This window comes from Streptomyces sp. CNS606 (assembly GCF_000426325.1).
Window position 1 is genome coordinate 1 of record NZ_AUFD01000032.1, and the last position, 41,789, is coordinate 41,789.

Annotated in this window: 33 protein-coding genes, 1 rRNA gene and 1 pseudogene; 12 read left to right on the forward strand and 23 right to left on the reverse strand. The window is 73.8% G+C overall.

Annotated features, from left to right (window positions below; translation table 11 throughout):
* The 4 genes and pseudogenes from K304_RS0119035 to K304_RS29955 form a co-directional block, all read right to left on the reverse strand.
* Positions 1-96, reverse strand: a 16S ribosomal RNA gene (locus K304_RS0119035); the annotation flags it as partial.
* 440 nt (positions 97-536) lie between these two features.
* A complete protein-coding gene (locus tag K304_RS33010) occupies positions 537-971 on the reverse strand; it encodes a DNA-3-methyladenine glycosylase (RefSeq protein ID WP_486591731.1) in 435 nt (144 codons plus the stop codon).
* Between the two features lie 28 nt (positions 972-999).
* Positions 1,000-1,611: a DNA-3-methyladenine glycosylase gene (locus K304_RS32340; protein ID WP_078529375.1), complete on the reverse strand. Its 612-nt coding sequence runs from the start codon at positions 1,609-1,611 to the stop codon at positions 1,000-1,002.
* 16 nt (positions 1,612-1,627) lie between these two features.
* A pseudogene (locus tag K304_RS29955) lies at positions 1,628-1,906 on the reverse strand (DNA-3-methyladenine glycosylase); the annotation flags it as partial.
* A gap of 123 nt (positions 1,907-2,029) precedes the next feature.
* Between K304_RS29955 and K304_RS0119050 the strand changes: the two are divergent.
* On the forward strand, positions 2,030-2,812 hold the full coding sequence (locus tag K304_RS0119050) for a sporulation protein (protein WP_027765048.1): 783 nt from the start codon (positions 2,030-2,032) through the stop codon (positions 2,810-2,812).
* A gap of 79 nt (positions 2,813-2,891) precedes the next feature.
* On the opposite strand, the gene K304_RS0119055 is transcribed toward K304_RS0119050, so the two are convergent.
* Complete coding sequence (locus tag K304_RS0119055) at positions 2,892-3,323, reverse strand: barstar family protein (protein WP_027765049.1); 432 nt, start codon at positions 3,321-3,323, stop codon at positions 2,892-2,894.
* Between the two features lie 179 nt (positions 3,324-3,502).
* Here K304_RS0119055 and K304_RS0119060 point away from each other — a divergent pair, with 179 nt between their 5' ends.
* On the forward strand, positions 3,503-4,042 hold the full coding sequence (locus tag K304_RS0119060; RefSeq protein WP_027765050.1) for a YbhB/YbcL family Raf kinase inhibitor-like protein: 540 nt from the start codon (positions 3,503-3,505) through the stop codon (positions 4,040-4,042).
* 217 nt (positions 4,043-4,259) lie between these two features.
* The gene (locus K304_RS0119065) at positions 4,260-4,976 is read left to right on the forward strand and encodes a 4'-phosphopantetheinyl transferase superfamily protein (protein WP_051308631.1); all 717 of its coding nucleotides are present in this window, start codon (positions 4,260-4,262) and stop codon (positions 4,974-4,976) included.
* Positions 4,977-5,060: 84 nt separating this feature from the next.
* Here the strand turns inward: K304_RS0119065 and K304_RS0119070 are convergent, their stop codons facing one another.
* Entirely contained in the window at positions 5,061-6,008 is a 948-nt protein-coding gene (locus tag K304_RS0119070) for a methionyl-tRNA formyltransferase (protein ID WP_027765052.1), read from the reverse strand.
* Between the two features lie 248 nt (positions 6,009-6,256).
* On the opposite strand from K304_RS0119070, the gene K304_RS0119075 reads away from it, so the two are divergent.
* From K304_RS0119075 to K304_RS0119085, 3 genes are all read left to right on the forward strand, one after another.
* A complete protein-coding gene (locus K304_RS0119075; protein ID WP_027765053.1) occupies positions 6,257-7,609 on the forward strand; it encodes a SidA/IucD/PvdA family monooxygenase in 1,353 nt (450 codons plus the stop codon).
* 62 nt (positions 7,610-7,671) lie between these two features.
* The gene (locus K304_RS0119080; protein WP_027765054.1) at positions 7,672-7,881 is read left to right on the forward strand and encodes an MbtH family protein; all 210 of its coding nucleotides are present in this window, start codon (positions 7,672-7,674) and stop codon (positions 7,879-7,881) included.
* A complete protein-coding gene (locus tag K304_RS0119085) occupies positions 7,881-9,455 on the forward strand; it encodes an amidohydrolase (protein WP_027765055.1) in 1,575 nt (524 codons plus the stop codon). The genes K304_RS0119080 and K304_RS0119085 overlap by 1 nt, the downstream gene beginning before the upstream one ends.
* Before the next feature lie 98 nt (positions 9,456-9,553).
* Here K304_RS0119085 and K304_RS0119090 read toward each other — a convergent pair whose 3' ends face one another.
* From K304_RS0119090 to K304_RS0119150, 13 genes are all read right to left on the reverse strand, one after another.
* Complete coding sequence (locus tag K304_RS0119090; protein ID WP_037791125.1) at positions 9,554-10,573, reverse strand: 3-deoxy-7-phosphoheptulonate synthase; 1,020 nt, start codon at positions 10,571-10,573, stop codon at positions 9,554-9,556.
* Positions 10,573-11,973: an MDR family MFS transporter gene (locus tag K304_RS0119095; protein ID WP_027765057.1), complete on the reverse strand. Its 1,401-nt coding sequence runs from the start codon at positions 11,971-11,973 to the stop codon at positions 10,573-10,575. The genes K304_RS0119090 and K304_RS0119095 overlap by 1 nt, the downstream gene beginning before the upstream one ends.
* Positions 11,970-21,938, reverse strand: coding sequence for a non-ribosomal peptide synthetase (locus K304_RS0119100; protein WP_027765058.1), 9,969 nt, complete (start codon positions 21,936-21,938; stop codon positions 11,970-11,972). The genes K304_RS0119095 and K304_RS0119100 overlap by 4 nt, the downstream gene beginning before the upstream one ends.
* Position 21,939: 1 nt before the next feature.
* Positions 21,940-22,725, reverse strand: coding sequence for an ABC transporter ATP-binding protein (locus K304_RS0119105; RefSeq protein ID WP_027765059.1), 786 nt, complete (start codon positions 22,723-22,725; stop codon positions 21,940-21,942).
* The gene (locus K304_RS0119110) at positions 22,722-23,717 is read right to left on the reverse strand and encodes an iron chelate uptake ABC transporter family permease subunit (protein ID WP_037791127.1); all 996 of its coding nucleotides are present in this window, start codon (positions 23,715-23,717) and stop codon (positions 22,722-22,724) included. The genes K304_RS0119105 and K304_RS0119110 overlap by 4 nt, the downstream gene beginning before the upstream one ends.
* Positions 23,714-24,736 carry an iron chelate uptake ABC transporter family permease subunit gene (locus tag K304_RS0119115; protein WP_027765061.1) on the reverse strand — a complete coding sequence of 341 codons (1,023 nt, stop codon included), beginning with the start codon at positions 24,734-24,736 and terminating at the stop codon, positions 23,714-23,716. The genes K304_RS0119110 and K304_RS0119115 overlap by 4 nt, the downstream gene beginning before the upstream one ends.
* Positions 24,733-25,728, reverse strand: a complete 996-nt coding sequence (locus K304_RS0119120; RefSeq protein ID WP_027765062.1) for an ABC transporter substrate-binding protein — start codon at positions 25,726-25,728, stop codon at positions 24,733-24,735. Before K304_RS0119120 ends, K304_RS0119115 begins: the two co-directional genes overlap by 4 nt.
* A 131-nt stretch (positions 25,729-25,859) precedes the next feature.
* A complete protein-coding gene (locus K304_RS0119125) occupies positions 25,860-26,708 on the reverse strand; it encodes a siderophore-interacting protein (protein ID WP_027765063.1) in 849 nt (282 codons plus the stop codon).
* Positions 26,705-26,944: a phosphopantetheine-binding protein gene (locus K304_RS0119130; RefSeq protein ID WP_027765064.1), complete on the reverse strand. Its 240-nt coding sequence runs from the start codon at positions 26,942-26,944 to the stop codon at positions 26,705-26,707. Before K304_RS0119130 ends, K304_RS0119125 begins: the two co-directional genes overlap by 4 nt.
* Entirely contained in the window at positions 26,941-27,609 is a 669-nt protein-coding gene (locus K304_RS0119135) for an isochorismatase family protein (protein ID WP_027765065.1), read from the reverse strand. The genes K304_RS0119130 and K304_RS0119135 overlap by 4 nt, the downstream gene beginning before the upstream one ends.
* Before the next feature lie 5 nt (positions 27,610-27,614).
* Positions 27,615-29,222: an AMP-binding protein gene (locus K304_RS0119140; RefSeq protein ID WP_027765066.1), complete on the reverse strand. Its 1,608-nt coding sequence runs from the start codon at positions 29,220-29,222 to the stop codon at positions 27,615-27,617.
* Positions 29,219-30,409, reverse strand: a complete 1,191-nt coding sequence (locus K304_RS0119145) for an isochorismate synthase (protein WP_486591732.1) — start codon at positions 30,407-30,409, stop codon at positions 29,219-29,221. Before K304_RS0119145 ends, K304_RS0119140 begins: the two co-directional genes overlap by 4 nt.
* 23 nt (positions 30,410-30,432) lie before the next feature.
* A complete protein-coding gene (locus K304_RS0119150) occupies positions 30,433-31,215 on the reverse strand; it encodes a 2,3-dihydro-2,3-dihydroxybenzoate dehydrogenase (protein ID WP_027765068.1) in 783 nt (260 codons plus the stop codon).
* Positions 31,216-31,523: 308 nt separating this feature from the next.
* Between K304_RS0119150 and K304_RS0119155 the strand changes: the two genes are divergently transcribed.
* From K304_RS0119155 to K304_RS0119170, 4 genes are read left to right on the forward strand one after another with little or no spacing between them, the layout of a single operon-like run.
* Positions 31,524-32,786, forward strand: coding sequence for an ATP-grasp domain-containing protein (locus K304_RS0119155; protein WP_027765069.1), 1,263 nt, complete (start codon positions 31,524-31,526; stop codon positions 32,784-32,786).
* Positions 32,783-34,732: an IucA/IucC family protein gene (locus K304_RS29960; RefSeq protein WP_078529376.1), complete on the forward strand. Its 1,950-nt coding sequence runs from the start codon at positions 32,783-32,785 to the stop codon at positions 34,730-34,732. Before K304_RS0119155 ends, K304_RS29960 begins: the two co-directional genes overlap by 4 nt.
* 7 nt (positions 34,733-34,739) lie before the next feature.
* Positions 34,740-36,476, forward strand: coding sequence for an IucA/IucC family protein (locus K304_RS0119165; RefSeq protein WP_027765070.1), 1,737 nt, complete (start codon positions 34,740-34,742; stop codon positions 36,474-36,476).
* Positions 36,473-37,684: a type III PLP-dependent enzyme gene (locus tag K304_RS0119170; RefSeq protein WP_027765071.1), complete on the forward strand. Its 1,212-nt coding sequence runs from the start codon at positions 36,473-36,475 to the stop codon at positions 37,682-37,684. Before K304_RS0119165 ends, K304_RS0119170 begins: the two co-directional genes overlap by 4 nt.
* 52 nt (positions 37,685-37,736) lie before the next feature.
* On the opposite strand, the gene K304_RS0119175 is transcribed toward K304_RS0119170, so the two are convergent.
* The 3 genes from K304_RS0119175 to K304_RS0119185 form a co-directional block, all read right to left on the reverse strand.
* Positions 37,737-38,489, reverse strand: a complete 753-nt coding sequence (locus tag K304_RS0119175) for a DUF2470 domain-containing protein (protein WP_027765072.1) — start codon at positions 38,487-38,489, stop codon at positions 37,737-37,739.
* A 90-nt stretch (positions 38,490-38,579) separates the two neighbouring features.
* Positions 38,580-38,804, reverse strand: a complete 225-nt coding sequence (locus tag K304_RS29965) for a hypothetical protein (protein ID WP_027765073.1) — start codon at positions 38,802-38,804, stop codon at positions 38,580-38,582.
* 59 nt (positions 38,805-38,863) lie between these two features.
* A complete protein-coding gene (locus K304_RS0119185) occupies positions 38,864-39,478 on the reverse strand; it encodes a hypothetical protein (RefSeq protein ID WP_027765074.1) in 615 nt (204 codons plus the stop codon).
* 486 nt (positions 39,479-39,964) lie between these two features.
* Between K304_RS0119185 and K304_RS0119190 the strand changes: the two genes are divergently transcribed.
* Positions 39,965-40,744: a hypothetical protein gene (locus K304_RS0119190; protein ID WP_027765075.1), complete on the forward strand. Its 780-nt coding sequence runs from the start codon at positions 39,965-39,967 to the stop codon at positions 40,742-40,744.
* 14 nt (positions 40,745-40,758) lie between these two features.
* Positions 40,759-41,415 (forward strand): sortase domain-containing protein, encoded by a 657-nt coding sequence (locus K304_RS0119195; RefSeq protein ID WP_027765076.1) that lies wholly within the window; start codon positions 40,759-40,761, stop codon positions 41,413-41,415.
* Positions 41,416-41,491: 76 nt separating this feature from the next.
* Here the strand turns inward: K304_RS0119195 and K304_RS0119200 are convergent.
* Positions 41,492-41,789: DUF4394 domain-containing protein (locus tag K304_RS0119200; protein ID WP_027765077.1), on the reverse strand; the 298-nt coding region annotated here is incomplete at its 5' end.

Here is a 41,789-nt window from a genome sequence, read left to right on the forward strand (position 1 = left end):
CACTAATCCACCACCGAAGCGGCTTCATCGTTCGACTTGCATGTGTTAAGCACGCCGCCAGCGTTCGTCCTGAGCCAGGATCAAACTCTCCGTGAATGCTTCCCGGATATCCGGGCGACACATCACGAGAGCGGAACCGTCGGAGGAATAACCCGACGATCCACAGCGTCCTCGCTGTTGTGTTTCAAAGGAACCACGCCCCCACAAAACAGGGGGACGGGGTATCAACATATCTGGCGTTGACTTTTGGCACGCTGTTGAGTTCTCAAGGAACGGACGCTTCCATCGGAACCCTTTCACAGGCTCCTCCGGGCGCTTCCCTTCGGTGTGTCCACTACGCTAGCGGATTTCCCGTCCGGCTCAAAATCGAGCCTTTTCCGTCGGTTTACCGGCATGCCGATGAACCCCGGTTGGGAGTCGTAGGTAGTGGTGTAGCCGCCGGGAGGGTGCCCTTCGTGCGATCTTGCGATCGTCGCAGCGGGCCACTCGTTTCAGCGGCTCGATCCACGTTAGGCGTCCGGCGTCCCGGCGTCAAGTCACCGCTTCCGCCGACGGGGTTGGTTGGCACGGTAGGGCTCACCGTCCGGTCGTCGGCGATCCAGAAGCGCCAGGAATGGGCCGCTCCGTCTCGGCCCACACCGGTACGCGGGCCGGTGGTGACCGAGGCCGGGTCGGCGGGGCTGCGGGCGTGCACGGCGGAACGGAGCGCCGGCGTCCCGGCTGCACACGTCGGTTCCGTCCAGGTCCTCGTCGACGTCGAGGGCGGTTGCGTTGCCAGGCGGGCCGGGCTCCTTGGCCAGTTCGGCGTCGGTGCGGGCCGTCGGGCGTCTTTCGCGGGCCTGCTCGTGCCCCGTGAGGATCTCTCCCCCGCGCAGCAGCACCCCCGGCCGCACTCCCCTCGGGGCCGCAGGGCGACGTCGAGTACCTGTGGGAGGAACTGGACCACGAGGACCCTGACCGCACCGACTCACCGGCAGGCTGTCAGAGGCACACAGCGGGTCAGGCTCCGGCGGTCGGTTCGGCTCGCGGGCTCAGCCGGTACGCCGAGACCGTTGGATCACCAGCGAGGTAGAACCGGTGTTGCCAGTCGTGGGCCTTGCTCACGCCTACCCGAGGACCGACCCGGATGAGCGCGGCAGGTACCGGCTCTCCCTTGGAGAGCAGGATCGAGGTACCTGCCAGGAGGTCTGCGCCGTTGTGCTCTGCCGTGACGCCCAGTGCCTGGCCGACATTCCCCGGACCTCGGGCAAGACGTGGGCTCTCGACCCTCTCCCCTCGCCGCTTGCGCGCCAGGTGCTCGCCTTCGATGACCCTGCCTGCCCGGATGAGGACACCCGAGGCGACGCCATCCGTACCGGTGACGACGTTGGCGCACCAGTGAAGACCGTGGGACCGGTAGACGTAGAGGTGTCCTGCGGGCCCGAACATGGTGGCGTTGCGGGCAGTCCGGCCCCGGTAGGCATGGGAAGCAGGGTCAGCCGTGCCGGAGTACGCCTCGGTTTCCGTAATGGCGATGCTCACGGTCCCCTTGGAGGTCTTGCAGGTGAGGACGCATCCGAGCAGCTTGGGGGCGACCTCTTCAGCGGGATGGGAGAGGAGTTCAACGTTCATGCCGACTGCTTTGACATCCGTAGATGAAGCACACGTACGCGTGCCCGCCGGGGCCGAACATGGAGGCGTTGCGACGGGTCCGGCCCCGGTAGGCGTGCGAGCCCGGGTCGGGCGCCCCCGCGTACGCCTCCGCCTCGGTCAGGCGCACGGTGACGGGCCCCCGGGAGGTGCGGCGTACGAGGGTGCGGCCGAGGAGGGCGGGCGCGACCTCCAGTACGGGCCGGTCGAAGAAGGACCGCGGCAGGGGCGTCTCCGGGGCGGGCGTACGTGGCGTACCGTCGCGGCCGTCAGTCATGCGTCGGAGGCTACTGGACGGTTGCCGGGCATCCGGAACCGTCGCCGTCCCCGCCGCGTTCGTATCTGACGAGCGTCACGCACACACACGGGGGACGGGGAAACGTTCCCGGAGAGGACGAACATGGGCTTCAAGAAGCTGATGGCCAGCATGGGCGCGGGGGGCGCCTCGGTCGAGACGGTGCTCACCGAGCCGAACGTCGTGCCGGGTGGCGTCGTGCAGGGTGAGGTCCGCATCCAGGGCGGGTCCGTGGAGCAGCAGATCGAGGGCCTGTCCGTCGGTTTCCAGGCACAGGTCGAGGTCGAGGGCCAGGACACCGAGTACAAGCAGAACATCGAGTTCAACAAGCAGCGCCTGGGCGGCGCCTTCGAGGTGCAGCCCGGTGCGGTCCACGCGGTGCCCTTCAGCCTCGAGGTGCCGTGGGAGGCGCCGATCACCATGTTCATGGGCCGGCACCTGACCGGCATGCACATCGGCGTGGTCACGGAGCTGGAGATCGCGCGCGCCGTGGACTCCGGCGACCTCGACCCCGTGAACGTCCACCCGCTGCCCGCCCAGCAGGCCGTCCTGGACGCCTTCGGCGGGCTGGGCTTCCGCTTCAAGAGCGCCGACATGGAGCGCGGTCACATCCGCGGCACCCGGCAGCGGCTGCCCTTCTACCAGGAGATCGAGTTCTTCGCGCCGGAGCAGTACCGCGGTCTGAACGCGGTGGAGCTGAGCTTCGTGGCGGACCACCGTGAGATGGACGTCGTTCTGGAGATGGACAAGAAGCCGGGCCTGTTCAACGAGGGCGGCGACTCCTACCGCGCCTTCCAGGTGGACCTGGCGAACTTCCAGCAGACCGACTGGACGGCCTACCTCAACCAGTGGCTGTCCGAGGTCGGGGGCAAGCGCAACTGGTTCTGAGCGGAGCCTCGGCGGCAGGTGACGCCGCCGCGGCACGTGGAGGAGGGGGTCGTCCTGCGGGGCGGCCCCCTCCGTGCGTTCACCCCAGGAGTGCGGCCAGCGGGGACTCCCGGACGGCCCAGTAGCCCGCGGCCGCGCCCATGACCTCGGCGGCGCTGTCGGCCTCCTGCGGGGCGGCGTACTGGAACTCGGGCCAGCCGCTCGCGAGGATCAGGTAGCCGCGGGGTTCGCCCAGCCACGACAGGTCCGTGAGCCGGTCGGCCAGGGCGTCCCAGTCGCCGTCCAGCGGTCCGTCGAGTTCCAGGCCGTCGGCGCAGCGGGCGAGGAAGCCGGCGCGGTCGGTCACTCCGTCGAGGTCCACCACGGCGGCGTACCAGTCCTCCGCCTGTGCCTGGAGGATTACGTCCGGGCCCACCGATGCGGTGCGGTACACGCCCGGTGGCACGGTTCCGTCGAAGAGGCCGCTCAGGCCGCCCTCGGGCAGTTCAGGCAGTTGTGCGGAGCTGGTCACTGATGCACCACCGTTGTGAGGTTGTCCTACTGGTAGAGGGGGTCGCGGCGGATCGCGCCCACCGGGCGGTGGGGAGCCGCCGAGCACTTTCGTAGCACCCGCACATGCTGTCAGCCTGCGGCTCGTCCGCTCGTTAGGCTGGCCGATGCAGCGATTCGCTCGATGAGGAGGATCTCGACGTGACCGAGCAGAAGCGGCGTCCGCTCCCGCACGACCATCACCCGCCGGTGGCCTCGTTCACCGTGACGAGTGACGACGTGTCGGAAGGGCGGCGGCTGAAGGCCGATCAGGTGTACTCCGGGGGCAACGTCTCTCCCCACCTGCGCTGGGAGGGTTTCCCGGAGGGGACCGGCAGCTTCGCCGTCACCTGCTTCGACCCGGACGCACCGACCGGCAGCGGTTTCTGGCACTGGACGGTGTTCGACATTCCGGCGGACGTCACCGAACTGCCCGCGGGGGCCGGGACCGGCGACATGAAGGGTCTCCCCGAGGGCGCGGTGCACGTGCGGAACGACTACGGCACGCGGGACTTCGGCGGCGCCAACCCGCCGCCCGGCGACGGCCCGCACCGGTACGTGTTCACCGTGTATGCCGTGGAGGACGAGAAGCTGGGGGCGGACGCGGACGCGAGTCCGGCCGTGATCGGCTTCAACCTGCGCTTCAAGGCGATCGGCCGGGCGCACGTCGTCGGCGAGCACGAGGTGCCGGCCCAGAGCTGAGACGGCCCCGCCGGAAAATGCGTTGCGCCCCGCGGCCCCGGAGCGCACTGTGGTCGCCGGGCAGTCGGCACCGCAGGCGCGGGGGCGGCGGGGCGCTCGTGTCTGCGCCCGTCGTCCGCCGGAGTCCGGCCGGGGGCCGGGCGACCGCGCCGGCTGCCCGCTCGCTCCCCTCTCACCCGCGCGCGTCGCCGGAGGGACCCGGTCGTACGATCGCACGATGTCCTCCCTGTCGCCCGCCGTCGCCTGGCTGTCCCCCGAGCGAGCCGCACCGTCTCCGCTGTGGGGGGCTTCGCTCGCCTCCGTGTCGCTGTGGCTGGTGCGCGTCTCCGAGCACGTCCCCGCGCTCACGGAGGTGCCGGAAGTGCTGGACGCGCAGGAGCGCGCGCGGCTCGCCGCTCTCGTCCGGCAGGAGGACCGCGACCGCTACGTCGTGGCGCACCTCGCGCTGCGGCGGCTGCTGGGCGGCGCGCTGAACGTCGCGCCCGCGGAGGTGGAGGTGCTGCGCGAGCCGTGCGCCGGCTGCGGAGGCCCGCACGGCCGGCCCGTCGTGCGGGAACCGGGGGTGCACTTCTCGCTCTCGCACGCCGGGGACCTGGTGCTGTTGGGCTTCGCGGGGGTTCCCGTCGGGGTCGATGTGGAAGAGGTGCCCGACGCGGGGGCGGTGGCGGAGATGACGTCGTTCCTGCACCCCCGTGAGCGTGCGGAACTCGCCGCGCTGCCCGCCGGGGAGAGGCCGGAGGCGTTCGCCCGCTGCTGGACCCGCAAGGAGGCGTACCTGAAGGCGACCGGCACGGGGCTCGTCGAGGACCCGTCGGTGACGTGCGTCGGCGCGGGCGGTGAGCCCGCCGAACTCGGGGACTGGCGTGTCACCGATCTGGAGGCGCCGGCCGGCGGTTACGCGGCGGCCTGCGCCGTGCGGCGGGAGAAGGGGTAGGGCGCGCGGTCGTCCGCACCGTCCGTCCGCCCCCTCGGGGTGGGGCCGACGGACGGACGACGCGGTGCGTGGGTGCCGCCGTGCTCAGGCGCGGCTGGTCAGGTAGCCGCCCATGGAGGTGAAGTACTCGGTCGCGGGCAGTTCGCGGCCGTCCGCGGTCCGCACGCGGGTGACGGCGAGGCCGTGGTTGCGGCCGGTGCGGGCGTCCGCGCCCGCGACGATCACCACGCCCTCCCCCTCGCGGTAGAAGATGCGGCCGGGCGTGCCGCCGTAGCGGCCCTCGGAGACGACGGCGGAGACGACTTCGAGGCGCTGTCCCCGGTGGAAGGTGAACGCCGCCGGGTACGGGGCGGACTGGGCGCGGACGAGGCGCTCGAGATCGGCGGCGGGCCAGTTCCAGTCGATGCGGACGTCCTCCTCGGCACGCTTGTGGAAGAAGGTGGCCCGGGAGCGGTCCTGCTTGGTGAACTCGGCCTGCCCGGAGGCGATGAGGTCGAGGGCGCCGGTCGTGACGGGGGCGATGAGCTCGACGGTCTTGTGGAACAGGTCCGTGGCCGTGTCGGCCGGTTCGACGGTCACGGCGCGCTGCAGGACGATGTCACCGGCGTCGAGCTGCTCGTCCATCATGTGGGCGGTGACGCCGACTTCCGGCTCGCCGTTGATGAGTGCCCAGATCAGCGGCGAGAAGCCGGCGTACTTGGGCAGCAGCGAGTCGTGGACGTTGAGCGTGCCGTGGCGGGGCAGGGTGTAGATGCGCGGGGGTATCCACGTGCGCCAGTTGTTCGCCACGATGATGTCCGGAGCGGCGTCCTCGAGGCGCGCGAACAGCTCGTCGTCGTCGGGCCGGTTGCGGATGATCGTCGGGATGCCGTGTTCCTCGGCCAGGTCGGCGACCGAGTCGCTCCAGATCTTCTCGTAGGCGTGGTCGCTCTTGGGGTGCGTCACGACCGTCACGACGTCGTGCTCGGAGTCCAGGAGCGCTTGCAGCGTGCGGTGGCCCCAGGTCTGATAGCCGAACATGACGACCCGCATAGAGGTTCCTCCTCGAAGAGCGATGCAAACGGTCGACAAGTAAAGCAAGGCTTACCTTAGGGTGCAACGCGCCCCCGAACCAGGGCCGTTTACCACGCGACACCCCAATAGTCCGCTTCGCCCCGTCGACACGGGGGTCAGATCAGGTTAGCTTTACCTAAGTTCGCTCGGCCGCCCGTCAACCGGCGTGCCCTGAGCGCCCCGTTCCCCACGCCTGACCGGCGGCCGTCCCGCACGATGGGAGTGACATGTCTCAGGTTCTTCCTGGTGACGCACCTGTGATCCACGACCTCATTGGCGTCGGCTTCGGGCCGTCCAACGTGGCCATGGCCCTTGCGCTCAGCGAGCACAACGCGCGCGTCGGCAGGACGGAGGCGGTCACCTCCCACTTCTTCGAGCGCCAGCCGCGCTTCGGCTGGCACCGCGGCATGCTGATCGACGACGCCACCATGCAGGTGTCCTACCTCAAGGACCTGGTGACGCTCCGGAACCCGGCGAGCGAGTACAGCTTCCTGTGCTTCCTGCAGAGCAAGGGACGGCTGATCGACTTCCTCAACCAGAAGACGATGTTCCCGCTGCGCGTCGAGTTCCACGAGTACCTGGAGTGGGCCGCTGCGAAGGTCGACGACATGGTCTCCTACGACCACGAGGTCGTGTCCGTCGAGCCCGTCGTGCGCGACGGCACGGTGCAGTACCTGGACGTGACGGCCCGTTCGGGGTCGGAGGTGGTGGTCCACCGGGCACGCAACCTGGTACTCGGCACCGGCCTGCGGCCACAGATGCCCGACGGCGTCGCCCGCAGCGAGCGGATCTGGCACAACTCGGAACTGCTGGGCCGGGTGAACGAGCTCGACGGCCGCCGGCCGTCCCGCTTCGTCGTGGTCGGCGCGGGGCAGAGCGCCGCCGAGAACGTGGCCTACCTCCACCGCCGCTTCCCCGAGGCCGAGGTCTGCGCCGTCTTCTCCCGCTACGGCTACAGCCCCGCCGACGACAGCAGCTTCGCCAACCGCATCTTCGACCCCGGCGCGGTGGACGACTACTTCGCCGCTCCCGACCCCGTCAAGCGCAAGCTGATGGACTACCACGGGAACACGAACTACTCGGTGGTCGACGTCGACCTCATCAGCGACCTGTACCGGCAGGCGTACCGGGAGAAGGTCCTCGGCGCCGAGCGCCTGCGCTTCCTCAACGTGTCCAGGCTCCTCGGGGTCGAGGAGGAGCCGGACGGCGTGCGCGCGACCGTCACCTCCCTGGTCACCGGTGAGGAGACCGCGCTGGAGGCGGACGTCGTCGTCTGCGCCACCGGCTACCGGCCCGCGGACCCGCTCGGCGTCCTCGGCGAGGTCGGCGACCTCTGCCACCGGGACGAGCACGGCCGCGTCCGCGTCGACCGCGACTACCGCATCGCCACCGAGGACGCGTTGCGCTGCGGCATCTACCTTCAGGGCGGCACCGAGCACACACACGGCATCACGTCGTCCCTGCTGTCCAACACGGCTGTCCGCGTCGGTGAGATCCTCGACTCGCTCCTCGCCGCAGAGGTGAAGTCCGCCGACGACGAGGCGCGCAACGTCGGCGACCAGGTCGGCTCCGCCCGGTAGGCTGTGCCCGGGCTCTGTCCGGCGCCGAGGAACGACACCGCACTCGAGGAGTCACGACACACATGAGCACGAACCCGTTCGAGGACCCGCAGGGCCACTTCCTGGTCCTCGTCAACGACGAGGACCAGCACTCGATGTGGCCCTCCTTCGCCGAGGTGCCCGCCGGATGGCGCACCGTCTTCGGCGAGGAGTCCCGCGACGCGTGCCAGGCGTACGTCGAGGAGCACTGGACCGACATGCGCCCGGCCGGCCTGGTCGCCCTGCAGCCCTGATGCTCTGCACGAGGCTGACCAACGCACGGTTCCTCACCATGGATCCGGCCCGTCCCGTCGCGCACGACCTCGGCGTCTGGCAGGGCCGGATCGTGGGCCTCGACGAGGCGGTCACCGCGCTGCCCGCACGCGAGGTGGTCGACCTGCAGGGCGCCACCGTGCTCCCCGGGTTCATCGACGGCCACGTCCACCTGGCGTGGGCCGGGCGGAGGGCGAGCACGCCGAACGTCGCCCCGTGCGAGCGGGTCGAGGACGTGCTCGCCGTCGTGGCGGACGCGGCGGAGGCCGTCTCCCGCACACGCGCACCCGGTGCCTGGGTGGAGGTCGCCGGATACGACCAGCGTTCCCTGGGGCGGCACCTGACCGCCGGGGAACTGGACCGGGTCAGCCGGGGACACAAGGTGTTCCTGATGCACGACTCCGGGCACGCCTGCGTGGTCAACAGCGCCGTTTTGGACCTGCTGCCGGCCGAGGTGCCCCACCAGGACGGCTTCCTGGCGGAGAGCGCCATGGCCGCCGCGCGCCGCCTGCGCCTCCCCTACTCGCAGGAGGAGATCGCGGACGCGATCGAGCACGCGGGCCGCACCTGCCGCGCCGAGGGCATCACCGCGTGCGCCGAGGCGGGCATCGGCGGTGGCCTGCTCGGTCACAGCCCCGTGGAGTTCGGCGCCTACCAACTGCTGCGGGAGCAGGGGCGTCTGCCGCTGCGGGTCCAGCTGATGGCGGCGGCCGACACGCTGCGGCCGCTGGCCGCGCACCCCGACGACGGCATCCCGCGTGGCATGGACCTCGGTGTGCGCACCGGGTTGGGCGACGACTGGCTGTCCCTGGGCGCGCTCAAGGTCTACACCGACGGCGGCATGATGGCCCGCACGGCCGCGCTCACCGCCCCCTACGAGGGTTCCGACCACGACGGGCAGTTCCAGGACGACCCCGACCGCCTCTTCGACCTCATCGTGGACGGGCATCTCGCCGGCTGGCAGCTCGCCGTCCACGCGATCGGCGACCGCGCCGCCGACCTGGCGCTGAACGCCCTGGAGGCGGCGCAGAGCCGCCGTCCGCGCCCCGACGCGCGGCACCGCATCGAGCACGCCGGGCTGATCCGCCCCGACCAGCTCCCGCGCTTCGCGCGCCTCGACGTCCATGCCGTGATCCAGCCGAACTTCCTGCGCTACTTCGGCGACGACTACGCGGCCGTGATGGGAGAGCGGCGCGCCCCGTGGCTGTACCGGGGCCGGGGATTCCTCGACCACGGGGTCCGGGTCGTCGGCAGCTCGGACCGGCCGGTCACCGACGGATCACCGCTGCGGGCCGTCCAGTTCATGGTCGAACGCGCCACGCTCTCGGGGCGGTCGGTCGGTCCGGACGAGGGCCTCACCGTCCACGAGGCCCTGTACGCCTACACCGTCGCCGGCGCGTACGCCTGCCGGTGGGAGGACCGCGCGGGCAGCCTCTCCCCCGGCAAGCGCGCCGACCTGGTCGTGCTCGGGGACGATCCCCACCGGGTCGACACCTCGCGCATCGGCGACATCGACGTGGTCGCCACCTACGTGGACGGCGTCGAAGCCCGGTAGGCACCCCACGAGGGAACGGGGGCCACACCGCCCGAAGGCGGAGAAGAGCGCCGCCGGTCGCCACGGTCGTGGCGACCGGCGGCTTGCCGTCGTTCCGGTCAGGGCCGTGCCCGACGGCGACGGGCGGCCAGCGCGAGACTCTCGAGCAGCGGCTCGGTACGGGACCAGCCCAGGCAGGCGTCGGTGACGCTGAGGTCGCGGCGGGCGATGTCCGCCGCGATGTCCTGCCGGCCGTCGGCCAGGTACGACTCGATCATCACACCGACCAGGGCGGGGTCGCCACCGGAGATCTGTGCGGCCACGTCGGCGACGACGGCGGGCTGGCGGTTGTGGTCCTTGCCGCTGTTGCCGTGCGAGGCGTCGACGACGAGGCGTTCGGGCAGTCCGGCCGACGCGAGGGCGGCACGGGCCTGCGCGACGCTCGCCCGGTCGTAGTTGGGGGTGGGCCCGCCGCGCAGCACCAGGTGGGTGTCGGGGTTGCCGGTGCTGTGCAGCATGGTGAGGCGGCCGTCGGGGGACACCGCGGGGAGGGTGTGCTGGTGGGCGGCGGCCTGGATGGCGGCCACGGCGGTGTCCAGGCGCCCGGAGACACAGTTCTTCATGCCGATCGGCATGGGGAGCCAGGACGCCAGGTGGCGGTGGGGCTGGCTGGCGACGGTGCGGGCGCCGATCGCGCCCCACGACACGGTGTCGGCGACGTAGGCGCTGAGGGCCGGATCGACGAACTCGTAGGCCAGGGGCAGGCCGGTGGCGGCCGCTTCGGTCAGGAAGGACCGGCCGACGCGCAGGCCGGTGGCCAGGTCGCTCTTCCCGTCGAGCCGCGGACTGGTGAGCAGACCCGTCCAGCCCGCAACGGTGCGGGGCTTCTCCAGATAGGCGCGGAAGACCACGACCAGGTCGTCGGCGAGGCGCCGGGCGGCGGGAGCGAGCAGGTCCGCGTACTCCAGCGCCGCTTCGGGGTCGTGGACGGAGCACGGGCCGACGATCGCGAGCAGACGCGGGTCGCGGCCGGCCAGCACGTCGGCGACGGTCTCCCGGTGCTGCGCGACGGCCTTCTCGGTCGCCGCCGGCAGCGAGTGCGCGGTGGACAGGTCGGCCGGTGTGGGCAGTGGATGCATCACGGCTTCCTAGCGTGGGTTCGGGGCAGCCTGGTGGCCCCGGCGGCGGCGAGCAGGCACAGGCCGAGCACCCACCAGAAGGTGTCGGCGAACGCCTGGTCGATGTCCGTGCTCCGGGCGGCCAGCCGGTCCTGCAGCACCACGGCGAGCGCCGCGGTGCCGACCGAACCGCCCACGGTGTTGAGCAGGTTGAGGGCTCCGGAGGCCCGGGGAAGGTGCTCGGGTTCGATGCGGCTGTAGACGATGTTCATCACCGGTGCGCCGATCATGGCCATGCCGAGGCCGCGGACCAGCAGCGCTGCGGCGATCACGGGGTCCGGCAGCCCCTGGCCGAGCTGGGTGAACGGGACGGTGCCCGCGAGGACCAGCGCGATGCCGGTCACCACCAGCGTGCGCGGGGCCACCGCTTCGATGGTGCGGTTGACCAGCACCGATCCGGCGGCCGCGCCCACCCCTTGGGGTGCGAGCAGCAGCCCGGCCTCCCAGGGCGACAGGCCCCGGCCGGTCTGGAAGTACAGCGGCAGGAGGAATGCCGTGCCGAACACCGACGCCCCCAGCACGAGCAGCGCCAGGGCGGCGGCGCCGAACGGCGGCCGGGTGAACAGGCGGGGGTCGATGAGCGGGGTGCGGCGGGTGCGGAGCCCGTGCACCACGAAGCCGGCGAGCATGGCCAGTCCGGCGGCGATCCCGACGGTCGCGGGGACGGTGCGGCCGTGTGCGACCTCGGTGAGCCCGAGGACGAGCACGGCCAGACCGGGCGAGAGCAGCACGGCCCCCCGCAGGTCGAACGCGGTCCGCCGGTCCGAGGCAGGCACCGCCGGCACGTACCGGCGGGCCAGCAGGATCGCGGCCGCGCCGATCGGCAGGTTGACCAGGAACAGCCACGGCCAGGGCGCCACGTGCAGGATGGAGCCGCCCGCCAGCGGGCCGAGCACCGGGGAGAGCAGCGGGACGACCGCGACGATGCTGATGACCCGTCCGGTACGGCCGGGCCCGGCGACGCGGGCCAGCAGCGCCTGGCCGGTCGGCGGCAGCAGTCCCCCGCCGAGGCCCTGGATCACCCGGAACACGACGAGGCTGGTCGCCGACCAGGCGAGCGCGCACAGCACCGAGCCGAGCAGGAACACGCCGACCGCCACGAGCCAGGTACGGCGCCCGCCGAAGCGGTCGGCCAGCCACCCGGACGCCGGAACGGCGGCGACGACGGCCAGCAGGTAGGCGGTGGTGACCCACTGGATGCCGGCGACGGAGGTGCCGAACTCCTCGGTCAGGGTGTCGATGCCGACGCTGACGATGGTGGCGTCCATGGTGGCCATGAACGTGCCGAGCACCAGGATGAACGCGATGCGCAGCAGCCGTCCGTCGACCCGTTCCGCCGGGGGCGCGGTCTTCTCGCTCATCGGCGCTCCAGGAGGTCGGTGACGTCGGTGTCCAGGTGGGCGCGCAGCGTGCGGAGCAGTTCGAGGAGCTCTGCGGCGAGTCCGTCGGCCTCGACTCCGGCCCGGCGGGCGAGCACGCCGGTCCATCCGGCGCCGTCCGGCATGACGGTCAGGGTCACCGGATGGTGGGTGGCCTCGCGGAACCGCGTCCCGACGACGGTGAGCCCGGGGGCGGGTTCCCGCAGCCGGTCCGGGTCGACGGGGTAGTTCTCGAAGACCACCAGGCTGTCGAAGAGCCGCTGCCGGCCGGTGGCCCGCTCCACGTCGGGCAGGGCCACGTGGTGGTGTTCGACCAGGGCCCGCTGCCGGGCCTGGAGGCCGGCAAGGGTCTCGGCGAGCGTGCCGCGCAGCGTGGCCCGTACGGGCACGGTGTTGGCCAGCAGGCCGATGATCTCCTCGACCCCGTCCAGCTCCGGAGGGCGGCAGGCGACCATGGCGCCGAAGCAGACGTCGGTGTGCCCGGAGCGCCGGGCGAGCAGCAGCGACCAGGCGCCCTGGAGGAGGGTGTTGCGGGTCAGCCCGCGCTCGGCACCGAGGGCGGTGAGGTCGGCGACCAGCTCGGCGTCGAAGGCGATGACGTCGGGTTCCTGCCACGCGGGGCCGGCGTCACCGGCGTCGCTCAGGTAGTTCCCCTCGGGCAGGCCGTCCAGTTCGGCGGCCCAGGCGCCGAGGTCGGGTTCGTGGTCGGTGCGCCAGCGCAGGTAGTCGGAGAAGGGTACGGGGGCCGGGAGGTCCGGTGCCGTACCGCGCACGCGGGCGGTGTACAGGGCGAACAGTTCGGTGAGGATGCGGGGCGCCGACCAGCCGTCGGAGAGGACGTGATGGCTGGTCAGGACCAGGTCGGCGCGGTCGTTTCCGTGGCGGATCACGGTCAGCCGGACGAGGGGTCCCGCGGTGAGGTCGAATCCTTCGGCCAGGTCCGCGGCCAGCACCTCGTCGGCGGGCCCGTCGGTCACGCGGCAGTCCGGCCGCGGCGCCTCGGGGATCACCGCCAGGTCGGCGGGGAAGACGGCGCCCAGGTTCGGGTGGCGGGCCAGCAGGTCGGCGCCGGCGGCGTGCAGGGCGTCGACGTCGAGCGGTCCGGCGAGGGAGAACGTCGACTGCACCGTGTACGGGTCGGGGCGTTCGCTGCGGGAGTGCCGCAGCATCACCTCCTGCAGCGGCGTGAGCGGTTGCACCTCGGCGGCCGGACGGTCGCCGTCGAGGGCCCTGATCTCCGGTGCGGCGGCGACGCGTCGGAGCGCGGTCCGCAGGTGCTCGGCCAGGCCGGCGATCTCGTCGGCGGTGAACAGCGCGGACGGCCAGGTGATCCGGACCCCGAGCGCGTCGTCGCGCACCAGGGCGTTGACCATGAGGCCGTGCGGCAGGGGCATGGTGTCGGAGCCCCCCGAGCCGAGCGGGTCGGCGTCCGGCGGCGCCTGCCACGGCGTCTCCTGTTCCGGGGCGCCGGGGTACTGCCCGAGGTAGTTCCAGGCGATCTCCGGTCGCGCGGGGTCGAGCAGACCGGCCGTGGTGAGGATGCCGTGGCCGAGACAGTCGCCCTGGGCGCGCAGGCGCCGGGCGACGGCCTTCACGTCGTCGCCCGCGTCGAGCCGCACCGGGTGGACGGCGGTGAACCAGCCGACGGTCTGCGACAGGTCGACCTGCGGCGGGCGGCCGTGGCTCTCCAGCGCGACGAGCAGGTCCGGCGTCCCGCGCCAGGCGCGGACGGCCTGGACGAGCGCGGTGAGCAGCGGAGCGTCCGGGGTGGTGCGGTAGGCGGCGGGCAGGGTCGTGACGAGGGCGCGCGTGGCGTCGGCGTCGAGGGCGATCTCGTGGTGGAGGGCGGTGCCCACGGTGTCCCGGGCGGGGTCGAGCGGCCCGGTGAGCGACGGCGTGGGGGTCATCTGCCGCCAGTGCGGCAGTTCGGCACGCCGGTCGGCGTCGCGCAGCGAGCGCGCCCAGCCGAGGAACGACTGCCCGTGGCGGGCCAACGTCCCGCCCGCGTGGGCGTGTTCGAGGTCGTCCAGCAGGACGCGCCAGGACACGCCGTCGACGACGAGGTGGTGGGCGACGAGGACGAGCCGGCCGGGCCGGGCCGGGCCGGCGTCGACCCACACCGCGCGCAGCAGCGGGCCGGTGCGCGGGTCCATCGCCGCCCGGGCCCGGTCGGTCAGGGAGTCGGTCAGGGCGCGGAGGTCGTCCGTCGCCCGGGCGCAGGTCAGCACGTCGGCGGCGGTGACGGCGCCGGCCGGCGGGACGCGCAGGGCGTCGTCGGTCAGGTGCGCGCGGAGCACGTCGTGCCGGGCCAGTACGGCGTCCAGCACGGTCCGCCAGGTCGCCTCGTCGCCGCCCGGCGGCACGCAGACCTCCACCCACTGGCAGAAGCCGTCGGCGGCGGGCCCGGCCCGGTCGAGCAGGTCCCGCATGAGCGGAGTCAGCGGCGCGTCGCCGACGGCCGGGACGTCGTCGCCGTCGAGGGCGCGTGCGCGGGCCGCGATGCCGGCGACCGTCTCGCCCTCGAAGACGTCGCGGGCGGTCAGGCCGAGCCCGCGGCGGCGGGCGCGGGAGACGACCTGGAGCGAGACGATGCTGTCGCCGCCGATGGTGAAGAAGTCGTCGTCGGGGCCGATGTCGTCGGTGCCGAGGATGTCCCGGAAGACGGCCAGCAGCGTTTCCTCGGCCCCGGTGGCGGGTGCGCGCCGCGGGGCGGCGGCGGTCTCGGGGTCGGGCAGCGCGGCGGGGTCGAGCTTGCCGCTGGGACTCAGCGGCAGGTGGTCGACGGGCACCAGCACGGTCGGCACCATGTGGTCGGGCAGCTCCGCGGCGAGGTACTCCCGCACGCGTGCCACGTCCAGGTCGGCGCCGTCGGTCGGGATGACGTAGCCGACGAGCCTGCCCTCCCTCAGGATCACGGCGCAGGCGCGGACGTCGGGGTGGCGGGTGAGGGTGGTCTCGATCTCGCCGAGTTCGACCCGGAAGCCGCGGACCTTGATCTGGTGGTCGGCGCGGCCGAGGAAGACCAGTTGTCCGTCGGGGCGCCACCGCACCAGGTCGCCGGTGCGGTACATCCGTGTCCCCGGCGGGCCGAACGGGTCGGCCACGAATGCGGCGGCGGTCAGGCCGGGGCGTCCGATGTAGCCGCGGGCCAGGCTCGGTCCGGCGAGGTACAGCTCGCCCGTCACACCGACGCCGACGGGCTGGAGTCCGCCGTCGAGGACGTAGGCGCGGACGTTGGGGTCGGGGCGGCCGATCGGCAGCGGGCCGGGGTCGTCCGGGTCGTAGTGCCAGGTCACGGAGTTGATGGTGACCTCGGTGGGCCCGTAGGCGTTGAAGAGCGCGCGGCGGCCCTCGCCCCAGCGCCGCGCCAGTTCGGGGTCGAGGCGCTCGGCGCCGACGACGAAGAACACGTCGGGGTCGACCGTGCGGTCGTCCGGCATGGCGGCGAGGAACGACGGCAGCAGGTTCACTCCGGTGACGCGGTGTTCGACGATGTAGTCGAGGAGTTCGTCGCCGGGGACGCGCACCTCCTCGGGCGCGATCACGGAGGTGCCGCCGGAGAGCAGCGGCACCATGGTCTGCCAGAACGCGACGTCGAAACTGGTGGTCGCGAAGTGCAGGTACCGGTCGTGCTCGGTGACGCCGACGACCTCCTCCTGGAGCGCGATGAGGTCGGGCACGCCGCGGTGGGTGACGCCGACGCCCTTGGGGCGCCCGGTGGTGCCGGAGGTGTAGATGACGTACGCGAGCGCGTCCTCGTTGAGGTGGGCGCGCGCCTCCGCCGGGTCGGTGTCCGGTGCGGACGCGAGGGTGTCCGGGTCGTCCAGGCGCAGCACCGGCAGCGCACGTCCGGTGGGCGGTTCGGCGCCGGTCGACAGGACGGCAGCCGGGGCGATGTCGTCGATCATGTAGGCCAGCCGCTCCTGCGGGTAGGCCGGGTCCATGGGCACGTACACGGCGCCCGCCTTGGCGACGCCGAACAGGGCCACCGTCATCTCGACGTCGCGTCCGACGAGGACGGCGACGGGGTCCTGGGGCCGCACGCCGTGCGCGATGAGGGTGTGGGCGAGCCGGTTGGCCTGCCGGTCCAGTTCGGCGTAGCCGAGGCTGCGGTCGCGGCAGACCAGGGCCTCCGCGTCGGGCTTGCGGCGCACCCAGCCGGCGAACTCCTCCAGCCAGTGGCCGCGTTCCTTCGCGGCGACGATCTCGGTGCCGGTGCGCAGGACGCGCTCCCGCTCCTCGGCGTCGAGGAGGGGCAGGCCGACGGCGGGACGCGCCGGGTCGTCGACGATCTCCCGCAGGAGGTGGTGCAGCCAGCGGGCGTAGTCGCGCACGGTCTGCTCGGTGAAGGCGTGCGGCTGGTAGCCGAGGCCGATCGTGATCTCGTCCTCCGGGATCACGATGACGGTCAGCGCGTAGTGCGTGGCGTCGGTGATGTCCACTCCGGCGAGGTCCAGCCCGGGGGCGAGGGGGGTGCGCTTCCGGCTGGAGAGCGGGAAGTTCTCCATCACCAGCATGGTGTCGAAGAGTTCGCCGGCCCCGGCGTTGCGCTGGATCTCGGGCAGGCCGACGTAGTGGTGCTCGGCCAGGGTGACGCTCTCGTCGTGCACGCGGGCCATCACCTCGCGCACGGTCTCGTCCTGCGCGTGCCGGATGCGGACCGGGATGGTGGTGCCGAGCTGGCCGATCATCGATCCGACGCCGTCCACTTCGGCGGGCCGTCCGGAGACGGGGCAGCCGAAGACGACGTCGCGGCGGCCGGTGAGCTTGCCGAGCAGCAGGCCGTAGGCGGTCTGGAGGACGGTGGTCAGGGTGACGCCCTGCTCGCGGGCGAAGGCGCGGAGCCGGTCACTGAACTCGCGTCCGAGGCCGGTGGTCACGCGCCCGGGCCGCTCGACGGCGGTCTCGGTGGTCGCGGGTGCGAGGCGGGTCGCGTCGTCCACGCCCGCCAGCGCGTCGCGCCACGCGGTCAGGGAGGCTTCCCGGTCGCGGCCGGCGAGCCAGCGGAAGTACTCCGACAGCGGGGGGCCGGCGGGCACGGCGGGGCCGCCGCCGAGTTCGGCGTAGAGGGCGAGGAGCGTGCGGCCGACCAGCGGCATCGACCAGCCGTCGAGCAGGGCGTGGTGGTTGGTGATCACCAGTTTGTGCTCGGCGGGTCCGGTGCGGGAGAGCAGGAAGCGGATCAGCGGGGGCTTCGCCGGGTCGAACGGGCGGGCCAGTTCGGCGCGGGCGGCCTCCGGGAAGCGGTCGTCCTGGGTCCACTCCAGGGTGACGTCGGCCGGGATCACCTGCACCACGTCGTCGCCGACCGGGGCGAGGTGGACGCGCAGCGCGGGGTGACGGCGCAGCAGTTCCCGTGCGGCCTCGGCCATCAGGGCCGGGTCCAGCGTTCCGGCGAGGGTGGTCACGGCCTGCACGACGTACACGTCGGTGTCCTGGTCGTCGCGGACCAGGGTGTGGAACGACAGCCCGACCTGGAGGGGCGTGGCGGGCAGGACGTCGGCGACGGGGCCGGTGCGTTCGAGGGTGTCGATCGCGGCCTGGTCGAGGGCGACCAGGGGCAGGTCGGACGGGGTGAGGCCGCCGGCGGTGTGCCGGGCGTGGTCGGCCAGGGCCTCCAGCGCGGCGGCCCATGCCGCCTGGAGGTCGCCGACCGCGTCGGGGCCGAGCACCTCGCCGGCGGCGGTCCACTCGACGGCGAGCCGGGGCGCGCCCTCCTCGTGGACGAAGCAGTTGAGGGCCAGGACCTGTTCCAGCGCCTTGGCGTCCGGCTCGGTCACGGAGAAGGCGTCCTCCTCCGGGAGCCGCCAGCCGGGTGCGGGCGCGTCGGAGAACCGGCCGAGGTAGTTGAGCAGGACGTCCGGGGGCGGTGCGGCGGCCAGTTCGGGCCCGGCCGACGGGTCGAGGTGGCGCAGGACGCCGTAGCCGACGCCCGCGTCGGGGACGCCGCGCTTGGCCTCCTTGGCGGCGCGCAGCACCTGGCCGGTGCCGCCGGAGGCGGGGACGCGCAGCGGATACTCGCTGGTGAACCAGCCGACGGTGCGGGACAGGTCGAGGTGTTCGCGGCCGTGGCCCTCCATGGTGACGGTGGTGGCCTCGCCGGTCGGGCCGAGGTCGCGGAGGGCGAGGACGAGTGCGGCGAGCAGCACCTCGTCGACGCCGGCGCGGTAGGCGGCGGGGAGGGTGGTCAGCAGGGCTTCGGTGACCTCCGGGGAGGCGACGGTGACCGAACGGCGCGCGGTGGCGACGGTGTCGCGGGTCTGGTCCAGGGGGCGGGCACCGAGGCGCGGGGCGCTCTCCAGCGCGGCCCGCCAGTAGGGCAGTTCGTCCCGGCGGGCGCCGGACTCCCCCTGCTCGGCGAGGGCCGTGGCGTGCCGCCGCCACGACGTGCCGGCCGGGGCGAGGGTGCCGCCGGTGCAGGCCGTGTGGAGGTCGGGCAGCAGGATGCGCCAGGACACGCCGTCCATGGCGAGGTGGTGGACGACGACGACCAGCCGGTCCGGGACGCCCTCGCCGGTCCGTACGAGGGTGACGCGCAGCAGGTCGCCCGTGCGCGGGTCGAGTTCGGCGGCCAGGTCGCGTGCCAGCGCCGCGACGTCCTGGTCGTGGACCTCACGGACGACGGCCGGGACGGAGCCGGCGGGGAGGACGTCGAGTCCGTCGCCGGCCCGCAGGCGCAGTGCGTCGTGGTGGTCGAGCACGGCCCGGACGCCCGAGGCCAGCGCGTCGTGGGCGAGTCCGTCGACACGGAGGGCGGTCCACTGGGCGTAGCCGGCGACGACGTCCACGTCGGGGTGCGGGTCGAGGAGTGCGCGGACGATCGGCGGCGCGGGGACCGGGCCGGTCGGTTCGTCGGCGGGCTCCGGGGTGTCCTGCACGGGCGTGGCGGAGGCGGCCAGGGCGGCGAAGCTGCGGTTCGCCAGCAGGTCGCGCGGGCGCAGCTGGAGGCCGCGGGCGCGGAGCCTGCTGCTGACGGTGATGGCGGTGATGCTGTCGCCGCCGAGGGAGAAGAAGTCGTCGTCGACACCGACCTGTTCGGCCTCGAACACCTCGGCGAGGACGGCGCACAGCTGCCGTTCGGGCTCGGTGCTCGGCGCCCTTCCGCCGGTGGTGGCCGCGGGTGCGGGCAGGGCGGCGCGGTCGAGCTTGCCGTTGGGGGTGACCGGCAGAGCGTCGAGCACGACCACGGCGGCGGGCACCAGGTGCTCGGGCAGGCGCGCGGCGAGGTGGGCGCGGACGGTCTCCGGCGTGGCGGAGGAGGAGACGACCCAGCCGACCAGGCGTGCGGACCGGACGGCGGCGGCCGCCGCCGTGACGGAGGGCACCGCGCCGAGCGCGGCCTCGACCTCGCCGATCTCCACCCGGTGGCCGCGGACCTTGACCTGCCCGTCGCCGCGGCCGAGGTACTCCAGACCGCGTCCGGGCACCCAGCGGGCCGTGTCGCCGGTGCGGTACATCCGGTCGCCGGGGGTGCCGTACGGGTCGGCGACGAACCGGTCGGCGGTCGCGCCGGGCATGCCGAGATAGCCGCGGGCCAGGTGCGGGCCGGCGAGGTAGAGCTCGCCCGCGGTGCCGTGCGGCACCGGCTGGAGCGCGTTGTCCAGGACGTAGGCGCGGGTGCCCGCGAGCGGCCGTCCGATCGTCGGTTCCTCGCCGGTGATCCTCGCGGTGGTGCCGTCGACCGTCGCCTCGGTCGGGCCGTACATGTTGCGGGCGGTGACGCCCGCTTCGGCGACCCGGCGCCACAGGGCGGGGGGTGTGGCCTCGCCGCCCAGGACCAGCAGCGTCGGCCGCAGGTCCAGCAGGCCGCCGTCGAGGAGCGGCACGGCCATGGACGGTGTGGTGTCCACGACGTCGATGCCGTCGCGGGCGTACGCGGCGAGGAGGGCGTCGGCGTCGCGGGCGGTCTCCGCGTCGTAGACGTGCAGTTCGTGCCCGCACAGCAGCCACACCAGGTGGTCGCATGCGGAGTCGAAGGCGAACGAGTAGGTGTGGGCGACGCGCAGGCGCCGGCCCGCGTCCCGTTCGGCCTCGGCGACGACGGTGGCCCGCTGGTGGTGCAGCAGCGCGGCGAGGCCGCCGGTGCGGACGAGCACGCCCTTGGGGCGTCCGGTCGATCCGGAGGTGTGGATGACGTAGGCGAGGTGGTCGGGGTGCCGGGGCGCGGCCAGGTCGCCGTCGTGCAGCGGCGCGCCGGACAGTGCGGCCGCCTCGTCGAGCAGCGTGCACCAGGGCAGGCCGTCGATCGTGCCGTCCGTCAGGACCAGCGCGGGGCTCGTGTCGGCGACGAGTTCACGCAGCCGTTCGCGGGGGTGCGTGACGTCCAGGGGCTGGAACGCGGCGCCCGCGTCGAGCACCGCGAGCAGGGCGACCACCAGGTCGGCGGAGCGGGGCAGGGCCAGGGCCACGAGGTCGTCGGGACCGATGCCGCGGGCGCGCAGGGCGCGGGCCAGCCGGTGCACCCGGGCGGCCAGTTCGCCGGCGGACAGCCGGTCCTCCCCGCAGACCAGGGCGGTGTCCCCGGGCCGGGCGGCGGCCATCGCGTCGAACGCGGCGGGCACGTCGAGCGGTGTGCCGGGCAGGGCGGGCGGGGTCCAGTCGGCCGGCAGCCGCCCGCCCTCGCCGGTGAGGGGGATGCGTCCCACGGGCAGGCCGTCGGTCAGCCCGGCCAGCAGGGCCCGCAGGCCGGTCAGCTTGCCGTCGACGGTGGCCTGGTCGTTGGTGCGGGCGTCGACCTCGAAGCCGAGCAGCAGGCCGCCGTCACGCGTGGGGAGGACGCTCAGGCCCATGTCCTCGGGCGGGCCGCCCGCGACGTTGCGCATCACTCCGGTGGCGCCGGCGAAGTCGATCGCCAGGTCGAAGGCCTTGAGGTTGATGCCGCGTCCGTGCAGCAGCGCGCCCGCGCCGGGGGCGCCGAGGTCGCGGGGCAGGTCCTCGCCCCGGTAGCGCTGGTGCTCGCGCATCTCGCGCATGGCGGCGGCGACGCGCCGGCCGAGGGCACCGAGGTCGTCCCCGCCGCGGACGGTCGTCCGCAGCGGCAGTACGTTCACGGCCATGGCGGGGGTGCGCAGTTCGGCGGAGCCGGCGCGGCACATCAGCGGGAGGGCGAACACCACGTCGGTGTGGCCCAGCATGCGGTGGAGGAAGGCGGCGTAGCAGGCGATGAGCGCCTCGCCCCAGGTGACGCCCTCGCGTTCGGCGTACGCGCGCAGTCGTGCCGTCCCGTCGGGCGTGACGACGGCGCGGGCGGTCAGGGTGCGGTCGGGTGGTCCGGCGGCGCTGCCGGTGTCGCCGAGGTCGGGCAGCGGGGTGAAGCGGTCGACCCAGTAGGCGCGGTCCTCGGCGAACCGCTCGCCGTCGCGGTAGGCACGGTCGCCCGCGACGATGTCGGCGAACGAGCCGAAGGGGCTCTTGGGCGCCTCGGTCCCGCGCACCAGCGCGGTGTAGCGGGCGGCGGTGCGGCGGGCCAGCATCGCGGCGCTGTAGCCGTCGAAGACCAGGTGGTGGCCGAGCTGGGTGTACCAGACCTCCCGGTCGGACAGGCGGATGACGGTGCGCGCGTACAGCGGCCGGTCCACCATCTCCCGGCACGCCTCACCGGCCCGGGCCCGTTCGGCTTCGACCAGGGCGTGGGCGGCGGCGGACGGGTCGGCCGCCGCTTGGACGTCGACGACCTCGGGCGGCTCGACGGGCGTGTCGTCGATCGTCTGCCGCGGCCCGTCCGGGGTGTCGTGGAACCGCAGCCGCAGGCTCTCGGCCTCCTCGGTGGTGGCCCGGACGGCTTCGACCAGCGCGTCCACGTCGACCGGCTCGGTGCCCGCTATCTCCACCACGTCGCCGACGAGGTAGAAGGGCGAGTCGGGCTCCAGACGCTGCGCGTTCCAGATCCCGGTCTGGGCGCTGGTCAGGGCGAGCAGCCCGTCCGGGGACACGGGTGAGGCGCTCAACTCAGTCTCCTTGGAGGGTGGGGACGACCATCGGCGTGTCCGTCACCGGGTCGGGGACGATGATGCTCGGCAGGTCGAAGACTTCTTTGATCAGCGCGCTGTCCACGATCTGTGAGGGGTCGCCCTCGGCGACGACGCGGCCGTCGCGCAGGGCGATCAGGTGGTCGGCGAACCGGCACGCCTGGTTGATGTCGTGGAGGACGGCGATCACGGTGCGGCCCTCGTCGCGCAGTCCGGCCAGCAGGCCGAGCAGCTGGTACTGGTGCGTGATGTCGAGGAAGGACGTCGGTTCGTCGAGCAGCAGGTAGGGGGTCTGCTGGGCGAGCACCATCGCCATCCAGACCCGCTGGCGCTGTCCTCCGGACAGCTCCTGCACCGGGCGGTCGGCCAGCTCGGAGACCCCGGAGGCGGCCATGGCCCGGGTGACGGCCTGCTCGTCCTGAGCCGACCACAGGGCCAGAAGCCCCTGGTGGGGAAACCGTCCGCGGCCCACGAGCTGACGGACCTTGATGTCGTCGGGTGCCAGCGGGTCCTGGGGGAGGAAGCCGAGCTGCTTGGCCAGCGCCTTGCCGGGATAGTCGCCGACCTCGCGCCCGTCGAACGTCACTTGTCCGTCGGCGGGCTGCAGCAGCCTGACCAGCGCGCGGAGCAGGGTCGACTTGCCGCAGGCGTTGGGGCCCACGATGGCGGTGAACGCGGCGTCGGGGACGTCCAGGGTCAGACGGGTGGAGACCACCCGCTCTCCGTAGCGCAGGGTGATGTCCCGCGCCGTCAGGCGTGCGGTCATGCGCGCCTCACCTCCTTGGTCAGCAGCCAGATCAGGTAGCCCCCGCCGATCGCGGTGCTCACCACGCCGACCGGCAGCGAGACGGGTGCCAGCAGCACCTGGGCGACCAGGTCGGCTCCCAGCAGCAGCACCGCGCCGGTGAGCGCGGCGGGAAGCAACGGCACCCCGGGCGAGCCGGCGAGCCGGCGGCCGATCTGCGGTGCGGCCAGGGCGATGAAGGCGATGGGTCCGGCGACGGAGGTGACCGTCGCCGTGCAGCCGACGCCGACGAAGACCATGAGCAGCCGCAGGCGGTCGAGCCGGACGCCGGTGGTCACGGCGACGGAGTCGCCGAGGGCGGCCTGGTGCACGGCGTGCGCCCCTGCGGTGATCAGGGCCAGCAGCACGCCGATGACGGCGAAGGGGATCCACAGGTCGGACCAGCCCACCCCGTTGAGGGAGCCGGCGCTCCAGCCGACGGCCGCGATGGCGACCTCGAGTTCGGCGCGCAGCACGATCCAGGAGTTGACGGCGGTGACCATGGCGTTGACGCCGATGCCGATCACCACGAGCCGCAGGCCGGAGAAGCCGCGGTCGAAGGACAGCAGATAGATCACCGCGGCGACGATCAGTCCTCCGAGCACCGAACCGGCCGCCAGCTGGGACGAGGTGCCCGACAGCACGGTGAGGGCGACGAGCGCGCCGGTGTAGGCGCCCGCGTCGAGCCCGATCACGTCGGGGCTGCCCAGCGGGTTGCGGGTGAGGTTCTGGAAGAGCGCGCCGGCCACGCCGAGCGCGAGGCCGAACACCACGGCGGCGGTGACGCGCGAGAGCCGCCACTCCACGATCACCACGGACGGCTCCGTGCCGGCCAGGGCGGCGAACACCTCGGCGGGGGAGCTCCAGGAGGCGCCGTGGCAGAGCCCGAGCAGGGCGAGTCCGAGCGTGCCGGCGACGAGGGCCGCGACGACCGTGGCGAAGCGGGGTTCGAGCCGGATTCCGAGTGCGGTCACAGCGTCCCCGCCCCGTGGCGCCGGACCGCCCAGATCAGCATGGGTCCTCCGAGGAACGCGGTCACGATGGCCACCGGCACCTCGCCGGTGGGCAGCAGCACCCGCGACCCCATGTCGGCGAGCAGCAGCAGGATCGGTCCGAGGATCATCGAGTAGCCCAGGAGCCAGGGCACCGAACCCGCCGAGGGCTTGCGGACCAGGTGCGGCACGATGAGCCCGACGAACAGGATCGGCCCGGCCACCGCGGTCGCGGCGCCGGAGAGCACGACGATGAGCACCAGCGTGCTGGAGCGCAGGCGGGCGACGCCGGCGCCGAGCGTGTGGGCCACGGTCTCGCCCAGGGCCAGCGCGTTGAGGGCGCGGCTGATCACCAGCGCCCCCAGCAGGGACCCGGCGATCGCGGCCAGCGGCAGGAGCAGCGGCGCCTGTTCGCGGGCCGCCAGCGACCCCACCGACCAGAACCGGTAGACGTCGAAGACGTCCGGGAACATCAGCCGCATGCCGAGGGCGATGCCGGTGAGGACGGCGGTCAGTGCCACGCCGGCGAGCACCAGGCGCAGCGGTGACCGCCGGCCGACTGCGGCGACCAGCAGTGCCGCGGCCACCGATCCGAGGACCGCGAGGGCGAGTTCACCGGCGGGCCCGGCGGCAACGCCGAGCGCCGACCCGAGGGTGATGGCGAACCCGGCGCCCGCGGTGACGCCGAGGACGCCGGGTTCGGCCAGCGGGTTGCGGGCCAGGGTCTGGATGAGCGCGCCCGCGACGGCCAGTGCGGCGCCGACGGCGACGGCCAGCAGCGCGCGTGGCGCCCGGACGTCCCGTACGACCACGTGGTCGTCGGTGCCCTGGTAGTCCAGGAGGGCTTGCAGGACCTCGGTCGGCGCGACGGAGCGGGCGCCGACTCCGAAGCTGAGCACGGCGACCACGGTCAGGAGTGCGAGCCCGCCGACGAGGAGACCGACGCGCGCGACGGTCTCCCCGGTGCTCGCGGTCTTCGTCGCGGGAGCGGCTGCCGTCACTGATCCAGCAGCGGCGCGAACGCCTTGTCGGCCGCGTCGAGGGTCTGCATGGCCTGCCCGTAGGTCGCGGCCTCCGTGTAGCGGATCGGGAAGGTCTTCCCGGCCTTCACGGCGGGCAGGTTCTTCCACAGCGGGGAGTCCATGACGTACTGCACCGACTCGGGCACGCTGCCGTCGGCGTTGACGGAGTAGGTGAGGGCGTCCGCGTCGCCCAGGGAGTCCGGGATCTCCTCGATCGAGGGGTACTCGCTGACCGAAGCCGAGCCCGGGCCGGGCTCCTTGACCTCGCCGTAGTACGTCGCGCCCATGTCCTCGACGATGTTGGGACCCCACGAACCGCTGAACTCGCGGTGGAAGGTGCCCTTGGCGACCTCGCCGTACGCGCCGACGTGGCCCATCTTCAGCTGCGGGAGCACGTCCTTGTACTTCTCGCTCAGCTTCTCGGCTTCGGCCTCGTACTCGGCCTTCGCCGCGTCGAACCGCTCGAGGGCACCGGCAGCGTCGGACTGCTTGTGGGAGAGCTCGCGCCAGGCGGACGGCACGGTGGGGCCGATCGCGACGACGGGGGCGATGGACTCCAGCCGCTCGACGTCGATGTCGCCGAGGACGGGGGCGGGAACACCGATGACGATCAGGTCGGGCTCGGCCTCGGCGATGGCCTCGTAGTTGGTCTCGGCCGCCTGCTCGCCGGCGACCTTGGTGAGCTTCTTGTAGCGGGCGAGCGTCTCGTCGTCCATCATCGGGACGCCGCGCTTCCAGGACGAGATGCCGACCAGCGGTGCGTCGGCCTCGATGAGGGCGGGCACGGCGTATCCGGTGGCCACCACGCGCTGCGGGTCGGCGGGGATGGTGATCTTGCCGTTGTCGGCCTTGAACGCCCGGGTCTCCGCCTTGCCGTCCTTGTCCGTCCCGGCCTCGGACGTGCCGCAGCCGGTCAGGGCGACGGCCAGAGCGAGGGCGCCGACGAGGGCGGAGGATCTGCGTATCGCCATGCGAAGTTCCTTCGTGGTTCAGTGGGTTCAGCCAGTGGCTTAGGTAAGGCTCACCTTATCGTGCCGGATCGGGGCAGCACGACGGGGCAGGGGTGTGAGGTAGTGCGCCCGCCGGTGTGGCGTGCCGTCAGTCAGTGGTCCTCGTCGAAGGCCGCGACGCCGCGCTTCCAGTAGCCGGTGATGTCGTAGTCGGCCCGGTCCAGCTTCAGCGTGTCGCGGACCCAGCGGCGCAGCGGCTTGATCTGCCCGGCTTCGCCGGCGACCCAGACGTACAGCCGCTCCCCCTCGGGCGGGGACACCCCGGTGACGGCGCGTTCGAGGGCGTCGTCGGAGCCGGCCGGACGATCCCCGCGGTACAGCCAGTGCACCTCGACGCCGTCGGGCGCGGACAGCTCGATCTCCTCCGCCGCGTCGGCGACTTCGACGAACGCCCACCCCCGCGCGCTGCGCGGCAGCTCCTCGAGCCGCCGGGCGATCGCCGGCAGGGCGGTCAGGTCACCCGCCATCAGATACCGGTCGTACGCGTGCGGGACGATCAGGCCGCCGGGCGGACCCGCGACGTGCAGCACGTCACCCGGGCGAGCGGTGCGCGCCCACCCGGACGCGAGACCGCCCTCGTGCAGCGCGACGTCGATGTCGATCTCCCGCGCGGCCGGGTCGTAACGGCGCACCGTGTACTCCCGCGCGGTGGGCATCGGCCGCGGCCAGCGCAGCATGGTCCCGTTCGGCTCGGGCAGCCGCAGCGAGCCGTCCGGCTCCGGGAAGATCAGCTTCACGTGCTCGTCCGGCGCGTGCGCCTCGAACCCGTCGGTGCCCTCGCCGCCGAGGGTCACCCGCAGCAGACCCGTCCCCACCGCGACGGTGCGGACGACCTCGGTCCTGCGGATACCGATCGGGTAGCCCACTTTCGCGGCGGAGCGCCCCTCGCGGACCTCGGCGATGCGTTCCAGGTGGCGCTGCCTGTCGTCGACGAGACTCATTCCGGCCCACCCGTCAGCAGCGCCGTCCAGTGGCCGAGTTCGGGCCGCTCGGCGAGGTCGGGGAACTCCAGCGTGGACGCGCCCCCGGCGCGCCAGCGCTCGACCAGCGTCATGATCCGCATCGAGTCCAGGCCGAGGTCGATCAGGTCCTGGTCGGGCGCGATCGCGGCGGGCTCGCAGTCCAGCAGCTCCGCGACGTCGGCGCGGACCCGGTCGGGGGTCAGGGTCTGGTTCATCGGGCGGCTCCTGCCGGGATCGGTGCCGACAGCGCGGCCAGCGCGTCGGCGGTGGTGGTCACGACGCCGCAGCGCTGGGCGACGTAGGCGCAGGTCTCGTCGTGGCGTGCGCGCGAGAAGTCGGCCACCGCGTCGGCCACCAGGAACGGCTGGACGTCGCGCATGAACGCCTCCACCGCGGTGGACTGCAGACCGATGTGCGCGTAGATGCCGGTGATCAGCAGCTGGTCGCGGCCCAGTTCGGCCAGCCGGTCGGCGAACGCGCTGCGCTGGAAGGCGCTGTAGCGCCACTTGACCAGCACCTCGTCGTCCTCGCCCGGCGCGAGCGCGTCGACGATGTCGGCCGCGCGCGGGTCGGAGTCGATGACCGCGCCGATGCCCTGGCCCCAGAACTCGGTGAGCAGTCCCCGGTCCGCGGGGTCCTGCCGGCCGGGCTGCGCGGTGTAGAACACCGGCACGCCCTGCGCGCGGGCGGACTCGGCGAGGCGGGCGATGTTCGCCGTCATCTCGGGCACCGGCGCGCCCGCGTACGGCGCCAGGAAGTACCGCTGCATGTCGTGGACCAGCAGCGCCGCGCGTGTCCGGTCGGGCCGCCATCCGACCCGCCCCTCGGGCAGTTCGTCGGCCCGGGGCAGCGGATAGGGCCTGATCTCGGGTAGGGACACGCTCGTCACTCCTTCCGCGCGAGCGCGGCCAGTGCCGCCCTCAGCTCGCGCTTGCTCGTCTTGCCGACCCCGGTCACCGGGAAGTCCTCCACCACCTGGACCAGATCCGGCACCTTGAACGCGGCCACGCCCCGGTCGCGCACGAACGCGCGCAGGTCGCGTCCGGCCGGCGAGGCCCCGGCGGCGGGCACCACGTAGGCGCAGGTCCGTTCGCCCAGGTACGGGTCGGGCACCGCGACCACCGCGGCGTCGAGCACGTCCGGGTGGGCCATGAGGTGGTTCTCGACCTCCGCCGCGGCGATCTTCTCACCGCCCCGGTTGATCTGCTCCTTGGCCCGGCCCACGACCTCCAGCGCTCCGGTGGGGGTGCGGCGCACCAGGTCGCCGGTCCGGTAGAAGCCGTCCGCGGTGAACGCGGTGGCGTTGTGCTCCTCGGCCCGGTAGTAGCCGCGGATGGTGTACGGGCCCCGGGTCAACAGCGCGCCCTCCTCCCCCGGCGCGACGTCGGCGTCGGTGTCGGGGTCGACCACGCGGATCTCGTCGTCCGGCGAGATGGGGAGCCCCTGCGTGCCGAGCACGGTCTCCTCGGGGTCGTCCAGCCGGGTGTAGCAGACCAGCCCCTCGGCCATGCCGAAGACCTGCTGGAGCCGGCAGCCCAGTGCGGGGCCGATGCGTTCGGCGAGCTCGCGGCCGCACTTGGCGCCGCCCACCAGCAGCACCTCCAGGGAGGACAGGTCGCGTTCGGTGCGCGCGGCGGCCTGCACCCAGGCGGCGGCCAGCGGCGGCACGACGCCGGTGATCGTGACCCGCTCGGACTCGATCAGCCGGAACGCGGTGTCCGCGTCCGGACGCGGCGCCATGACGGTGGCGGCTCCCGCGTACAGCGCGCCCAGCACCCCGGGCGAGCTCAGCGGGTAGTTGTGCGACACGGGCAGGGTCGCCAGGTGGACGCTGTCCGGGCGCAGCCCGCAGATCCGGGCGCTCTCCCGCACGCTGTACAGGTAGTCGTCGTGGGTGCGGGGGATCAGCTTCGGCAGCCCGGTGCTGCCGCCCGACAGCTGCAGGAAGGCCACGCCCTCCGGGTCGGGGTCGGGCAGTTCGCGCGGCGCGGTCGCGGCCAGGTCGGCGAACGCGTCCGACCCGACCTCCAGCACCCGCCGCACGGAGCCCACTTCGGCGGCGACGGCCCGTGCGGTCGCCGCGTGGTCGTGCCGGTCGTGGGTGCCGACGGTGACGAGGGCGGCCGCCTCGCTGTGGGACGCGAAGTGCCGCAGCTCGCTCTCCCGGTGTGCGGGGAGGGCGAACACGGGCAGCAGGCCCGCCCGCCACATACCGAACACCACCGGCAGGAACTCCGGGATGTTGGGGAGCTGCAGCACGACGCGGTCGCCGGGCCGGAGTCCTTCCGCCAGCAGACCGGCCGCGATCCGGTGGGCCCGCTCGTCCAGTTCGGCGAAGGTCCAGCGGCTGTCCCCGCCCACGACTGCGGTGCGGTCGGCGTACGTGCCGGCCAGCGACGTCAGCAGGGCGCCGAAGGTCTGCCCGCGCCAGTGTCCGGCCGCGCGGTACCGCGCGGCCACCTCCGGCGGCCAGGGCACGTGGTCCACGGTCACGCGACGTCCTCCAGTCCGAGTGCACGCAGCAGCGTACGGAACTTCGCTCCGGTCTCGGCCAGTTCGGCGTCCGGGTCCGAGCCGGCGACGATCCCGGCGCCGGCCGAGAGGCGAACCGTCCGGTCGCACACCTCGGCGCTGCGGATCGTCACCGCCCACTCGCCGTCGCCGTCCAGGCCGGTCCAGCCGACCAGTCCCGCGAAGTAGCCGCGCTCCTCCGGTTCCAGGTCCGCGATGGCCCTGAGCGCCCGGGGCCCGGGCACGCCGCAGACGGCGGGCGTCGGGTGCAGCGCTTCGGCCAGGCCCAGCGACGAGCAGGCGGGATCGGCCGGGTCCTTGAGCCGCCCGGTGATCCGCGTGGACAGGTGCCACATGGTCGGCGTCCCGATCACCTCGGGGCGTTCCGGTACGTCGAGGTCGACGCAGAACCGGCCGAGCACCTCGGCGACCTGGGCGGCGGTGTGGGCGTGCTCGCCGAGGTCCTTGGCCGAGTCGCGAAGCCGCGCGATCCGTTCGCGGTCGACCGCGTCGTCGCCCGACCGGGGCGCCGATCCGGCCAGCGGATTGGCCACGACGGTCGCACCCCGGCGGGACACCAGGAGTTCCGGGCTCGCGCCGACGAGCGTACGGGGGGCCCAGTCGCCCGGGGCCGTGACGTCGACGGCGAAGGCGTAGGCGGCCGGGTCCGCCCGCACCAGCCGGGCCAGCAGCGCGGGGACCCAGACGGGGGCCTCGGCGGTCAGTTCCAGGGAGCGGGCCAGTACGACCTTGCGCAGTTCGCCGTCGCCGATGAGTTCCAGCGCGCGGCGCACGCCGTCGGCGTAACGGGCGGGTTCGGGGCGGGGCGTGACCGTCCATGCCGTTCCGGGCTCCGCCTCCGGGGCGCGTACCGCAGCCGGTGCGCCCGAGCGCCGCACGACCGAGGGGACGAACAGGCCGCTCTCCCCCTCCGGGCGGAACCTGACCGCTCCCGCGACCACGGGCTCGGCGACACCCGCCGTGGCGGCGGCCTCGAGCGCCTCGGCCGCGGCCATGACGCGTGCGCCGCTCCCCGGCCGCACCCAGGAGTGCACGCCGTCGGCGAGCAGCGCCCCTCGGGCCGAGGAGAAGTAGAACGAGCCGGGCAGGTACGCGGACAGGAGGTCGGCGGCCCGGTGCACGGGCCTGGGGCGCACCAGCGGGGGTATGGACACGTCAGCGATTTCCTTTCTCAGGCGCGCAGCGTCGCGCCGCCGTCGACGAACAGGTTCTGCATCGTGATGTGCCTGGCGTGGTCGGAGACGAGGAACAGGACGGCGTCGGCGATGTCGGCCGGCGAGGCGATACGGCCGAGCGGGATGCCGACGCGGTACTGCTCGGGACTGCCGGCGATGACCCGGTCGAGGTCGTCCTCGCAGGTCCACAGCTGACGCTGCATCAGGGTGTCGGTGGAGCCGGGCGAGACCACGTTGCAGCGGATGCCGTGGGCGGCCAGTTCGAGCCCCAGGCAGCGGGTCAGCATCGTGGACGCGGCCTTGGACGCGGCGTACGCACCCATGCCCGCGCGCGGCACGCCGCCGGCGTTGGAGGTGACGGTCACCAGCGACCCGCGGCCGCGCGGCGTCATCCTGCGGCCCAGTTCGCGCAGCACGTGGAACACCCCGGTGGTGTTCACGGAGAAGGTGTCCGCCCAGTCCTCGTCGGTGGTCTCGCACAGCGGGCCCGGCCGCAGGACGCCGGCGACGGACACCCCGATGCCGACCGGTCCGAGGTCCCGCTCCGCCCGGTCGACGACCTCGGCGATCGCGGCGGCGTCGGCCACGTCGGCGGTGAACGGGACGACCCGTCCCCGTGAACGCTCCGCGAGGGACGACAGTCCTTCGGCGTCCACGTCGACGGCGGCGACGGTCGCACCCTCGCGCACCAGTTCCTCGACCACCGCGGCGCCGATTCCCCTGGCCGCGCCGGTGACGAAGGCCACCGAGCCCGCGACTCCCGTATCCCGGGCTGACATGCGTCTCCCCCCGATCCATCAGACTAGGTAAGGCTAACCTAATCAGCAGTTCGGAGGTGTGGCAAGTCGGGGTCGGCGCGCGACGCGTGGAGCCGACGCCCTCGCCCGTACGCCTCTTCCTCCCCGCCGGGCGCCCGCCCCCGGGACGCACGGGCCCGGCCGGGCGGGAGAGCGGGCGGACCGGAGGGGACGACCGCTCCCCCGGCCACCCCTCCCCCAACTCTGCCGACAACACGGCCGGTTGGCGCCTTAAGGGTTGCCTAACTTAAGCTCGGCTGACTCCCGTGACGTGCCGGAAGGGACCTGACGTGCAGGTGTATCTGCTTGCCATGAAGCCGACCGACTCGGTCGGCCGGGGCTTCCTTCCGGCCGCCCGGCGACTCGGACTTCGGCTCACCCTGCTCACCGACCGCCCGGACGCCTACCGGGAGCACGGCACCGGCACTGCGGTCCGCGGGCCGGCGGACTCCGCACCGGGCGAGGAGCCGGAGGACGAGGTGCGGTGGGACGGTGTCGAGGTGCTCCGCTGCGACGTCGGGGACGCCCGCGCGGTGATCGGGCGGATCTCGGCCCACCGTGCCCCCGACGCGGTCTTCACCAACAGCGACCACCTGCAGACGCAGGCCGCGCTGGCCGCGTCCTACTTCGGGCTCCCCGCGAAGGACTGGCGTGCCGCGCTGCGCACGAAGGACAAGGCCGAGATGCGCAGGCATCTCGCGGCGTCCGGCGCGGACACCGTGTGGTCCGCCGAGATCGCGCCGGACGACGCCGTCGCCGCGCGGCTGCGGACGCTGGAGGTGCCGTACCCGTGCGTGGTGAAACCGCGTGAGGGCGTGGCCAGCGAGGACGTGTACCTCGCCGAGGACGCCGCCGGACTGGCGCGGCGCTGCGAGGAGATACGCGCTCGGCGCCCCGGCGCCGCCCTGGTGGTGGAGGAGTACCTGCCGGGCACGCTGTACACGCTGGAGACGGTCGGGGACGCCGACGACCTGCGGCCACTGGGGGGCTTTTGCACCCTACTGTCCCCGCCGCCCCATTTCGTCGAACGGCGCATGACCTACGTCCCCCGCCACCCGGAGCCGGTGACCGGCGCCGTGCTCTCCCAGCTCCGCTCCCTCGGCGTCGGCCTGGGCGCCTGCCACACCGAGTTCGTGGTCCACGAGGGACGGGCGAGGATCATCGAGGTCAACTACCGGGCGGTCGGGGACCACGGTGACCTGCTGCTGGCAGAGCTGCTCGGCGTCCCGCTCTTCGAGCGCGTCCTCGAACTGCACCTCGGGGCACCGCTGTCCGACGGGCTGCGACCGAACGACGGCGCGGCAGCCCGGATCGACTACGTGTGCGCCGAACGCGCCGGCGTGCTGACGTCCGCGCCCGCGGCGGTGGACGAGAACACCGCCGGACTGCGGCTGGCCTACCGTCCGCTGCGCCCGACCGGCGAACGTCACGACCTCCACCACACCAACCGGGACTACCTGGGGATACTGCGCACCCTCGGCCCCGACCAGCCGTCCGTGGACCGGGCGGCGGACCGCTTCCTGTCCTCCCACCGGTGGGAGATCACCGAGTGACCGCCGGGCCGGGGCCCGCGACGGGCCGGTCCGCCGATCCCGACCGCCGCCCCGGAACCGGCGGCTGCACGGCGGCCCCTCCTCCGGGTCTCCCGGGTCTCCCGGACGCCACCGGCGGCACGGGCCCGGCGCCGAACGGCACCTGCGCGGCGGAACGCGAACTGCTGGCACGCGTCCTCAGCGCGCTGCTGCGGGAGGACGTCGTCGGGCTGCGCTCCCGGTCGGCCCGGGTCGACGCCGACGACGGCCGCTGGCTCCGGCTGCCGGCCGGCCCCGGCCGGGCGCTGCTCCTGCCGGTACGGGACGACGGCTTCCAGTCCGCCCTGGCGGCCCGGCTGCCGCTGCTGCGCCGGGAGCCCGAGGGCTCCTTCCTGACCACGGTCGACGACGTCCTCGACGCGCTGGCCGAACTCGCCGCCCCCGAGGACCGTCCCGGTTTCGACGCCTTCGCCGCCGAGTGCCGCGCGGACCTGCTGGCCCGCCGGCTGCACGCGGCGACACGGCAGGAGCTGCACGCGCGGCTCGCCGACCGGTACGGCCCCGACCCCGCCCGCTGGCAGGGCCACGCGGCCTCCCTCGCCTTCGACGCCCTCGCGGCCCGTGCGGACCATCCGGTGTACCCCGCCTCGCGGGCCCGCGTGGGGCTGACCGAGCAGCATCTGCTGGCCTGGGCGCCCGAGTTCCACCGCCGCTTCCGGCTCCGGTGGCTCGCTCTGCCCGCCGAGGACGTCGTGCGCTCCGCCGCCCCCGGACACCGCCACCCGGACGACGGCTCGGAGGCCGCCTTCGGCGCGGGTCGCACGAGCCTGTTCACGCCGGACGAGGCGGACCTGGCGCCGCTCGCCGCGGCGGTGCCGAGGGCGTGGCGGCGCACCCATGTGCTGCTGCCGGTGCATCCGCTCGCCGTCGGCCCGGCGCTGCGGGAGGCCCTGGACGCCACCGGGCTGAGCGGGCGGGCCGCCGTCCTGGAAGCAGAACACCTCCCCGTCGTGCCCACCCTCTCGATGCGGACCGTCGCCCTCACCGGCCACCCCGGCACCCATGTGAAGCTGCCGTTGCCCACCTCGACGCTCGGCCTGCTCAACCGCCGCACGCTGCGCCCGGGCACTCTCCGGGACGGGGCCGCCTGCCGGCGCCTGCTGGCCCGCGTGGTGCGGCGCGAACCGCGCTTCCACGACCGGATCCTCCTCGCCGACGAGTCGCAGTACGCGTCGGCCGGGCACGAACTGCTGACCGTGCTGATCCGGCGCCAGCCACCGCTCGGCGGCGACGAGGTCGTCGTCCCGCTGGCCGCGCTCGCGGCCCCGGCACCCGACGGCCGCCGGGTGCTCGACTCCCTCGCCGACCGCTTCCACGGCGGGGACGTCACCGCACTCCTCGACGCGCTGCTCACCCTGCTGCTCGACTGGGGAGTCACGCTCTTCGGCTACGGCGTCGCGCTCGAGTCCCACCCGCAGAACGTCTCCCTCGTCCTCGGCGGCCCGCGCGGAGGCACGCGGCTGCTGTTCAAGGACAACGACGGGCCGCGCATCCGCCCCGACCGGCTGCTGAGCGCACTCGGCGACGAGGACGCCGCCCGCCTGCCCGTTTTCGACGACCCGCGCCTCCTCGTCAGCGACGACGGCGCCCTGGCGGACCTCTTCACCACCGTCACCGTCCACCTGTGCGCCGGCGCGTGGGCGTTCGCCCCGGGCACCGAGCACAACCGGCCGCGACGGGCGCTGACCGACCTGGTGAGGACCCGGCTCACCGAGGCCGTGGACCGGCTGTCCGTACGGGACCGCGACGCCGCGGGCGTGCTGCGCGCCAGGCTCCTGCACGCCCCGGAACTGCCGGTCAAGGCGATGGTGACGGCGGGCACGCTCCTGACGAAGGCGCGCTCCGGCGCCGCCGACATCAACAAGCACTACACCACCGGACCCAACTACCTGTTGCGGAAGGCGTGAACCGTTCGTGAACGGCCCCACCACCGCCCACTCGCCGGCGCGCGCCGGCGCGCGGCTCCCGACGGCAGGCGAGGCGGTCGCCCACACCCTCCTCAACTGCGTGCTGCGCGAGGTGGCCGGCCCGGACGCCTGCCGCGTCACCGACGGGCGCCTCGTGCTGCGGCTGCCCTCGTCCGGCGTGCTGCTCCGGGTCGGGCTGCGCCGCACGTCCCTGCTGGGTGCGCACCGGTTCACCGGGCCCGTGGACGCGCACACCGGCCGCGGCTGGGGCCGGACCTCCTGGGAGCGGCTGGCCGAGCTGGTGCACGCCGAACTGACCCTGCTCACCGGCGCCCGCAACGACGAGTTCACGTCCCAGGTCGCGTCGAGCCACCGCGCCGTCCGCAGCGCCCTCGCCCGGCCCGCCCCTCCGCCCCGCACGCCCCCGTACGCGGGCGACCCGGTCGCGGCCTACCTGGCGAGCGAGCAGTCCCTGCTCTTCGGCCACCGGTTCCATCCCACCCCCAAGGCGCACGGCGCCGACGCGGCGGACTGGGCGGCGTACGCGCCCGAGGAGGGTGCCCGGTTCCCGCTGCGGATGCTCGCCGTGCGCGAGGAACTCGTCACCGAGGACGCCTCCCGGCCCGGCGCCCTCGCCCCGCTGGACCGCCTCGGCACGGCCCCCGCCGGGTACCGGCTGCTGCCGTCGCACCCCTGGCAGTACCGGCTGCTGCAGCGCCGGCCCGCCCTCGCCGCCGCCCTGGCCGACGGTTCCGTACGGGACCTGGGGCCGGGCGCCGAACCGGTCGTCCCCACCGCCTCGGTACGCACGGTCCACGACGGCACGTCCTTCCTGAAGTTCAGCCTGGACGTGCGCATCACCAACTGCGTCCGCAAGAACGCCTCCTACGAACTCGCCGGAGCGGTGGCCCTCACCCGGATTCTGGAGCCGGTGCTCGACGACCTGGCGCTGCGGCACCCCGGCGCCGCGGTGCTCCGCGAGCCCGGCTACCGCAGTATCGCCCTGCCCTCGGCCGGAGGCGGCGTCGACCGCACCCTGCTGGAGGGTCTCGGCGTCATCGTGCGGGAGGGGATCGGCCCGCACCTGCCCCCCGGTGCCACACCGCTGCTCGCCGCGGCCGTCGCCGACGAGTACGCCCCCGGCCCCGGACGCGTCGGTGCGCTGCTGGGCGACGGCGCCGATGCCGCGGCGGTGCTCGCCTGGTGGGAGCGGTACGTGGACCTCGTCGTGCCGCCGGTGCTGACGCTGTTCTTCCGGCACGGTGTCGTCCTGGAGCCGCACCTCCAGAACGTGGTCGTCTGCGTCGACGCCGACGGAGCCCCGGTCCGCGTACTCTTCCGGGACCTGGAGGGGACCAAGCTGGTGGCCGGGCGGCACGACGCGGCGCTGGCGGGCCTGGACCGCGACGTCGCGGCGGGACTGACCTACGCGCCCCGGCAGGGCTGGGACCGGGTGGTCTACTGCCTGCTCGTCAACCACCTGGCGGAGGTGCTGGCAGCGCTCGCCGACCTGCGTCCCGACGCCGAACCGCGGCTGTGGCGGCAGGTCGGGGGCACCCTCGCCCGCTGCGCCGCGGACCTCGGCGCGCCGCCCGCGCTCCGCTCCCTGCTCGCCGGGGAGCGGCTGCCGGCGAAGGCCAACCTGCTCACCCGCTGGCGCCGCGCCGCGGACCGGGACGCCGGCTACGTCCGGCTCCCCTCCCCGCTCGCCGACCGGAACGTGACGAGGGGACCCGTGCGTTGACTCTTCTCACCCCCGCCGTGCACGCGCAGGCCCGCGCACTCCGCGACGACGAACTCCCCTGCTACCTCTACGACCTGGCGGCACTGCAGGAGCACGCGTCCTCCGTCCGGGCCGCGCTGCCCGGGGCGGTGGAGCTGTACTACGCGGCCAAGGCCAACGCGGAACCGGCGGTCCTGCGGGAGCTGGCTCCGTTCACCGACGGTTTCGAGGTCTCCTCGGGCGGTGAGCTGGCGCATGTGCGCCGGGCGGTTCCCCGGAGCCCGCTGGCGTTCGGCGGGCCGGGCAAGACCCCGACCGAGATCGCCGCGGCACTGCGTGCGGGGGTGGAGCGCTTCCACGTGGAGAGTCTGCACGAACTGCGTCTGCTGGCCCGCGCGGCCTCCGAACGGCGCGGCACGGGGTGTGCGCGGCCCCGGGTGCTGCTCCGGCTCAACCTGCCGGTCGACGCGCAGGCGCTGACGGGCAGTGCGCTCGCCATGGGCGGCGGGGCGGCGCCCTTCGGCATGGACCCGTCGGAGGCGGGTGACGCGTGGAAGCTCCTCTCGGGCGACGCCGCGGACCACCTGGAGCCGGCCGGTCTGCACGTGCACCTGGCCAGCGGTCTGTCCGCCGAGGCCCAACTGGCGCTCACCGACGAGATCCTCGGCCGGGTGACGGCTCTCGCCGGCCGCCACGGACTGCCGTTGCGGGAGGTCACCGTCGGCGGCGGGATGGCCGTCGACTACACGCGGCCCTTCGAGCGGTTCGACTGGACGGCCTTCGGCGCGGGACTGGCCCGGCTGGCACGGCGCCACCCCGGGCCGGTGCTGCGGATCGAACCCGGCCGCGCGCTGACCGCGTACTGCGGCTGGTACGCCACCGAGGTGCTCGACGTGAAGCGCAGCCGGGGCGAGGACTTCGCGATCGTCCGGGGCGGCACCCATCACCTGCGGACGCCGGTGACGAAGGGGCACGACCAGCCCGCAGAGGTCCTGCCGGTGGACGACTGGCCGCATCCGCCGCCCCGGCCGCACGTGCGCGGCGACCGCGTCACCGTGGCCGGGCAGCTGTGCACGCCGAAGGACGTGCTCAGCCGGGGACTGGTGGCGCCGGGTCTGCGGGCGGGCGACCGGGTGGTCTTCGCACTGGCCGGGGCGTACGCGTGGAACATCTCGCACCACGACTTCCTGATGCACCCGCGGCCCGGTTTCCGCTTCCTGACGCCGTGACAGTGCCGGGAGGGACGGGTGAGGGCCGAGGGCACCCGTCCCTCCCGGGGACTCAGCGGGCCAGGCGCCGCCGCCCGTGTCCCGGCGCCCGACGGGCGCGCGCCCTCGGCGTCACCGGCCTGCGCATCAGGAGGTCGATCTGCTCCCGCACCTCCGAGGCGTCGCGCACCGGCGCGGGGAAGCGGACACGAAGGTCGGTGTGCCCGTCGCCGTCCTCTGCGCGGAGGGTGATCCCGTAGCGGTCGATCGCGTACGGCAGGACCCGTGCCGGCGGAAGCGCGGGCCCTGTGCCGGCGAGTCCGGCCAGGTGCGCGACGATGTCCCGGTGGTCCTCGTGCAGATGCGTCAGCATGGGCGCCTCCTGCGTGGCGAGCACGTCCGGCCGTGCGCGTGCGAGCACGTCGGGCCGGATCTCCTCGGTGGCCTCCGCCCGACGCAGTTCCGCTCGCACCGTGTCGAACCGCAGCACCACCGCGTCCGGTGCGGTCTGCTCGGCGGCGGCCTCCAGCCGGCCCGAGAGCGTGACGCGGGCCCTGACCCGGTCGCGCACGGGTGTCGGTGCGATGTCGGTGAAGTCCAGCCGGGCGATGAGGAGTCCGTGCGGGGCACACAGCGCCTCGACGGTCAGCGGGCTGTCGGCGGGGGCGTGGAGATGCACCCGGCCCCGGCCGTCGACGGTGTGCATGCCGATCAGGTCGTACGCGGCGCTGTGCGTCGTCAGGCTCAGCGACTCGGCTGCGGCGACGGCGGACCGGAGCCGCTCCGCGCTGCTGGGACGTCCGTCGTGGGCCGGGAAGCGGACCATGAACCCTCCTTAGGTAAGGCTTACCTAAGCTAGCAGATCCCCGGGGGGCCGCCCCGGGCGGCGGGTCCCACCGCTCACACGCTCACACGCTCACACGGCAAAGGAGATCCAGACGTCCGGGGGCACGTCGTCCCGTCCGGGTACCGGACGCCGCTCCTCGGCCCAGGACTCCCCCGCGACCTCGCCGGCGGCCCGGCGCCAGAAGCAGGCCGCACCCTCGTTCGCGTCCTGGAACGCCGGCTCCCACGCCCCGGGGTGCCGCTCCAGCACCGGGACCTCACCGGACCCGACCAGCCGCACCGTCGTCTCGTCCATCCGTCCACCCCGGGAAGGGCGCGGCGTCCGCCGCGCCCTTCCCGCTCGTCACGCGCCCGTCACTCGGGCACCGCCTGCACGCTCTCCGCGACGTTCCCGCTGTGGCACTGCACCGTCGCCACGTCCGGGGCGCTCACCACACGACTGCCCGTCACGACGTAGCCCTGACCCGACTGGAGGTTCCGGCACTGGGCCTGGGCCCGGTAGCGCCCGGTGTCGCACTGCGCCTTCGCCCGCCCGTAGTAGTGGTTGTTCCCCTCGTGCACCCACTCGATCCACGACGTGCAGCCGGTGACGCCCGCCGCCGGGGGCTCGGCCACCGCGTGCACGCTCTCCGCCACGTTCCCGCTGTGGCACTGCACGGTCGCCACGGAAGGCGCACCGGTCACGCGCGTCCCGTAGACGACGTACCCCACCCCGCTCTGCAGGTTGCGGCACTGCGCCTTCACCCGGTACGTGCCGGTGGCGCACTGCACGTTGGCCCGCCCGTAGTAGTGGCTGTTCCCCTCGTGCACCCACTCGACCCACGACGTGCAGCCCGTGGGCGCAGCCGCGGGTGCGGCCTGCGGCGCGGCGGGCGCCCCGCCCGTCGGCGTGACCGCCTGGGCTGGGCCCGCCATCAGCCCCAGCCCGAGGAAAGCCGTCGCGAGAGCGAGTATCCGACGTCTGAACACCGTTGCCTCCAGGAACCGTTGAGAACGTGCCCGGCGGGCACGAAGTCACGGAAAGTACCACCGGCATGCCCCTCGGCACGGGCGGCCCGGAAGACTTCTGGAGGTCCCCCGCGACCCCGGGGACGACCGGTGTGCCGCGCGCGGTGGCGGGGAACCCCACCGGCCGCACCGAGCGGCGGGGTACCTGCCGGGCACGCGGCCACCCGTCTGCCCCAGCCTCCGGCGCCCGACCTTCCTCCTCCTTCCGGGGACCGGAGGGTGGTGCGGGCGGGTGGCCGTTCACCTGCAAGGACCCGGTCGGACCCTGAGGAACCGGACCGGGAGAACACCCGCGGGGTTGGGCGAATCGGCCCACCCGAGGGCCGGCGTCGCGGTGGCGGCCCCGTGCTCGCCGACGGAGGTTCAGGACGTGTACGGAGCCGTGTCGGCCCGCGCCGCAGCGGCGCCGGCGGCACGGCGACCTCGTCTGCCAGCTGGAGAATCCCGATGAAGAGAACTGTCACGGCCGCCCTCGTCGCACTCGCCGCGGCCGCGCCGTCGGTGGCGCTCGCCCCGGCCGCCACGGCCGGCGGCATGCCCACCCCCGACGGCCACAAGCCGCTCACGCTGCACGCCAAGCTGGACCCGTTCAAGGTCAACAGGGTCACGGGCCACGGCTGGGCGAAGGTCCACCTCAAAGGCCGTCACGTCACGGTCAAGATCAAGACCAGGGGCCTGCTCGACGCCCCGCACGCCCAGCACTTCCACATCGCCGCCAGGGGCGTGTGCCCGCCGGACTCGGCCGCGACCAAGCACAACGGCAAGCTCTCCCTGTCCACCGTGGACGGACAGCCGTTCTACGGGAGGATCGGCACCTCGCTCACGACCCGCGGCGACACCAGCCCCGCCTCCGGCCTGGCCGTCGACCGTTTCCCGACCGGCTCGAGCTACCACTACGCGCGCAGCTTCACGGTCAGCAAGGAGGCCGCGAAGTCGCTGCGCGCCGGCACCGCCGTCGTGGTGGTGCACGGCATCGACTACAACGGCAACGGCAAGTACGACTTCAACCTCGGCAAGAGCCTCCTGGACCCGAAGCTTCCGGCCGAGGCCACCTTCCCGGCGCTGTGCGGGGCGCTGAAGAAGTCGCCGCACGGCGGCATCTCCGGCGGTCAGGGCGGCACCCAGGCCGGTGACGACACCCCGACCGCGGCCGCCGCCACGGGCGGTGCCCTTCTCCTCGCCGCGGCGGGCGCCTACTGGATGCGCCGCCGCAGCACCGACGCCTGACCGGGCGTCCGTCCATGCCGACTCACCGGCACACCGGCCGCCGCGGTCTGCTGACCGCGGCGGCCACCGCCTGCACCACGACCGGCCTCGCTCTGCTCGCGATGGCCTTCGCCCCGCGGCAGCAACCTCCCCCCGCGCCGCCTCCGTCCGCCGCCCGCGGGGATTCCGGGGTGCCCTCCTCGTCGGCGGAACAGCGGGGCGCTCCCGGCCGGGAGGCGATGGCGCGGTCCGAGCCGTCGCGGATCACCGGACGGAGCGTCGGACTGTCGGCGGCCGTCACGCCGGTCGGCCTGGCCGACGACGGGTCGGTCGCACTGCCCCGGGACGCGGACCGGGCCGGCTGGTACGACGGCTCGGTCACACCCGGCGAGGCGGGCAACGCCGTCCTGGTCGCGCATGTGGACTCCACCTCGGGTCCCGCCGCGTTCTACGAACTCGGCGCGCTGGAGGAAGGGGACCGTGTCACCGTCCGACGGCGTGACGGGTCCACCGCCCGCTTCACCGTCACCGGCATCGCCGTCCATCCCCGGGACGAGATGCCCGCCGCGGTCTACCGGCCCACCCTGCGTCCGCAGCTCACCCTGATCACCTGTACGGAATGGGACTCCGAGACGCGCGCCTACCGCAGCAACCTCGTCGTCACCTCCCGGCTCACCGGTGGCCGGGGCTGAGCCCCACGCACGCGTGGTGCGGTGCCGGCCCGAGGGGGCGGCACCGCACCACGCGGCTGTGCGGAGCGACGAACGGTCAGTGCTGGTTGAGCGGCAGCGCCACGTCGGCGATCTGGCGGCGCTCGGGGAACGCGCCCACCTTGTGCGCCTCGCCGGTGAGGACGTTGACCTCGTAGAAGCGGTAGGAGCCGTTGACCCGCAGGGCGGCGAAGCCGCTGTTGGTGCCCTTCTTGGGGCAGTAGTAGATGTCGAACCCGGCCGAGGGGCCGACGTTCACGCCGAGCGCGCCGACGGCGGCGAGCGTGCCGGCGTTGGCCGGGGACTGCAGCGACACGCGGTCGTTGCGGGTGTCGATGTCGAACAGCGTGGTGGCG

Coding starts and splice junctions, on each gene's coding strand:
- K304_RS0119070 (WP_027765052.1), bottom strand. CDS start 6,008: ATGCGGGTCGTCATGTTCGGCTATCAGACCTGGGGCCACCGCACGCTG.
- K304_RS0119190 (WP_027765075.1), top strand. CDS start 39,965: ATGAAGAGAACTGTCACGGCCGCCCTCGTCGCACTCGCCGCGGCCGCG.
- K304_RS0119120 (WP_027765062.1), bottom strand. CDS start 25,728: ATGGCGATACGCAGATCCTCCGCCCTCGTCGGCGCCCTCGCTCTGGCC.
- K304_RS0119125 (WP_027765063.1), bottom strand. CDS start 26,708: ATGAGTCTCGTCGACGACAGGCAGCGCCACCTGGAACGCATCGCCGAG.
- K304_RS0119075 (WP_027765053.1), top strand. CDS start 6,257: ATGTCTCAGGTTCTTCCTGGTGACGCACCTGTGATCCACGACCTCATT.
- K304_RS0119150 (WP_027765068.1), bottom strand. CDS start 31,215: ATGTCAGCCCGGGATACGGGAGTCGCGGGCTCGGTGGCCTTCGTCACC.
- K304_RS0119065 (WP_051308631.1), top strand. CDS start 4,260: ATGTCCTCCCTGTCGCCCGCCGTCGCCTGGCTGTCCCCCGAGCGAGCC.
- K304_RS0119095 (WP_027765057.1), bottom strand. CDS start 11,973: ATGAGCGAGAAGACCGCGCCCCCGGCGGAACGGGTCGACGGACGGCTG.
- K304_RS0119130 (WP_027765064.1), bottom strand. CDS start 26,944: ATGAACCAGACCCTGACCCCCGACCGGGTCCGCGCCGACGTCGCGGAG.
- K304_RS0119080 (WP_027765054.1), top strand. CDS start 7,672: ATGAGCACGAACCCGTTCGAGGACCCGCAGGGCCACTTCCTGGTCCTC.
- K304_RS0119090 (WP_037791125.1), bottom strand. CDS start 10,573: ATGCATCCACTGCCCACACCGGCCGACCTGTCCACCGCGCACTCGCTG.
- K304_RS0119105 (WP_027765059.1), bottom strand. CDS start 22,725: ATGACCGCACGCCTGACGGCGCGGGACATCACCCTGCGCTACGGAGAG.
- K304_RS0119050 (WP_027765048.1), top strand. CDS start 2,030: ATGGGCTTCAAGAAGCTGATGGCCAGCATGGGCGCGGGGGGCGCCTCG.
- K304_RS0119085 (WP_027765055.1), top strand. CDS start 7,881: ATGCTCTGCACGAGGCTGACCAACGCACGGTTCCTCACCATGGATCCG.
- K304_RS32340 (WP_078529375.1), bottom strand. CDS start 1,611: ATGAACGTTGAACTCCTCTCCCATCCCGCTGAAGAGGTCGCCCCCAAG.
- K304_RS0119175 (WP_027765072.1), bottom strand. CDS start 38,489: ATGGTCCGCTTCCCGGCCCACGACGGACGTCCCAGCAGCGCGGAGCGG.
- K304_RS29965 (WP_027765073.1), bottom strand. CDS start 38,804: ATGGACGAGACGACGGTGCGGCTGGTCGGGTCCGGTGAGGTCCCGGTG.
- K304_RS0119195 (WP_027765076.1), top strand. CDS start 40,759: ATGCCGACTCACCGGCACACCGGCCGCCGCGGTCTGCTGACCGCGGCG.